Below are 55,599 nucleotides of genomic sequence, written 5' to 3' on the forward strand. Positions count from 1 at the left end.
GCTCGCCATTGCCGAGCACGGTACGGACGAACAGCGGGAGCGACTGCTTCCGCCGCTGCGGGACGGCACTGCTGTCGCCACCGGCGCGTTCCCGGCACGTGATGGTCTACGGGCCGACGGGGAAGGGCGGTTGAGCGGCAGCGTGCCCTATGTGCCGTGGCTGAGGGACGCCACTCTGGTGCTCGTGGCGGACGCGGACCGGGTGCTGTGGATCGTACGGACCGCCGACCCGGGTGTGGCGGTGTCGCCCGTGGAGACGACGGCTCCATGGTCGGCGGCCCGGCTCGCACTGGACCGGGCGCCCGGCGAGCGGCTCGGTGGACCAGCAGGTCGGACGGGGACGGGCACGAGCACGGGGACTGACAGCGCAACCGGGACGGCGGCGTATGGAGCTGTGCTGGCCGCGAGCCGTACGGCGTTTGCGGGGTTGCAGGAGGGGGTGTGCGCCGGGTCGCTGGCCCGGGCGGTCGCCCACACCACCACCAGGGAGCAGTTCGGGCGCCCGCTCTCCACCAACCAGGGGGTGCTGCTGCGGGCCGCTGATGCCCATATGGACACCGAGGCGATACGGGTCACCGCGTACGAGGCGGCGTGGCGCCACGACAAGGGGCTGCCGTTCGCGGCCCAGGCACTGACCGCGGCCTGGTGGGCGTCGGAGGCGGGCAAGAGGGTCGTGCATGCCGGACAGCATCTGCACGGTGGGACGGGAGCCGACCTCGACCACCCCGTGCACCGGCACTTCCTCTGGGGCCGCCAGCTCGACGCCTATCTGGGATGCGGCAGCGAAGTGCTGGAGGAGTTGGGTCAGTTGCTGGTGGAGGAGGATTCGCAATGAAGGTCGGCGAGGAGCTGGCACCGCTGGAGGTCGCGGTGACCCGCACCCTGATCGTCGCGGGCGCCATCGCCTCCCGCGACTACCAGGACGTGCACCATGACGCCGAGCTCGCACAGCAGAAGGGCTCCCCGGACATTTTCATGAACATCCTGACGACCAACGGCCTGGTCGGGCGGTACGTCACCGACCACTTCGGGCCCTCGGCGGTGCTCCGCAAGGTCGCCATCAGGCTGGGCGCACCCAACTATCCGGGGGACACCATGGTGTTGAGCGGCACCGTCACGGCCCTCGGCGACGACGGGACGGCCGAGGTGACGGTTGTCGGAGCGAATGGTCTCGGCAGGCACGTCACCGGCAAGGTGACCGTCAGCGTCCCGGAGGGATCCGCATGAGCGTGCGCAGGGCAGATTCGCTCGGCGGACGGGCCGCGATCGTAGGGATCGGGGCGACCGAGTTCTCCAAGGACTCCGGGCGCAGCGAACTGAAGCTGGCCGTCGAGGCGGTGCGGGCTGCCCTCGACGACGCCGGGCTGACCCCCGCCGATGTCGACGGCCTGGTCACCTTCACGATGGACACCAGCCCCGAGATCACTGTCGCCCAGGCGGCCGGCATCGGGGAGCTGTCGTTCTTCTCCCGCATCCACTACGGGGGCGGGGCGGCCTGCGCCACCGTGCAGCAGGCGGCGCTCGCCGTGGCGAGCGGGGTGGCCGATGTCGTGGTCTGCTACCGCGCATTCAACGAGCGGTCGGGGCGCCGTTTCGGTTCCGGCGTGCAGCACCGGGAACCGACGGCCGAGGGGACTGCGCTCGGCTGGAATCTCCCCTTCGGACTCCTCACCCCGGCCTCCTGGGTCGCCATGGCCGCCCAGCGCTACCTGCACACGTACAACCTGACCCCGGAAGCCTTCGGCCATGTCGCGGTCACCGACCGACGCCACGCCGCGCGCAACCCGGCGGCGTACTTCTACGAGAAGCCGATCACGCTTGCCGATCACGCCGCATCGCGCTGGATCGTCGAACCGCTACGGCTGCTCGACTGCTGTCAGGAGACCGACGGCGGACAGGCGATCGTCGTCACCAGTGCCGAGCGGGCCCGCGACCTTCCCCGTCCGCCCGCAGTGATCGTCGCTGCCGCTCAGGGTGCCGGGCGGGCGCAGGAACAGATGACCAGCTTCTACCGTGACGGGCTGACCGGACTGCCGGAGACGGACGTCGTCGCCAGACAGCTCTGGCGTACTTCCGGACTCGCTCCCGCCGACATCGACGTGGGCATCCTCTACGACCACTTCACCCCGTTCGTTCTGATGCAGCTGGAGGAGTTCGGATTCTGCGGACCGGGTGAGGCCGCTGACTTCGTGGCGGACGACGCGCTGCCACTGAACACACACGGAGGCCAGTTGGGAGAGGCCTATCTGCACGGGATGAATGGCATTGCGGAGGCGGTCCGGCAGATCCGGGGCACGTCGGTGAATCAGATACCCGGAGCGGCGAGAACGCTGGTGACGGCAGGCACGGGGGTCCCCACCTCGGGACTGATACTGGGCACGGACGGCGCGTGACGGGGGAGCGACGGCGCCGGTGGGGCGGTGGGGCCGTCCGGGGGTGACCCTGAGTCCTGATGACGGCCCCTACTCCTTCAGGAGGTGGGGCCGACCCCACCCCTACAACCTGAGGCGGACGTGGCTTCGGGACCTGGGGCCGATCCCCCGGGGTAGTACCCACTCCTAGCGTGGACCTATGACCACGCCAGTCTGCACGGGCGCCTCCAGGGGAGCCGCTGCCGCCACCGGATACGCGCCGCACACCTCGTCGGCGTCGCACGCGCAGCACGCGCCACGCGCCTCATCGGCGTCATACCCGCAGCACGCATCGGCCACCACACAGGCCTCGCACACCGCGCTCACTCCGCACACCGCGCTCACTCCGCACGGGGCGTGTGCTCCGCACGTTCCGTACCCGTCGTTCTCGTCGTTCGTGCGGGCGCGGGGGCCCGTGCTGCTGCGTACCGCGCGCTCGCTCACCGCGAATCCGAGTGATGCCGAGGACCTGCTGCAGACCGCGCTCACCAAGACGTACGTGGCGTGGGAGCGGATCGAGGATCACCGGGCGCTCGACGGTTACGTTCGCCGGGCGCTGCTGAACACCCGGACCTCGCAGTGGCGCAAGCGCAAGGTCGACGAGTTCGCCTGCGACGAGCTGCCCGAGCAGGAGGCCTCTCCGGCGCCCGATCCCGCCGAGCAGCAGTCCTTGCACGATGCGATGTGGCGGGCCGTGCTGAAGCTTCCGGACCGGCAGCGGGCGATGGTCGTCCTGCGTTACTACGAGGACCTCAGTGAGGCGCAGACGGCCGAGGTGCTCGGGGTGTCCATCGGCACCGTCAAGAGCGCGGTCTCACGAGCCCTCGGCAAGCTCCGCGAGGACCCGGAGCTGACCCCTGTGCGCTGAGCCCGAAGCTCACCGGCGGGCCGACAGCACGGCGGGCCACGGGCCGGCAGACGGGCAGGCGCGGGCTCGCGAGGCGTTCCGGGTGGTGCGACGGTTGGGGGTATCAGCCTTCCTCCCAGGACACCGGGAAACCAGAAGCCGGGAAAGGTGGCGACGGTCATGGCTGAACATCCGCATGCCGCGCTGGTCCGCAAGGGCTACGAAGCTTTCAACCGCGGTGACATGGAGACGCTGGCCGAGATGCTGGCGGGCGACGCGACCCACCATGTCCCGGGCAACAGTGCACTCTCCGGTGACTACAAGGGCCGGGACGAGATGCTCGCGTACTACCGGCGGCTGGCCGAGGAATCGGACGGCACGATGACGGCCACGCTGCTGAATGTGCTGGTCGACGGCCGGGGGCACGCAGTGTCTGTGCATCGGGTCATGGCGAAGCGCAAGGGGCGGACGCTCGATGCCATGGGCGGGATCGTCTTCCGGATCATCGGCGACAAGGCCACCGACCTTGACGAGTGCATGGAAGACATTGAGGTCAGCGACGAGTTCTGGTCCTGATTCCCGGTTGCTCGCCCCGCAGGCCCCGTCGGCATGCCGGCCAGGGGAATCCGACGGAAACCGATTCGTACTCCCGGGAGTAGTGACATACCGCGCGGTATGTGCGCAGAATCAGCGGAACCTTACTGCCGCGTAGCGCCCACCGGGAGGACGCCGTGCTGAGCACCATGCAGGACGTACCGCTGACTGTCACCCGCATCCTGACGCATGGGATGACGATCCATGGGAAGTCTCAGGTCACGACCTGGACCGGCGAGCCCGAGCCGCAGCGGCGAAGCTTCGCCGAAGTGGGCCGCCGTGCCACACAGCTCGCCCACGCGCTGCGCGACGAGCTCGGCGTCGTCGGCGACCAGCGGGTGGCGACCCTCATGTGGAACAACGCGGAGCACATCGAGGCGTATCTCGCGATCCCCTCCATGGGCGCGGTGCTCCACACGCTCAACCTGCGGCTTCCCGCCGAGCAGTTGATCTGGGTCGTCAAGCACGCGGACGACAAGGTCGTCCTCGTCAACGGCTCGCTGCTGCCGCTTCTTGCACCGCTCCTCCCCCACCTGACGTCGATCGAGCATGTGGTGGTCGTGGGGCCAGGCGACCGTTCGGTGCTCGACGGCGCCGTGCCGCAGGTGCACGACTACGAGGAGCTGATCGCCGGCCGCCCGACCAGCTACGACTGGCCCGAGCTGGACGAACGCCAGGCCGCCGCCATGTGTTACACCTCCGGCACCACCGGCGACCCCAAGGGCGTCGTCTACTCCCACCGCTCCATCTACCTGCACTCCATGCAGGTCAACATGGCCGAGTCGATGGGGCTGTCGGACAAGGACACCACCCTGGTGGTCGTCCCCCAGTTCCACGTCAACGCCTGGGGTCTGCCGCACGCGACATTCATGACCGGCGTCAACATGCTCATGCCGGACCGCTTTCTGCAGCCCGCCCCGCTCGCCGACATGATCGAGCGTGAGAAGCCGACCCACGCCGCCGCCGTCCCCACCATCTGGCAGGGACTGCTCGCCGAGGTCACCGCCAACCCGCGCGATCTGACCTCGATGGCCCGCGTCACCATTGGCGGCGCCGCTTGTCCGCCCGCCCTGATGGAGGCGTACGACAAGCTGGGTGTCCGCCTCTGCCACGCCTGGGGCATGACGGAGACGTCACCGCTCGGCACCATGGCCAACCCGCCCGCCGGTCTGACGGAGGAGCAGGAGTGGCCGTACCGGATCACCCAGGGCCGTTTCCCGGCCGGTGTCGAGGCGCGGCTGGTCGGTCCCGGCGGCGACCACCTGCCCTGGGACGGCGAGTCGGCCGGTGAGCTGGAGGTGCGTGGTCCCTGGATCGCAGGTGCGTACTACGGGGGTGCGGACGGCGAGGCGCTGCGCCCCGAGGACAAGTTCAGCGACGACGGCTGGCTGAAGACCGGTGACGTCGGCGTCATCAGCGAGGACGGCTTCCTCACCCTCACCGACCGCGCCAAGGACGTCATCAAGTCCGGTGGGGAGTGGATTTCGAGCGTCGAGCTGGAAAATGCCCTGATGGCGCACCCGGATGTGGCCGAGGCCGCCGTCGTCGCCGTCCCGGACGAGAAGTGGGGCGAGCGTCCGCTCGCGACCGTGGTCCTCAAGGACGGCGCCACCGCCGACTACGTGACCTTGAAGGGGTTCCTCGCGGAGTACGGCATAGCGAAGTGGCAGCTGCCGGAGCGCTGGACGCTCATTCCGTCGGTGCCGAAGACCAGCGTCGGCAAGTTCGACAAGAAGGTGATCCGCAAGCAGTACGCGGACGGCGAGCTGGAGATCACCCAGTTCTGATCGACGGGTCCGACAGGTCCGCCACGGCCTGAGAGGGTCCGCGGGGCGCATGCGACGAGGGCGGTACGGGGTTTCCCGTACCGCCCTCGTCGCATGCGCCCGTCCGTCAGTTCGTGCCGATCTTCGCCAGCAGGTCGACGATGCGGGACTGCACCTCTTCGCTCGTCGAGCGTTCCGCCAGGAACAGCACGGTCTCGCCCGAGCTGAGCTTCGGCAGTTCCGCCCGGTTCATGTCGGCCGAGGTGTAGACGACCAGCGGGGTGCGGTTGAGCTGGCCGTTCGCGCGCAGCCAGTCGATGATCCCGGCCCGGCGGCGGCGTACCTGCATCAGGTCCATCACCACCAGGTTCGGCCGCATCCGGGTGGCCAGCGAGACCGCCTCGTCGTCGGTGGCGGCCCGCGCGACCTGCATGCCGCGGCGTTCCAGCGTCGTCGTCAGTGCCACCGCGATCTCCTCGTGCTCCTCGATCAGCAGCACGCGCGGCGGGTGCTGCTCGCTGTCGCGGGGAGCGAGCGCCTTGAGGAGTATGGCGGGGTCGGCACCGTACGCCGCTTCCCGCGACGCCTGCCCCAGACCGGCCGTCACCAGCACCGGAACCTCCGCGGCCACCGCCGCCTGGCGCAGCGACTGCAGGGCCGTACGGGTGATGGGGCCGGTCAGCGGGTCCACGAAGAGCGCGGCGGGGAATGCCGCGATCTGAGCGTCCACCTCTTCGCGGGAGTGCACGATCACCGGCCGGTAGCCGCGGTCGCTCAGTGCCTGCTGGGTGGAGACGTCGGGCGCGGGCCAGACGAGGAGCCGACGCGGGTTGTCCAGCGGCTCCGGGGGCAGCTCGTCGTCGACCGGCTGCGGCGACGGACGGTTGGCGACCTCTACCGCGCCTCCCGGGCCGTCCAGCGGCTCCGGACCTTCGGCGCCCTCGTCGGGTGCCCCGATGGCGTATGCGCGCCCCTCGGCCGCAGGGGCGGACAGCAGCTGCCCGGAGGTGCTGGTGGTGGGAGCTGCGGCGGGCTGCGCAGCAGCCGTCGGTGCGGCGCCGGGCTGTGTGGCGGCCGGCTGCGGCACGGCGGGCTGTGCCGTGCGCTCGGCCTCGGGCGGGGCGGCGAGCTTCCGGCGTCGCCCGGCGCCGCCGAGCGTCTGGTTCTGCTGATGGGCGAGGTGCTGGACGAACGGCACGCCCTGCCCGAGCGTCCGCACGCTGAACGCGCGCCCCTGCGTCGAGTCGGCCGACGGGGAGGCGGGCATGGGGGCCTCGGCCGGCAGCGGCTGGCGCCGCGCATCCGGCACGGGCTCGGGTGCGGGTGCGGGCACGGGTGCGGTGTCTCGCGGGCGGCTCTCCGTCACACCGGCGGGGTTGGTGTTGCCGGTGGTGTGGGTGGTGTGACCCCCTCCGGTCCGGTCCAGGTCGTCGCCGGGGGGTGTCAGGGAAGCCGGCCCCTGTCCCGAGGTGCCGTTCTCCGCCCAGCCCCCGGGCTGCGCGGGCAGTCCGGGCTGCATCGGCTGCTGCAGGGGCTCCGGCTGCTGCGGTGCGTCGGCCTGACGGGCCCGGCGGCGGCCGGTCGGCCCGGGGTGTGCCTGCGGCGGCGTGTGGACGTCGTCCTGCGGGGCCCGTACGGCGTCATGGCGTCCGGGCAGCGAGGCGTCCGCCTCACCGGCCGTGGGCGGGATCCGGTCGGCCTCGGCGGGCGGGAGCGCGAACGCGGTCCGCGGCCCTGTCGACTCGGCCGGAACGGACCGGTCCTGTGCGGTCCCGAGCGCCCGCCGGGCCCGCCGCCCGGTCGGCTGCGGCTGGGCCTGGCCCTGCTGCGGGTTGCCCTCGCTCTGCCCCTGGCCGGTGGCAGGAGCGACTGCCGGGAGGGCCAGCTGATTCTCGTTGCCCTGACGAGTGCGGTGTCCGCCCGCAGGCACCGGCATCTCGGCCGGAACACCCTGCGGCGGCACGGTCTGCCCGCGCTGCGGACGGCCGCCACCGCCCTGTGCGCCCTCGGCCGCCGTCACCACGGAGCCCTCGGACGGCGCCGCGGCTCCGGGCAGAGCCAACGCCTGCCCGGGCCCCTGCCCCGGCTGCGGAGACTGGGTGGACTGTGCGGGCAGCGGGGACTGCGCGGGCGCAGCGGTCGCCTCGGCTGGGCTGGGCCTCCCCCGCCTGCGGCCGGATCCCTCGCCGTGCTGCTGGGCGGGGACGAGCCCCTGAGGCGACTGCGGACCCTGCTGGACCTGCTGAGCCGACTCCTCCTGTGGCACCGTTTCGCGCCGCGCCCGCCGCCGTCCGGTCGGCTCCACCGCTGCTGTGTCCGCCCCCGGTCCGGCTTCCGCCGCACCCACCGGGCTCTCCAGGAAGGCATCCGTCGACGCCCTGCGGGCCCTGCGCCGCCCGCCTGGCGGTGTGCCCGGCTGCTCCTGCACGGCACCGGCCCCGGCGACACCACCGGCCGTCGCCTCCGCCGGTGCCTGCACGACGGGCGGCTCCGGCGGCATCACGGTGCCCGAACCCGCGCCCAGCGGCACCTCGAGTACATACGCGCTGCCGCTCATCCCCGGCATCTCGTGCGTCTGGAGCACACCGCCGTGCGCCCGCACGATTCCGCGCACGATCGGCTCGTGCACCGGGTCTCCCCCGGCGAACGGTCCGCGCACCTCGATCCGTACGACCTCACCGCGCTGCGCCGCCGCCACGACCACCGTCGAGTCGACGTAGCCGCCGCCCGGCACCACACGTGCCTTGCCGGTCGAGTCGACCCCGGCGACATCCGCGACCAGATGCGCGAGCGCGGTCACCAGCCGACCCGCGTCGACCTCGGCCTCGATCGGCGGCGCGTGCACCGCGAACTGGGCCCGGCCGGGGCCGATCAGCTCGACGGCGGCGTCGATCCCGGCCGTCACGACACCGTCGAGCAGCACAGTCGCCTTGACCAGCTGCTCCGCACCGCTGTCCAGCCGCTGGAAGCCCAGCACGTTGTCGACGAGCGTCGTCATGCGGGCATAGCCGGCAGCCAGGTGATGCAGGATCTGGTTGGCCTCGGGCCACAGCTGGCCCGCCGGGTCGGCGGCGAGCTTGAAGAGCTCGCCGCGCAGCTCCTCCAGCGGGCCGCGCAGCGACTCGCCGAGTACGGCGGTCAGCTGGTGGTGCCGGGCGGTCAGGTCCGTGATCCGCTCGGCCTGCTCCTCCAGCTCTGCCGTGTACCGCTCGGTCCGGTCGGCCAGCTCGGTGGCGTGCCGTTCGGTGAGCTCGGCGACTTCGGCGGTGTGCTGTTCGGTGAGCTCGGTGACCTCGGTGGTGTGGCTCGCGGTCAGCTCGGTGAGCTGCGTCGTGTGCTGCTTGGTGAGTTCCTCGTACGGCCTGCGGTCGGTGAACGTCATCACCGCGCCGACCAGCTGGTCCCCGTCGCGGACGGGCGCGGTCGTCAGGTCGACCGGCACCTGGGCGCCGCTCTTGGACCACAGCACCTGCCCACGCACCCGGTGCTTGCGCCCGGACTTGAGCGTGTCGGCGAGCGGCGACTCCTCGTACGGGAACGGCTCGCCCTCCGCACGCGAGTGCAGGATGAGCGGGTGCAGCTCCTGGCCGCCCAGGTCGCTGGCGCGGAATCCGAGGATCTGCGCGGCGGCGGGGTTGACCAGAACGACCCGGCCGTCCGTGTCCGTGCCGACGACACCCTCGGACGCGGCCCGCAGGATCATCTCGGTCTGCCGCTGCGAGCGGGCCAGCTCGGCCTCGGTGTCGACGGTGCCCGACAGATCCCGTACGACGAGCATCAGCAGCTCGTCACCCGTGTAGCTGCCGGCGTAGCCCGCCTGGAAGTCGTTGTACGCGGCCTGCCCGTCCTCCAGGCTGGCGCTGGTGACCTCGACCGGGTACTCGGTGCCGTCGGTCCGCCGCGCGGTCATCCGCGTCGGCTTCGTACGGCCCCGCTCGTCCGCGGCCTCGGGCCTGCGCATCGACCCCGGAATCAGCTTGGAGTCGAACTCCGGCAGCAGATCGAGCAGTCCACGACCGACGAGCGCGGTGCCCGGAGTCTCGAACATTTCGAGGGCGATGGTGTTGGCGTTGACGACCGTACCGTTGCAATTGACGAGCAACAGCCCGTCCGGAAGGGCATCGAGTATGGCTGCGAGGCGAGCAGCGCCTCGGGATGGCCTGCTGCTCACGACGACGCTTCCTCCCTGATTACCGCACCTTGCCGACAGCGGGCCCCATCTTGCCCCTCGGGCCGCAGGCTGTCACTGGAGGAGTCTAAAGGCAGGGAAGGGGCATCCGACGGCGGATGAGGGGGAGCTCTCACCAAGGTTCTGTGCATACGGTGTACGACTCCTGTCCTGTGCGAGTCCTGTGAAGCCCCCGGTACGGGTCCTGCGACGGGCCCGGCCGCCGTGGTCAGCGGACGTTGGGGAGCACCGGCCGCAGTGTGTTCCAGCGGGCGATCTCGCAGCCGTTGGTCCGGTCGAAGGACGCGTCGACGTGCTGCCCCCGCCAGCTCCCGGTGACCCGGGCGGTGGCCGAGCCGCCGAACTGCTGGGTGCACATGGCGTCCGCGGGCACCGGACGGAAGGGGTCCGCGCCGGCATTCCCGTCCGTGGGCTGTGCGAGCTCCGCCAGCCGGTCGCAGGCCTGCTGCGCCACCGGATGGGTGCCGCCCGCCGGGAGGCACCGCAGTTCGTACACGCCGTCGGCCTCCCGGTCGCCGGAGTCCGAGACCGTCACCCTCAGCTGGGTCCTCTCGGTGCCGTCGTCGCCCTGGAGCGCCGACGGCAGCGGCAGCGGAACGGGCAGCAGCGGCAGGGGGCCGGTTCCGGCGGTCGCGGCCGGTGCGGCAGCCGACAGTACGGCGAGCGATGCGACAGCGGTGAGGACGAGGCGGCGCAGCATGCGGAGCTCCTGTTGGACGCGGAAGAACGGCGGAGGCGGTACCCCCGTCTTCACTAACGCTCCGCACGCCGCGGCGTTGCGCAACGCAGGCGCTTTGCCCTCGTGGCCGACTGCCTAGTACCGTAGGCGGCGATTGGAGAGACAGCGCTCAGCTGTGTCATCATCTGCACGCACCACTTGCGCTCGCGCGAGGTGTGCTGGAGGCGTCGCCTAGTCCGGTCTATGGCGCCGCACTGCTAATGCGGTTTGGGTCTTAAAGCCCATCGAGGGTTCAAATCCCTCCGCCTCCGCTTGATCGCTGAAGCCCCGAGCCACTGGCCGGGGCTTCAGTCGTATCCGGACGCGGAACGTGCTCGCGGCAGCGCGGGGCGAGGTGACCGAATGAGGCGCCACAGGGCGTTTTCGCAGGTCAGAGGTGGTGTGGCTAATGGATTTCGCGTGACGGCGCAGGTCATGTAATGTTGTTCCCGCAACGCCGACCAGGCAGAAAAGCCCGGAACGCCAAGCACTCGTAGCTTAACGGATAGAGCATCTGACTACGGATCAGAAGGTTGCAGGTTCGAATCCTGCCGAGTGCACAGTAGGCAAGAGGCCCCCAGGAGAAATCCTGGGGGCCTCTTGCGTTGTCTGTGTCCGCGCTGCCGGGCCCGTGTCCGCGCGTCGGCTGATCTTCCTTCCGTTCGCGGCCTGTTCATCGGGATCTCCGCCCCGGCGCGGAGCCTCGTTACGATCGCACGCATGAGCTGGCACTGCACCGGGTTGCGATGGCCCCAGGAGGGGCCGGCCCTGGGATGGCAGAAGGACGGGGTGAAGGATCGGGCGAAGGGTGAGGCCGGTTCGACGCGGGTGAGTGTCCTTGCGTACGGGAAGGAGCTCGGCTTCCGCGCCGGCGGTGAGCGGCACTGTGTGGGCGCTCGGGGGAACGTATGTCCGCTGGGGGCCGTGGTGTCCGGGCGGAGTACGGGGGCGCGGTGCCCGGAGTGCGCGCGGCTGGACCGGGCGCACTCGGTGGCCGCCGACACCATTGCCGACGACCCGCGGACGTACCGCGTCTATCTCGCCTGGTTCGGGCCCTCGATGGTGAAGGTCGGGATCACCGCCGAGGCACGGGGTGCGGCGCGGCTGCGGGAGCAGGGGGCCGTGGTCTACAGCTGGCTGGGGCGCGGGCCGCTGATGGCGGCGCGGCGTACCGAGGAGCTGCTGCGGTCGGCGCTGGGGGTGCCGGACCGGATCCCGTACGCGCGCAAGCGTACGGTGCGGGCCGGGTTGCCCGGGGCGGCGGAGCGGGTCGCGGAGGTCGAGGGGCTGTACGGGCGGGCGGCCGCGCTTGAGCGGGAGGGGGCCGGGTGGCCGCAGTCGCTGGAGCGGCTGCCGTTCGAGCCCGTCGATCACACGGGGTTGTTCGGGCTCGACAGGCCGGTCGAAGTGGCTCGGGCGGTGACCGAGTTGAGGGACGGCGGGGTGGTCGCGGGGCGGCTGGTCGCGGCCGCCGGGCCCGATCTGCATCTGGCGGCCACGGACGGGGTGGTCGTGCTGGACACCCGGCTGATGACCGGATGGGAGCTGGTGGGAGCCGATGCGCGGTCGGGGGTGACGGTGCCGGTGATCGATATCGGGGGCGGCGGCGTGCAGGACGGGCTCTTCTGAGATCGTCGTTGATCGGGTCGGAGCGGGTCGGACGAGGAGTGTGCGGTGAGTGACGGCAGCGATGACGTGGTGCGGTTCTGGGAACGGCTCGGGCTGCCGGGGCTGATCGATGTCCATACGCATTTCATGCCGGAGCAGGTGCTCCGCAAGGTGTGGGCGTACTTCGACTCCGTCGGTCCGCTGACCGGGATGGAGTGGCCGATCGCCTACCGGCACGACGAGGACGAACGGCTCGCGCTGCTCCGGTCCTTCGGCGTGCGGCGGTTCACCTCGATGCTCTATCCGCACAAGGCGGGGATGGCGGCCTGGCTGAACGGCTGGGCGGCCGACTTCGCGCGGCGGGTGCCCGACTGTCTGCACACCGCGACCCTCTTCCCCGAGGAGGGCGTGGAGCGTTACGTCCGTGAGGCGGTCGAGTCGGGGGCACGCATCTTCAAGTCGCACCTTCAGGTCGGGGCGTACGACGCGAACGATCCACTGCTCGAACCGGTCTGGGGGCTGCTGGCGGAGGCCGCGGTGCCGGTCGTGATGCACTGCGGGTCCGGTCCCGCGCCCGGCAAGTACACCGGTCCCGAACCGATCGGCCGGCTGCTCGAGCGGCATCCGCGGCTGCGGCTGATCGTGGCACACATGGGGATGCCCGAGTACGCGGAGTTCCTGGCGCTGGCGGAGGCGTACCCCGAGGTGCGGCTCGATACGACGATGGCGTTCACGGACTTCTCGGAGGACCTCACGCCGTTCCCGGTGGCGGAGCGGGGACGGCTCGCCGATCTCGGGGACCGGATCCTGCTGGGGACGGACTTCCCGAACATCCCGTACCCGTATGTGCACCAGCTGCATGCCCTGGAGCGGCTGGAGTTGGGGGACGACTGGTTGCGGGCGGTCTGCTACGGGAACGCGCACGCGATGTTCGACCGGCGCTGAGCCCGCGCTTCCCGGTTTCTCAGGGAATTCACAGGATCGGGAAAGGACCCTCTCAGAGGCGTCTCACAGGGTTGCGGCATGACGACGACCACGCCCCAGGGGCGTACCGAACTGCTCAGGCCGGACCGCAATCCCGTCCGCGTGCTGGTCGTGGACGACGAGGCGCCGCTCGCCGAGCTGCTCTCCATGGCCCTGCGTTACGAGGGCTGGGAGGTGCGCAGCGCCGGGGACGGTGCGAGTGCCGTCCGGATGGCGCGCGACTTCCGGCCCGACGCGGTGATCCTCGATGTGATGCTGCCCGACACCGACGGGCTCTCGGTGCTCGGCAAGCTTCGCCGGGACCTCTCCGAAGTCCCCGTGCTGTTCCTGACCGCGCGCGACTCGGTGGAGGACCGGATCGCCGGACTCACGGCGGGCGGCGACGACTATGTGACGAAGCCGTTCAGCCTGGAGGAGGTCGTGGCGCGGCTGCGCGGGCTGATCCGGCGGTCCGGGACGGCGACGGTACGGAGCGAGTCGACGCTCGTCGTCGGTGACCTGGTGCTCGACGAGGACAGCCACGAGGTGAGCCGGGGGACGACCTCCATCCATCTCACCGCGACCGAGTTCGAGCTGCTGCGCTTCCTGATGCGCAATCCGCGACGGGTGCTGAGCAAGGCGCAGATCCTGGACCGTGTGTGGAACTACGACTTCGGCGGGCAGGCGAACGTCGTCGAGCTGTACATCTCGTATCTGCGCAAGAAGATCGACGCCGGACGGACGCCGATGATCCACACCCGGCGCGGGGCCGGATATCTCATCAAGCCCGGTGAGTAGCCCGGTGAGCCGCCGGGCGCGGCGGCGGGGAAAGGGGCCGTGGACGCTGCGGACCCGGCTGGTGGTGTCCGCGGTGACGCTGATCGCCGTGGTGGCCGCGGTGATCGGTTCGGTCACCACCATCGCCTTCCACAAATATATGTACGACAAGCTCGACAAACAGTTGTACTCCATCGCCATGCGGGCCTCGAAGCCGCCGCCGGGCGGCGGCGCGGCCGGCGCGGGTGGTCAGCCGATGCCCGCCGACGGCCCGGACGACGATCCGCTGGCCTTCATAGACGCCCGCGGGCAGCCTTTCGGCACGCTCGGTGCGGTGTCGGTGGACGGTTCCATCACTGTGTCGAGCGTGGTCGAGGAGAGCTCTGCCGCCCTCGAACAGACCGCCGCGGCCTCCGAGAGGCCGCTGAAGGGTGCGGAGGAGAAAGCCCTGGAGGCGGCGGACATCGAGGTCGGGGACGGGGCACGGAGCGTCGACCTGCCCGGGCTCGGCGTGTACCGCGTGACGGCAGTCGAGGGAGCGGACGGGACGACGACCGTCCTCGTCGGCATCCCCGCCGCCGAGGTGCGCGGTGCCCTCACCACCCTGATCCTCGTCGAGGTCTGTGTCACCGGGGCCGGGCTGATCGCCGCCGGGATCGCCGGGGCCGCCATGGTCGGGGTCGCGCTGCGGCCGCTGCGCCGGGTCGCCGCGACCGCCACCCGGGTCTCCGAACTCCAGCTGCACAGCGGTGAGGTGGCACCTCTGGAGCGGGTGCCAGCCGCCGAGGCGGATCCGCGGACCGAGGTCGGACAGGTGGGCGCGGCGCTCAACCGGATGCTGGGGCATGTCGGTTCGGCACTGGCGGTGCGCCAGGAGAGCGAGATGCGGGTACGCCAGTTCGTCGCGGACGCCAGCCATGAGCTGCGGACGCCGCTGGCCTCCATCCGCGGCTACGCCGAACTGACCCGGCGCGGACGCGAGGAGACCGGTCCCGACACCCGGCATGCGCTGGGGCGGATCGAGTCCGAGGCGGAGCGGATGACGGGCATGGTGGAGGATCTGCTGCTCCTCGCCCGCCTCGATGCCGGGCGCCCGCTCTCGTACGAGAGCACTGATCTGTCACCGATCGTCGTCGACGCGGTGAGCGATGCCCGCGCAGCCGGGCAGCGGGGTCATCACTGGCGGCTGGAGCTGCCCGACGAACCCGCGACCGTGCACGCCGATCCGACCAGGATCCACCAGGTGCTGGTCAATCTGCTGGCCAATGCCCGTACGCACACCCCGCCCGGCACCACCGTGACCGCACGCGTACGGGCCGGGGCCGCTCATCCGTGGGTGACGCTGGAGGTACAGGACGACGGGCCGGGAATCCCGGCGCAGCTGCTGCCGCATGTCTTCGAGCGGTTCGCGCGCGGCGATGCGTCGCGCTCGCGCAGCGCGGGTTCCACCGGGCTCGGCCTGGCCATCGTGCAGGCTGTCGTCGCCGCGCACGGCGGCCGGGTGGAGGTGCGGTCGGTGCCGGGGTGCACGGTCTTCGCCGTCCATCTGCCTGCGGTTCTGCCCGCTGTTCCGCCGGTCCGTACCGACTCACAGCACAACCACAGGACCATCACACCGGTGTGACAGCGGGGTCGGCGACTGTCGATGACATGCGAACCGACTCTTCTTGGAGCACCTTGCCGGCCCGGGAGCATCTCCTGGCCGGAGCGGTCGACGCGGCAGATGCCCCCGTCCTCGATGTGGTGGTACCCGTCTACAACGAGGAGAAGGACCTCGAAACCTGTGTGCTGCGCCTGCACGACCATCTGGTGCGCACTTTCCCGTACGCCTTCCGGATCACCGTCGCCGACAACGCGAGCACCGACCGCACGCCCCAGGTGGCGGCCCGGCTGGCGGCGATCCTCCCGCGGTGCCGCTCGTACCGACTGGAGGAGAAGGGGCGCGGGCGGGCACTGCGTACCGTCTGGTCGCAGTCTGACGCCCCGGTCCTCGCCTATATGGACGTCGATCTCTCCACCGACCTCAACGCTCTGCTCCCGCTCGTCGCACCGTTGATCTCCGGGCATTCGGACCTGGCCATCGGATCGCGGCTGGCCCGCAGTTCTCGTGTCGTGCGGGGATCGAAGCGGGAGTTCATCTCGCGGGCCTACAACCTCATCCTCCGGTCGTCGCTGGCCGCGCGGTTCAGCGACGCGCAGTGCGGGTTCAAGGCCATTCGGCGGGACGTCGCGCAGCGCCTGCTGCCGATGGTCGAGGACACCGGCTGGTTCTTCGACACCGAGATGCTGGTCCTCGCAGAGCGCGCCGGGCTGCGCATCCATGAGGTTCCGGTGGACTGGGTCGACGACCCCGACTCCACGGTCCACATTGTGCGTACGGCGACCGAGGACCTGAAAGGTGTGTGGCGGGTGGGGCGGGCGCTGGCCGTCGGGGCACTGCCGCTGGACCGTCTCGCCCGGCCCTTCGGGGACGATCCGCGCGACCGCGGACTGAGCGGTGTGCCGGGCGGCCTGGCCCGGCAGCTGGTCGGTTTCTGCGTCGTGGGCGCGCTCTCCACGCTCTTCTATCTCGCCCTGTACTCGCTCTTCCGAATGGGCGCCGGGCCGCAGATCGCCAACGGCGGTGCGCTGCTGGTGTCGGCCGTCGCCAATACGGCAGCCAACCGGAGGCTCACCTTCGGCGTACGCGGCCGGAGCGGCGCGGTACGCCACCAGGCGCAGGGCCTCGTCGTCTTCGCCGTCGGCCTCGCGCTGACCAGTGGCTCGCTCGCGGCGCTGGGTGCGGCGTCCGGATCGCCCTCGCACGGCACGGAACTCGCCGTGCTGATCGCGGCCAACCTCGCGGCGACGGTGCTGCGGTTCCTGCTGTTGCGCGCCTGGGTCTTCCCGGACCGGGCCCCCGCGGCCGGTCGCGCCGACGACACTCACCACGAACTGGGGAACGTCCGATGACCACCCTGCACCCCACCGACCGATTTCCGGCACCGCCGACCACAGCTGCACCGGCTGCGGACGAGCCGTTCCTGCGACGCGTACGGAAGGGCAGGCCCGAGGACCCGCGCTGGGCACGGCCCGCCTTCCTCGCCCTGCTGCTGGCCATTGCGCTGGCGTACCTGTGGAATCTCAGCGCCTCCGGTTACGCCAACTCCTTCTACTCCGCCGCCGTGCAGGCCGGCAGTCAGAGCTGGAAGGCGTTCTTCTTCGGCTCGCTGGACGCGGCGAACGCCATCACCGTCGACAAGCCGCCGGCCACGCTCTGGCCGATGGCCCTGTCGGTGCGGATCCTCGGCCTCAGCTCGTGGGCGATCCTCGCTCCGCAGGTGCTGATGGGGGTGGCGACGGCCGGGGTGCTGTACGCGGCGGTTCGCCGCCGGTTCGGCGTGGCTGCCGGGCTGATCGCGATGGCGGTGTTCGCGCTCACGCCCGTCGCCGCGCTGATGTTCCGCTTCAACAACCCGGACGCGCTGCTCGCGCTGCTGATGACCGTGACCGTCTACTGCGTGCTGCGCACGCTGGAGAACGGCCGGACGAAGTGGCTGGTGTGGGCCGGGGTCGCGGTCGGTCTCGCGTTCCTGTCGAAGACCCTGCAGGCGTTCCTGATCCTGCCGCCGCTGGCCGTGCTGTACGCGGTGTGCGCGCCGACGACGGTACGGAAGCGGTTCGGCCAACTCGGTCTGGCGGCGCTCGCGATGGTGGTCGCGGGTGGCTGGTGGGTGGCGATCGTCGAACTCTGGCCCGCATCCTCCCGCCCGTACATCGGTGGTTCGCAGAACAACTCCTTCCTGGAACTGACCTTCGGCTACAACGGGCTCGGCCGGATCAGCGGCGACGAGACCGGAAGCGTCGGAGGTGGTGGTGGTGGTGGTCAGTCCGGTGGACAGTGGGGCGAGACCGGCATCGGCCGGATGTTCAACTCCGAGATCGGCAGCCAGATCTCCTGGCTGCTGCCCGCCGCGCTGATCCTGCTCCTCGCGGGCATCTGGATCACCTGGAAGGCGAAGCGGACGGACACCGCCCGTGCGGCCTTCCTCGCCTGGGGCGGCTCGCTGCTGATGACCGCGGTCGTCTTCAGCTTCATGGCCGGCATCTTCCACCAGTACTACACGGTCGCCCTGGCCCCCTACATCGCGGCGCTCGTCGGCATGGGCGTCACGGTCCTGTGGGAGGAGCGGGCCAAGTGGGCGGCGAGCGGAGTGCTCGGCACCACCGTCGCTGTCACGGCGCTGTGGTCGTACGTGCTGCTGGGGCGGACCCCGGACTACCTGCCGTGGCTGCGCTGGGCCGTCCTCATCGGCGGTCTTGCGGGCGCGGCGGGTCTGCTGCTTGCGGGCCGGGCCGGACGCCGGCTGGCGTTCGCTGCGGTGGGGATCGGATTCGTCGCATCACTGGCCGGCCCGACTGCGTACACCCTGAGCACGCTGAACACCGGGCACCAGGGCTCGATCGTCACGGCCGGCCCGGCGGGCGCCAGCGCGATGGGCGGTGGTGGCCGGGGTGGTCCCGGGGGTGGTGGCGGAATGCAGCCTCCGGGCCAGAACAGCCGGCAGAGACAGAACGGTCAGAACAACCAGGCCGATCAGCAGGGCGGCGCCATGGGCCGGCCGCCGACCGGTGGCCAGGGCGGCTTCCCGGGCGGCGGCCGGCAGGCTCAGGGCCAGGGCAATCAGCAGAACGGCATGCCGGGCGGCGGCCCTGGTGGCATGGCCGAGGGCGGCATGCCAGGAGGCGGCGGTATGGGCGGTCTGCTGAACGGCTCGTCGGTCGGCTCGCAGGCCAAGAAGCTCCTGGAGAAGAACGCCGACGCCTACACCTGGGCAGCCGCGGCCATCGGCTCGCAGAACGCCGCCAGTTACCAGCTCGCCACCGGCGACCCGGTGATGGCGATCGGCGGCTTCAACGGCAGTGACCCGTCCCCGACGCTCGCCCAGTTCAAGCAGTACGTCGAGGACGGAAGGATCCACTACTTCATTTCGAGCGGCACGGGCGGGATGGGCGGCGACAGCGGCACCTCGTCCAAGATCAACTCGTGGGTCGAGGACACCTTTGAGAAGGTCACCGCCGGCAGTTCGACCTTCTACGACCTGACCCGGTCCAAGAGCTGATCCGAACCGGCGTCAGCGCCGGAGCAGCAGCAGATCGGCGACAACCGGGCGGTGGTCCGAGGCAAGTGTCTCGGCCACCGCCGCGTCGCGTACCTGTACGCCGTCCTTGGACACGGCCACGAAGTCGATCCGCTTCACGGGGTTCAGCGCGGGGTAGGTCGGCGCGCCCGGTTCGGCATCGGCCAGCTCCTCCCAGAGCGGGGCCAGTTCCGGGGCGCCCGGCTCCGCGTTGAAGTCGCCGAGCAGTACCTTCCGCCCCTCGTCCTCCGCCATGACACGCCTGGTGTCGGCGACCTGCGCGATCCGTACGGACGGGTCGCCGCGGTAGTCGAGGTGCGTCACATACACATGCACGGGCATCCTCTTCACCCGTACGACCACCTCGCCGAAGCCGGGCGCGGGCGCCGGCACCGGGTTGGGGACCTGGGTGGAGAGCCGGGTGATCTCGTGGTTCCCGGCGCTCACGATCCGGTACCTGGACAGCACCGCGACGCCGAATTCACGCCGTGGCGCCCCCGGTGTCGTGGGATCGAGGCTGTATATCGGGGCGAACGACACCCGCATGTGCAGCCGCTCGGCCAGCTCGCCCGCGACATCCCGCCACTGGCTGCGGGTGTCCCAGTGGACGTCCACCTCCTGAAGCCCGATCACATCGGCGTCCAGTGCGCGCAGTTCGGCCGCCTGCCGGTCCAGATCGAAGACGTTGTCCATGCCGGCGCCCGCATGGATGTTGTACGTGGCGACGCGCAGCGGCACCGAACGGCCGTGCCCGGCAGCTCCGGCGGGCGGGACGGCGGCCACCCCCAACAGGCCCGCAGCGATCAGGACTTCCGCCGTGCGACGACGCAGTGACATGCCACTCCCGGTGCTAGGCGGCTCCCTCTCGGATCAGCGCCGAGCACCGTACCGCGCGAAAGTTGCTTGTACACCGTAGGCGGGCTGCTTTACGGTGTACAACGATTCTCCCGTACACCGTATAAGACCTCCAGGAGCCCGCATGACGGCGACCGCAGCCGCCCAGGACCGGCTCACGCCCCCAGGCCACCCGCAGCGCTGGATGATCCTCGGTGTCATCTGTCTCGCCCAGCTCACCGTGCTGCTCGACAACACGGTCCTCAACGTCGCGATCCCCTCCCTCACGCGGGAGCTGGACGCGTCCACCGCCGACGTGCAGTGGATGATCAACGCCTACTCGCTCGTCCAGTCGGGTCTGCTGCTCACCGCCGGCAGCTCCGCCGACCGGTACGGCCGCAAGAAGATGCTGCTCGCGGGCCTCGCCCTGTTCGGTATCGGTTCTCTGGTGGCGGGGCTCGCCCAGTCGTCCGCGCAACTGATCGCCGCCCGTGCGGGCATGGGCATCGGCGGTGCGCTGCTGATCACCACGACCCTGGCCGTCGTTGTCCAGATCTTCGACGACGCCGAGCGCGTGAAGGCGATCGGCATCTGGTCCACCGTCAACTCGCTCGGTTTCGCCGTCGGGCCGCTGATCGGCGGAATCATGCTCGACCACTTCTGGTGGGGCGCGATCTTCCTGGTCAACATCCCGGTCGCGGTCATCGGCCTGGTCGCCGTGGTCCGGCTCGTACCCGAGTCCAAGAACCCGCGCGGCGACCGTCCCGACCTGCTCGGGGCGCTGCTCTCCACCATCGGCATGGCCGCTGTCGTGTACGCGATCATCTCCGGCCCCGGACACGGCTGGACCTCGGGCCACGTCCTGCTCACGGCCTTCACCGGGGTCGCCGTCCTCACCGGCTTCGTGCTGTGGGAGCTGCACATCCCGTACCCGATGCTGGACATGCACTTCTTCCGGAACCAGAAGTTCATCGGGGCGGTCGCGGGCGCGATCCTGGTGGCGTTCGGGATGGGCGGCTCGCTGTTCCTGCTCACCCAGCAGCTCCAGTTCGTCCTCGGCTACGAGCCGCTGGAGGCGGGCCTGCGTACGGCTCCGCTGGCGCTGAGCGTCGTCGCGCTGAACCTCACGGGCCTGGGCGCCAGGCTGGTGCCCAGGCTGGGCACGCCCGCCACCATCGCCGCCGGGATGAGTCTGCTGGCCGCGGGTCTCGCCGCGGTCGCCCTGCTCGGCGGCAACGGCTACGGCGGCATGCTGCTGGGCCTGGTCGTGATGGGCGCGGGTATCGCCCTCGCCATGCCCGCCATGGCCAACGCGATCATGAGCGCCATTCCGCCGGAGAAGGCGGGCGTGGGCGCCGGGGTCAACGGCACGCTGGCCGAATGCGGCAATGGGCTCGGGGTCGCGGTGCTCGGCGCCGTCCTGAACTCCCGGTTCGCCGCCCTGGTGCCGGCGGCGGTCGGCGCCGCCTCGCTGCCCGCCGCCGTCGCCGCGGCGACCGGCGACGGGGGGCGGCAGCGGATCACCGACGCCTTCGCCTCGGGACTGGAGACGAGTCAGCTGGTCGGAGCGGTGGCGGTGCTGGCCGGCGGTCTGCTCGCCGCCGTACTCCTGCGGCGGGCGGAGCGGGCAGAATCGGCTCAGGCAGACTCGGCCGCGGTGGCGGCCTAGCATCAGGCGGGGCGTACCGGACCGTATGAATCCGGTTGTTGCGCACAGGGTACGGATCCGGTCCGTCCCGCCGGCAAGACGAGGAGAGTGCGCCATGGCGTCCGCGGCCGACCGTGTGAAAAACCGTGCCCGGACCAGCGTCTGGCTGGACCGGCGGGGACCCTCGCGCACCCGCAGGGCCGATCAGCCGGCCGGCCTCGACCGCGAGAAGATCACCGCGGCAACGGTCCGGCTGCTGGACGCCGAGGGACTCGCCAAATTCTCCATGCGCCGGCTCGCCGCCGAGCTGGACGTCACCGCGATGTCCCTCTACTGGTACGTCGAGACCAAGGACGACCTGCTGGAGCTGGCCCTGGACTCGGTCTACAGCGAGATCGCGCCTCCCCGGGAGGAGGCGCACTGGCACGACCGGCTGCGCGAACTGGCCACCACCTATCGGGAACTGCTGGTCCGGCACATCTGGGTGTCGCCGCTCGCGGGGCACTTCCTCAATATCGGCCCGAACTCGATGCTGTTCTCGTACGCCGTCCAGGATGTGATCCGGGCGACGGGGCTGCCGCTGCGCAGGCAGACGGGAGCACTCTCCGCGGTCTTCCAGTTCGTCTACGGATTCGGCACCATCGAGGGCCATTTCGTACAGCGTTCCGCGCAGGCGGGACTCAGCCAGGACGAGTTCTTCCAGCAGGCAATGGGCACGATCCGCTCCCAGCCGCAGTTCAGCCGGATGGTGGAGTCCTCGCAGGACCTGATGGACGCCCGCGGCGGCGACACGGTCGAGGAGATGCGCGAGCGGGACTTCACCTTCGCCCTGGACCTGCTGATCGCGGGCATCGAGGCGATGCGGGACCGCTGAGATCCTGCCCGTCCCGTAGGACTCTCAGTACCCCCGTCCCACATCCACGGCCGTGTCCGGCACCCGCCCCTCCGCCATCGCCTCCCAGCACGCGGCGAAGTCGACGACGATGTCCTCGTCCGCCGTGATGCCCGCGGAGTGCGAGGTGATCACCGTACGCGGCAGCTGCCAGCACGGGTCGCCGGGCGCGGCGGGCTCCTCGGGCAGTACGTCGAGCACCGCGCGTCCCACCGCACCGGTGTGCAGGGCGGTCTCCAGCGCTTGCATGTCCACTGTCGCGCCCCGGCCGACGTTGATGAATGTGGCTCCGCCCATGCCCGCGAAGCGGTCCGTCCCGAAGAAGCCGTCCGTCGCGGGGGTCAGCGGCAGCGTGGAGACCACCCACCGCGCCGAGGCGAGCGACTGCGCGTCGTCGTCCGCCCCGACGACCCGGTCGAAGCCGGCCGATGCCGTACGAGCCCCGCGCCCGACGCCCACGGTCCGGATGCCGCACGCCCGCAGCTGACCGGCGACGGCCGAGCCGATGCGACCGGTCCCGTAGATCACGGCGGTCTGCCCGGAGGCGAGTTCGGAGGGGATACGGCGCCACTCGGCCCGTGCGTGCTGGGCGGCGAACTCGGGGACGGACTGGCAGTCGGCGAGCACCCAGGCCAGTACGTACTGGGCGATCCGCTCACCCATACGGCCCACTGTCCGGGTGAGCAGCGCCCCGGACGGCCACGGTCCGGCGCTGAGCAGTGCGTCCGTACCGGCGTTCACGCTGTGGAACCACACCAACGGCCCGCCCCGCAGCGCATCCGGCAGCGTGGCCCCGACGCAGATGAAAGGTTCCTCCGGTGGGGTGCCGGAGAAACCCTGTTCCACCGGGCGGCCGGTGATCCGCTCCAGGCCGCGGACGACGGAGGCGCCGACGGTCGGTGCGGCCAGCAGCCGGGCCCGGGCGAGCAGGCCCGGCGCCGGAAGGTTCTCACTCATCCCGGAGCAGCGGTCAGTTGCCGGGCGCCAGGTGGGCGGGGAAACCGCCCGTAGCGATGGGCCCCCACCGCTCCGGAGTGATCCGGATGATCGACTTGCCCTGCTTCACCATCGCCGCCCGGTACTCGTCCCAGTCCGGATGCTCCCCCGAGATGTTCCGGAAGTACTCGACGAGCGGCTCGACCGAGTCGGGCGCATCGACCACCTCGGCCGAGCCGTCGATCTGCACCCACGCCCCGTCCCAGTCGTCCGACAGGACGATCACGCTGACGCGCTCGTCCCGCTTCGCGTTACGGGTCTTGGCCCGTTCGGGGTACGTCGAGACGACGATCCGGCCCGAGTCGTCGACGCCGCAGGTCAGCGGCGAGCCCTGGGGGCGGCCGTCGGACCGGGTGGTCAGCAGGATCGCCCGGTGCCGGGGCCGTACGAACGCCAGCAACTCGTCGAGCTCCACGGCGGTGTTGGTCGCGATGTTGGGTGCCATGTCCGCAGACTACGACGGCAGGGAGTCACCCTGCACGGCCTGGATGTCGAGCTCGATCCGGAGCGTCGTGCCGATCGCCGAGATGCCGGCCTGGACCACCTGGTTGTAGTTCATGGCGAAGTCGTCGCGGCGCAGCTCGGCCGTGGCGCTGAACGCCGCGCGCGTCCCGCCCCACGGGTCGGGCCCGGTACCGAGGTAGCTCAGGTTCAGGTCGACGCTCCGCGCGACACCGTGCATCGTCAGCTCGCCGTGCACGGTCCAGCGGTCGGGACCGGCCGGTTCCAGCCCGTGGGAGCGGTACGTGATCTCCGGGAACCGGTCCGAGTCGAGGAAGTCCGCCGACCGCAGGTGCTTGTCCCGCATGTCGTTGCCGGTGTCGATGCTGGCCGCGCTGATGACGGCGTCGACCCGGGACCGGTGGAGCTCCTCGGCGATCTCGATCCGGCCGCTGAACTCGGTGAACCGGCCGTGCACGCTGGAGATCCCCAGGTGCTGCGCGACCGCGCCCACCGAGGAGTGCGCCGGGTCCAGCGACCAGGCGCCCGGCGGCGGCAACTCCACGCCGCCCTGGCGGGCCAGCACCACCGTGCCGGCCTCGACCCGGCCGCTCGCCGTGACGAGGGCGGTCGACGCGGCCGGCGCGTACCCGACCGCGGTCACGATCACCGTGTACGCGCCGGCGGGCAGCAGCGCGTCGGTCCGAACCGCCCCGTCCTCGTCGGCCGCGGCTCGCAGCACCTGGGTGCCGGTCATGTCGGTCACCGTCACGACCGCGTGCTGGACGGCCCAGCCGTCCCGCGTCCGTACCTGTGCGCGAAGTGCCATCCCGTTTCTCTCCTTGCTCCATGACTCAATGAGTCGGGCCCCGGGGCGGGGACGGCAGGCCGTCCCCTGCCTGCCGTCCCCACCACCGGGGCCCATTTCCACCGGGGGCAGCCTCTCCGCTCGAAGAGCTGTCCACCAGGGGTCTGTGTTACTCGGTCACTCGCCGGGGTGGGCGAGCTCGATGTCGTGGCCGTCGACCCCGCGACCGGCCACGGTCAGCGCGCCGGCCACCGGCGGGTATCCGGTTGCGATGACCGAGTACTCGCCCGCGTCCAGGTCGGCGAAGGCGTACGCCCCGTCCTCCCCGGTCGTCGAGGTGGCGACCACGTTGCCCGCCGCGTCGACCAGCGTGACGCGCGCGTCCGGCAGCGGCCGCAGCGCGGCACCGGCCCGCACGACACCCTGGACCAGCGCACCGGACTGCAGTGCGGCGTCGATCCGGGTGACTCCCTGGCCGCCGATCTCCACCGGCAGCGCCAGCGGACGGTATCCGGCGGCGTTCACCGCGACGGTCACCGCACCGGGCACCAGCTCGGCGAAGGTGAACTCGCCGTTCTCGGTGGACTTGCCGGTGGCCAGCACATCGCCGCGCACATCGGTCACGATGACCATGGCGCCGTCGACCGGAGCGCCGCTCTCGGCGGCCCGCACGGTCCCGGCCAGGCCACTCGTACCGACGAGCAGGATGTCGTACGACAGCTGCTCGTCGCCGACGACCACGGTGGACGCCTGCGGCTGGAATCCGTCGGCGGACGCGATCAGGACGTAGCTGCCGGAGCCCGGCGCCTGCACGCCGTAGCTGCCGTCGGCCTGGGCGACGGAGCGCCCCAGCTGCCGGCCGCCCAGCGAGATCAGCGTGACGGCGGCACCGGCCACGGGTACGCCCTCGGCGCCCCGCACCACACCGCGCACCGCCGTGCCCGGCACGGTTGCTGCCGGAGCTTCGAGCGTGTCGACCGAGGTGACCCCGGCCGCGCCTTCGGCGACGAGCGCGGCGGCACCGGACGGGACCTCGGCGAGGACCGCGGCAGGAACCTCGGCCTCCGCCGGGGCGTCGTTCGCGGCGTTCGTCTTCAGCGCGACCTCCTTGATGAAGATCGTGATCAGGAAGGCGATCAGCGCGGCCGGAGCGGCGTACAGGAAGACATCGCCGACACCGTGCCCGTAGGCGCTCTCCACGACCGTGCGGAACGGTGCGGGCAGCTTGTCCAGGTCGGGGATGCCCCCGCCGCCGGTACCGCCGTGGCCCAGGGCCGCGCCCTTCGGACCGAGGTCCGCGAGGCCGTCCTTGACGTACTGGGTGACGCGGTTCCCCAGGACGGCGCCCAGCGCCGAGACGCCGATCGCACCGCCGAGGGAACGGAAGAAGGTGACGACGGAGCTGGCCGAGCCGAGGTCGGACGGGGCGACCTGGTTCTGCGTGGCGAGCACCAGGTTCTGCATCATCATGCCGATGCCGAGACCCATCACGAACATGAAGATCGCGATGTGCCAGTACGTCGTGTCGTACCTGATGGTGCCGAGCATCCCGAGCCCGGCGGTGACCAGGAAGCCACCGCTGACCAGCCAGGCCTTCCAGCGGCCGGTCTTGGTGATGATCTGGCCGGAGATGGTCGACGAGAGGAACAGACCCGTGATCATCGGGATCGTCATGACGCCGGACATCGTCGGCGACTTGCCGCGCGCCAGCTGGAAGTACTGGCTGAAGAAGACGGTGCCCGCGAACATCGCGATACCGACGAACAGCGAGGCGACCGAGGCCAGCGTGATGGTGCGGTTACGGAAGAGGCGCAGCGGGATGATCGGCTCGCTGGCCCGGGACTCCGTGAAGACGAAGAGAGCGGCGAGCACCGCGGAGCCGGCCAGCATCGCGGCGGTCTGCCAGGACATCCAGTCGTACTTGTCGCCCGCGAAGGTCACCCAGAGCAGCAGCAGCGAGACGGCGGCGCTGATGAAGAACGCACCCGTCCAGTCGACCTTGACCTCGCGCTTGACGACCGGGAGCTTCAGGGTCTTCTGGAGCACGATCAGTGCGATGACCGCGAACGGCACACCGACGTAGAAGCACCAGCGCCAGCCCATCCAGCTGGTGTCGGTGATGACACCGCCGAGCAGCGGGCCACCGACGGTGGCGACGGCGAAGACCGCGCCGAGGTAGCCGCTGTAGCGACCGCGCTCACGCGGGGCGATCATCGCGGCCATCACGATCTGGGCGAGGGCGGAGAGACCGCCGACGCCGATGCCCTGCACGACACGGCAGGCGATGAGCATGCCGCTGCTGGTCGACAGACCGGCCACGACCGAGCCCGCGACGTAGATGATCAGCGCTATCTGGACCAGCAGCTTCTTGCTGAACAGGTCGGAGAGCTTGCCCCACAGAGGCGTGGTGGCCGTCATCGCGAGCAGCGAGGCCGTGACGACCCAGGTGTACGCGGACTGGCCGCCACCGAGGTCCGAGATGATCTCGGGAAGAGCGTTGGAGACGACGGTCGACGACAGGATCGCGACAAACATGCCGAGCAGCAGCCCGGTCAGTGCTTCCATGATCTGCCGGTGTGTCATCGGCGCGCCGTCGGAGGAACTGATTCCCCCGTGCTTGGCGTGGCCGCCCCGCACACCGGTGGGTGTGGTCGTAGCCATTGAGTTCCTTGTCTTTGCTTCTGTTACACGGGTGTACGGGTGTACAAGTCGTCGTCGCTGTCGGCGGGCCGCAGACGGCACTCGTCGCTGTGCTTTCCGGGGGCGCACCCGCCGGAGCCGCGACGGGCGAAACTGTCGCGCAGCCGGGCCAGCAGCGTGGTGAGCTGTCCGACGTCGTCGTCGGACCATTCCTGAAGGTGATGGGCGAACATGTCGGTGACCCGCAGGTTCAGATCGACGAGTACGTCGTCTCCCGCGGGGGTCAGCCGCAGGATGCGGGACCGCTTGTCCGCCGGGTCAGGAGACCGTTCTATCCAGCCGCGCTCGGCCACATGGGCGACATGTCGGCTGGTCACCGACATATCGACGGCCAGCAGCTCGGCCAGTCTGCTGATCCGCATCTCGCCGTGCTGATCGAGGAGGGCCAGCACGGCGGCGGATCCGCCAGGACATTCAGCAGGCAGGGCGCGGGCGAGTCCGCGTTTGACGGCTCCGACGGCGCTGAGTTGCCGGGCCAGTTCTTCGTACTGACTCCGTGCGGCCACGGGACCCCCAGACTGTTCCACTGCATGTTGTTGCTTAGGGCAACCATAAAACCCGTTGGTTGCTGCAGGCAAACGAAAACGGCCTTGCATAAGTAAAGGAACGCAAAAGGCTGCGTAGGGACCGGGTCAAACGCCCAGCGTGCGCCCGGCGCACTTCGCGGCCGTGTGCATCGCGCCACAGCCCGCAGCGGTTCACGGGTTCTCCGTCTCCGGCGCGGGGCCTTCACCGACCCGGGGGTTGGGCCGCACCCCCGAGTTCGCTAGGGTCCTGGCCCATGGCACACAACCCCCATGCCCCCCAGGGCCCCGAGGGCAACTACGACCCGGCGGGCAGCACTCAGATGTTCCGCGCCTTCGTCGACGAGGGCGAGCCGCAGCGCCGGCAGCAGCCGGCCGCGTCGTCCGGACCGAAGACCGGGGTGATCGTCGCCGTCGTCGCGGTGGTTGTCATCCTCGGTGCGATCGCCTGGCTCGCGCTCGGCTGACCTGGCTCCGCTCTCTCCATCCGTCACTTCCAGACGGCGGTGACGTCCCGGGTCTCGATATGCATGCCCAGGGGCACCCGCCAGGCGTCCACACAGACGGTGTACGTCTTCTTCCGCGCCGCTCCCGCGTCGATCGGCGCGGGCAGCGGCGCTGTCGATTCGATGGTCGCCCAGTCGATTCCCAGCGCGCCGATGATGTGCGTGGCGAAGGTGACCGTTCCCGAACGGACCGGTGAGCCACCGGTATTGCGGAACTCGACGGTCACCTTCTCGCACCAGCGGTCATCGGCCGCCGCCCGCTCGGGTGCGCTCAGCGTGAGTACGGCAGGCCCGGCGGGTGCGGTGGACCCTGGTGCGGACGGGGTGGAGGGGCCCTGCGGGACACCTCCCGTGCCGACGGAGCCGGTGCCACCGGCGCCGTCGGCGCTCCCCGTGCCGCCGGTGTGGTCGCTGCTCGAGCTGCTTGCGGAGCCCGTGGTGCCACCGGTGACGGCGCCGGACGAGCCGGGCGACTGCGTGCCGCGGCCCGCGCCGTCCCCCGTAGCGCCCGCCCCGCCCGGGGCGCCGCTCTGCGCGGAGGAGCCCGGCTTCGGCTCCGCGCCTTCTCCGGCGTCACCGCCTCCGCCGTCGCCCCCGGCGCCGTCCAGCGGGATCAGCGTCACCTTCCCCGAGGGGGCCACCGCCCCCGTCGGTGCCTTCTCCGGCCCCGTACCCGCCGCGCCGACCGCCACATAGCCGTCGTCCCCGCCCGTCCCCGCGCCACAGGCGGCGAGCACGCCGCCCAGGCACAGCACGGCCGCCGAGGCAGCGAACACTGTGCCCCGGCGGCCGGTCGAGCCCCACGTCTGACGTCGCATCGCGCCAGTGTGGCTGACGGTCCGTCAATTCGGAACCCTCGTGCCCCAGTACGGCGTTCGGCGGCGCCCGGCCCCGGTCAGTCGGCGATGAGTCCTTCCCGAAGCTGTGCGAGCGTCCGGGTGAGCAGCCGCGAGACATGCATCTGCGAGATGCCGACCTCCTCGCCGATCTGTGACTGGGTCATGTTGGCGAAGAACCGCAGCATGATGATCTGCCGCTCCCGGGGCGGGAGTTTGGCCAGCAGCGGCTTCAGCGACTCGCGGTACTCGACGCCCTCCAGCGCCGAGTCCTCGTAACCGAGCCGGTCCGCGAGGGAACCCTCGCCGCCGTCGTCCTCGGGAGAGGGCGAGTCCAGCGAGGACGCGGTGTACGCGTTGCCGACGGCCAGGCCGTCGACCACGTCCTCCTCGGAGACCCCGAGCGCCACCGCGAGCTCCGGCACGGTCGGCGAGCGGTCGAGCTTCTGGGCCAGCTCGTCGCTGGTCCTGGTCAGCGCGAGCCGCAGCTCCTGGAGCCGGCGCGGTACCCGCACCGACCAGGAGGTGTCGCGGAAGAAGCGCTTGATCTCGCCGACGACGGTGGGCATCGCGAACGTCGGGAACTCCACGCCCCGCTCGCAGTCGAACCGGTCGATCGCCTTGATCAGGCCGATCGTCCCGACCTGGACGATGTCCTCCATCGGTTCGTTACGGCTCCGGAACCGCGCCGCCGCGTAACGCACGAGCGGGAGGTTGAGCTCGATGAGTGTGTCCCGTACGTAGGCACGCTCCGGGCTGTCGTCCGGTCCGTCGGGACCCGGTGCGGGCCCCAGGGCGGCGAGCCGCTGGAACAGGGAGCGGGACAGAGTGCGGGTGTCGATGGCTTCCGACGAGCTGGTGAGCACAACGGGTGCGGGTGCGCTCTTCGTGAGCGTGAGCACCTTCGAGCTGCCCTGTTCTGCGGACATGCCACCCCCTTGAGGTCGCGGACGGTCGCGTTGAGCCGCGACCATCGGAGGAACGCAGCCTCCACCTGAATACCGGAGGCGGGGCTGCGGCAAACGCGGTTCACGCAGAATGTCACATGTCGGCAACACGCTGTAGTGACATGTCGACAAGTCAAGGTGGAGTATGCGCAGTTAACGGGGGGTCTGGGGCATTCGGGCGTTCCGGGGCGAGCTTCGGATGATCTACCCGATCCGGTTACGCCTCGATCCTATTTGCGGATCTGAGACGCGCGAAGCTTCTCGCCAGGAGTCTTGACACATGCATCTGGGAGACGCCCAGTTCGGCGCTGATCTGCGACTGTGTCAGATTGCTGTAGTAGCGCAGCAGCAGGATCCGCTGCTCGCGTTCGGGCAGCTGGACGAGCAGATGCCGGACCAGGTCGCGGTGTTCGACCCCGGCGAGTGCGGGGTCCTCGTAGCCGAGCCGGTCGAGCAGTCCGGGCAGCCCGTCGCCCTCCTGGGCCGCTTCCAGAGAGGTCGCGTGATAGGAGCGGCCGGCCTCGATGCAGGCCAGCACCTCCTCCTCGGAGATCTTCAGTCGTTCGGCGATCTCGGCGGTGGTGGGCGAGCGACCGTGCGCCGTCGTCAGGTCCTCGGTGGCGCCGGTGACCTGGACCCAGAGCTCGTGCAGCCGCCGCGGTACGTGGACGGTCCGCACGTTGTCCCGGAAGTACCGCTTGATCTCGCCGACGACGGTGGGCATGGCGAAGGTGGGGAACTGCACGCCGCGCTCGGGGTCGAACCGGTCGATGGCGTTGATCAGACCGATCGTGCCGACCTGGACGACGTCCTCCATCGGTTCGTTGCGGCTCCGGAAGCGCGCAGCGGCGTACCGGACGAGGGGGAGGTTCGCCTCGATGAGAGCCGCCCGCACCCTGCCGTGCTCCGGAGTTCCCGGTTCCAGCTGCTTGAGCTCCCCGAAGAGGACCTGGGTGAGTGCCCTGGTGTCCGCACCCCGGGTCCTGGCGGGCGTCGTGCTGTCGGGCGTCTCCGTCTGGACGGTCTGGGGAGGCACTTGAGGCGCTGTACTGGCCGGCACGATACGCCACCCCTTTGCGGTCAACTTCGGTCAACTCATCCGTCAAAAGCGGTCATAGCATCACAAGACATGTCCACTGTGTGCAAGCACCGCGTAGTGCCGTGTTGGGGTCAAGTTGGTTTAAACAAGAGGAAAAGCCCCTCACCGGATCGGTGGGGGGCTTACGCGCTCCTGGACCGAGAGGTCCGGAACGTCGGAACCGAGGGGGTCAGAACGGATAGTCGGCGATCACCCAGGTGGCGAAGGCCCGCCACTGTCCGGCGGCGGCCTGATGGGCCGGGTGCTCGATGTAGCGCTTCAGCGCGTCCTCGTCGGCGACCGTGGAGTTGATGGCGAAGTCGTAGGCGATCGGCCGGTCGGTGATGTTCCAGGCGCACTCCCAGAACTCCAGCTCGGGGATCTTTCCCGCCAGCTCCTGGAACGCCTTCGCCCCGGCGACGACCTGCGGATCGTCGCGCCTCACGCCGTCGTTCAGCTTGAACAGGACCAGGTGGCGGATCATGGGGGTACTCCTACTTCACGAGCTCGGACATGAAATCGCCGACGCCCTGTGCGGCACTCGAAACGCCCTCGAACCCTACCTGGACAAGATCCGCGGCCCGTTCCGGGGACGTGATGATCGTGTAAAGCACGAAGACGACAACCATGTAGAGCGCGATCTTCTTCGTTTGCACCATCAGCCCCTGCCACCCCATTCGATCCCCTGTGCAGTCGGACGATTCTATCCGCACAGATGGCCGTATCCGGTGGGGGTTTCCGGCGGGGTTTGCGATGGGCTTTCCGATCCGGCGCCTCGCGCACTTCTGTCAGGGGGGATGCCTCTTCGGCCCGCTCCGCCGTGCACACTCGCGGCGTGGATCTCCGGGCCCGGCCGACTTCAGTACGCGTGCCGGTCCGGCTTGCTCATCCATGAGTCGTAGGCCTGGGCGCCGATTTCGGGGTAAACCTGTTCGATCCTGATCCTGCGTTGGTCGAGCGGCTTCTTGAAGTCCTCGTACTGGTAGGCGTCGTCGAAGCCGATCCGGGCGGTGTCGTCCAGGTCGCAGCTGAAGTACACCGCATCGATCCGCGACCAGTAGATGGCGCTCATGCACATCGGACAGGGGGCACCGCTGATGTAGATCGAGCAGCCTTGGAGCATCCGGGCGCGCTCGGGCACGGGATCGGGTGACCCGTCAGGACGGGGCACGTACTCCAGAGTGCTCTCGTTCTGGTGTTCTTCGGAGATCGACGGAGCCTCGGGGTTGAGTTGCTGCACGGCCTTGCGGATCGTTTCGATCTCGGCGTGGGCCGTGGGGTCGCCGGTGAGGAGCACCCGGTTCTGCCCACGGGCGATGATGTCGCCGTTGCGGGTGATCACCGCGCCGAAGGGTCCGCCCCAGCCGTTCTCCACCGACTCGGTGGCCAGTCGGACCGCTTCGGTGATGAGCTCTTTGTGTTCCATCTGGGTCTCCGATCGACATCGATGCCCTTGGCGAAACCAACGCATGGAGAGGGGCAATCAAATGTCTGATTTGCCCCTAAAATAACGCATACATTAAGCTACTGCAGGTGAGCCCCCGTGCAAGCCGTGAGCCGCCGGCAGAGAACGCCACCGTGGTGACCACGCAGAAGGTGTGCGCGGGTCGCGCCGACGACTATCAGCGCTGGCAGCACAGGATGAACGAAGCGGCCCGCGAATTCGACGGGTTCGAGGCTGTCGAGGTGTACCCGCCCGCGGCAGGCGACGAGAACGAATGGGTGGCGGTCTTCCGTTTCGCCGGTGTCGACCACCTGACGGCCTGGCTGGATTCCGGCAGACGGCAGGAGTTGCTCGACGAAGGGCAGGAATTCTTCGAGGGATCTCCGACGCAGGAGGTGCTTCGTGGCGGCGCCCCTGCCGAGCAGGCGCCGGAGACGATCACGGCCGTCGTCTCGCACGAGGTGAAGCCCGGGCGGGAGGAGGAATTCCTGCGCTGGCAGGAGAAGGCCTTCAAGGCACAGGCGAAGTCACCCGGATTCATGGGCTCCGAGCTGTTCAGGCCCGTGAAGGGCGTGCAGGAGCACTGGGTCGCCGTCTTCCGGTTCGACTCCCGCGAGCACCTCGACGACTGGCTCGCCTCCGATGTCCGCCAGACACTGTTGGAGGAGGGCCGCGCCTATTTCGCCTCCTACGACGTACGCAAGGTCCGCTCGGCGTTCAGCGGTTGGTTCCGGTTCGGCGAAGGCAAGCAGGACAGTGCACCGCCCAACTGGAAGCAGGCCATGACCGTGCTCCTGGCCCTCTATCCCACGGTGATGATCCTGAACCTGACCGAGGGGCGCTGGCTGGGCAAGCTCGGCGTCCCCGGATACATCGGCCTCTTCATCGGGAACATGCTGAGCGTCAGTGCGCTGACCTGGCTGCTGATGCCTCTGGTGAACAAGGCACTCGCCTTCTGGCTGGTGCCCAGCCGCGCAACCACCTACCGCGTGCACCTGACCGGTGCCGCGGCAGTGGTGCTCTGCTACGTACTGGTCCTCGTCATCTTCGGCCTGACCACCCACTGACCGATCACCAGTCGGCGGCAGCCGTGACGCGAGGAGGTCGTGATGCCCGAACGGACGCACGCAGGACCCTTCGAGGGGACCCTGATCCGACGGGGCGACCCCGGCTACGACCGTGCCCGTGCCGACGCGGTGTGGAACGGGCTGACGCCGGAACGGTTTCCTGAGGTCATCCTGCAGGGCGCCGCAGAGCGGGACATCCCCTTGGCCCTGGCCTGGGCACGCGCCCAGGGGCTGCGCGTCTCCACGCGCTCCGGCGGGCACAACTGGTCAGGTTCCCAACTCCGCGACGGGGGCCTGCTGATCGACCTGTCACGGCTGCGGCACTGCGGCGTCGACCCGGTGTCGGAGACGGCCGAGGTGGGGCCCGCAGTCACCGGGATGGATCTGGTCGAGGCCCTCGCCCCGCATGACCTGGCCTTTCCCGTGGGGCACTGCCCCTCCGTCGCGGTGGGCGGCTATCTGCTGAGCGGCGGACTCGGCTGGAACTCCCGTGCGTGGGGACCGGCATGTGCCGACGTCCTGGAGATCCGGGCTGTCACCGCCGACGGCCGGACGGTCGTCTGCAGCGAGACCGAGAACGCCGACCTCTTCTGGGCCGCGCGCGGCGCGGGGCCGGGTTTCTTCGCCGTCGTCACCCACTTCCGGCTCGGTCTGCACCCTCACCCCGCGGCAATCACGACCACCGGCCTCACCTTCCCGCTGGCCGACGTCGAGCGCGTGACGGGCTGGGCCGTCCGGACCGCACGTGACCTGCCGTCGAACGTCGAGACGGCTCTCGTCCTGGCAGCCTCCGGCGAGGCGACGGCCACGGCCCCGCCGGGGCCGCGGATCACCGTCGGTGCCACTGCTTTCGCTGCGACGCGGGACGAGGCGCTCGCTGCTCTCGAACCGCTGGGCGCCTGTCCGTTCGCCGAGCAAGCCCTGTCCCGGCAGCAACCCGAGCCGACATCTTTCGCGGCACTGCACGACGGCGCCGGTCGGGCGTGGCCGCCGGCGCATCGCTACGCGGCGGACACGCTGTGGTCGGCGGAGAGCTACGAGACTCTGATGACCCGCATCGCCGGCGTCCTCGCGCGGGCCCCCTCCGGCAAGTCCCTGGTGCTCGCGCCCGTGCAGCCGGTCTCCCCGGACCCGGCGCTGCTGCGGAACATGGCCTTCTCGGCGCCCGGCGACTCCTACCTCGCCTGTTACGCGGTCTGGGACGATCCGGCTGCGGACGAGGCGAACACCGGGTGGCTGCGGGAGACGATGGCCGCGGCTGACCCGTCGGGTCGCGGTGGTCACTACATCGCCGAAGCAGATCTGGAAGCCGATGCCGACCGACCCCGGCGCTCGTACGCCGCCGCCGACTGGGTCCGCCTGCAGGAACTCAAGCTCGAGTGGGACCCGGACGACGTCTTCCACTCCTACCTCGCGCCCGTGTCACGGGGCGCCCGGCTCGAGCGTCCTTGATACGGATCCGGCGCCGATCACGGGGTGGGAAACAAAAAACCGCCCCCGACCTGCTTTCGCAGGATCGGAGGCGGTCTTCCGAAGCGGTAGCGGAGGGATTTGAACCCTCGGTGAGTTTCCCCACACTCGCTTTCGAGGTCTGTTCGTGCTGGTCAGGGCGTGATTCGGAGCCGTTCAGCCTCGTTCATTGCCATACTCCGGGCCCATTGCGTGAACCGCTCTGGATGGCGCCGGACGAGAGTGAATGAGACGGAAACTGAGACGGCTCGGTCGCTGTCTCCTGCCGCTCGCCGCACCTGGGGGCGTGGCGGGACCTGGATACGGGGCGTTGGCGTGCCGCCTGCCGCCTGCCGCCTGCCGCCTGCTGCCTGCCGACGCAGGGGCCGGGCCACCGCGGTCCCGTCCGCGGCGGCCCGGCCGAAGGTGAGCGCCGCCTGGTGGCACGCTGCGCTGGGCGTATGCCTGCCTAGTTGGCGACGTGGGGGCTCGTCAGGGCGGCTCCGAAGTATCCGACGGTGTTGCGGACGGTAATACCGGCGCTCTTGCCGCACAGGTTGACCGAACCGCTCAGGACGGGACCGGAGGCCGAGCCGCGGGCGGTCCACAGGCAGCCATCGCTGTTCTCCGTGGATATGCCGACGATCGTCTCGGCCTTGCCGTCCTTGTTGAGGTCGGCAAGGTGGACGGCCGCGCCGAACTGGTCGCCGGCCTCTGCGGTGCCGGGCACGCCCGCCGTGTTCTGGGTGTATCCGGCCGCCTTGGTCGTCGTCAGGCCGGCGGCGGAGCCGCGCAGCAACACGGCCGTGCCTGCGTACTGGAGCGTGCCGATTGCCTCCCCGGGCGAGCCTACGAGGACATCGGCATACCCGTCCGCGTTGACGTCGCCGACACTGAGCGACTGGCCGAACTCGTCGCCATCCTCCGCGGTGCCCGGGACACCCGCTGTGTCCTGGTAGAAGACCTTCGGGTGCTGGTCTGCGGTGATGCCCTGCGCGCTGCCATAGAGGACCTGGATCTCGCCGCCACGGTGCGCCGCGCCGGTCGCGTTCGCAAGCGAGTCGTCTTCCGCGATGCCGGTCACCAGGTCGCCGTACCCGTCGCCGTTGATGTCGCCGATCTGGCCGGCGTGACCGTCGGCGTAGGGGAGTTCGGTGGGCCAGTTGGCGGAATAGTCCGGGCTCGGAGGGCCGTTGTCGACATACACAGATCCGCGGAGGTCGTCGTCCGAAGGCCCGGGCAACCAGAACCGCTCCGCCCTGCCGTCGCCGTTAACGTCACCCATCACCACGCCGCGCGTCTCACCGAAGCGATCGTCCCGGTAGTTGGAGGCTGCCTTGCCGGTGCGGGTGAAGGGGCTGGTGTAGGAGGCGCCCTCGCAGCGCGAGCCGATGCTCACCTCCGGGGCGCCGTCCCCGTTCATGTCGCCTGTGGCCAGAGAATTCCCGAAGCCGCAGTACGTTCTGCCGTCCCCATATCCGGCGGGAGGGGAGATGGTCGCGCCGTCCGACAGCCCACTGGGCCCGCCCCACACGACGGTCACGGAGCCCCGGAGCTCGTTGTCGCCGACCTTCTCGCTCGGGGTGCCGACGAGCAGGTCCGCGTATCCGTCCCGGTCCAGGTCGGCGCTGGCGACCGTAGTACCGAAAGCGTCCCATTCCTCGGGGTCGCCGGGGATCCCGGAGGTCGCCTGCGTGATGACCGTCCGGCGCGTGGCGCTCACCGATGACGCCGACCCGTACATCACGACGACGGCGCCGGCTTCCTCCACACTGCCATTGGCTGCATAGGGCGCGCCCACGGCCAGGTCCCGATAGCCGTCACCGTTGAAGTCGTCCTGGACGGCCGCGGTGTTGGCCCCCTTGTACGGGCTGCTGGCGGAGGCTGTCGTCGGGGTCAGGGTGACGGCGAGGAGAGGGGCGAGCACGGCGGCGGCCGTGGCTGCTCTGTTCAACGGAGCTCCTTGGCGGAAGGACGGGCACTACGGAGGGGGGAATGCCGAACGACGGGAGCGGCGGCGCCCCAGTCACCCCACTGGACACACGAGAGCACCTCAAGGTTGTACGGGTTCCGCTTCCGTCTCAGGAATGCATCCGCTCCGCGTCTCGAAGTGAACCTCTATGGATGGGGCCGGACGGGAATGTGCGAGACGGAAACTGAGACGGAGCCGTGGCCAGTTGGCAATCCGTAGGGTGGCTCGCATGGACGAGCCTGACTGGTACTGCAGCGAGGTCATTCCCCGCACGATCGATATCGACGTGGTGATTGAGACCGAAGAGGTGTTGGCGTTCCGTCCGCCAATTCCCGGTTTCGGGACAGACCATGTGATCGTCGTGCCGAAGCAGCATGTTCGATCCCTGCTGGAGCTGGACGTCGCCGTGGGGGCTCAGCTGCTGGAGGTCGTCCAGTCCGCCGCACGACAGGTAGTCGAACAGCACGGGGGGTGCCAGGTCTTGACCACGCTCGGCAACGAACAGCACAACCGGCATCTCCACCTTCACATCGCTGCCGGAGATGGCGTAGCCCGCTTCGTCCCGCGTGCCTAACTCCGCTGAGTTCCGATAGTCACAACGGGCTGGCCAAACGCTCGATAAAGCCAGGCGTGGGAAACGACGTCTAAAGACCTGGGGGAACTCCGCCCCAGGTCAGTCCGTCGGGGTGTGCTGAGACGGGATCGGCGTCGACCTACCCTCGCGAGGCGGGCCCACGGTCAGTGGGAAGTCGGGGAGGCTAAGCGCGGTAGTCGGCCGTTGAGCGAGCCACCCTGAGCGCCGATGTGACGGACTTTCAGTCCTCACGTGCTTGAACCCCAGCCGCTCGTAGTAGGAGTGAAGTCCCTTGTTGGTCCGCCATGTGTCTATGCGCACCCAGTCGCGGCCTTCCATGGCGGCCAGGCTTGATGCCCAGTCCACGAGCCGCGCCCCGAGGTGCCGCCCGGCGGCCTGGCGGGCGACGATGAGCTTGTACAGGTGAAAGGCAGATTCGGGATGGTCCTCGTCTGTCCAGAAGTCCCGATCCACGGGCCCTCTACTCACGGTGCCGAGGACCTTGCCGGAGTCGACGACGACCCAGGCGCGCCCTTCGTCGATCGATGCTCGCCACTTGGTGATGGCTTTGGCGCCGGTCTCGGGATCGCTCCATTGGTCAGTGCCTTTTGAGCTGAGCCATTCCTCGGCTTCTGTCCGGAGAGACATGAGGGCGGGCACGTCCTCCGCCCGCGCCGGGCGGAGGTATTCAGTCAGTGTCGACTTCATAGAGGATCTTGTGCCTGTCTCCGGGGAGGATGGTGACCATGCAGCGCAGGGGCTTTCCGTCTGCGTCGTAGCCCGTTCGTGTGTGCTCTGCTACCGGAGTTGCTGCAGGTAGCGCGAGCAGTTCGGCCTCATGCCGTGTCGGCATGCGCACCGCGATCTCATCCCTGTACTTGGTCTGGATGAGTCCAACGGATGCGAGCACGCCACCTGGTGCTGCCACGTCGCGCGGCTCCATGAGAAGCGTCCCAGCGACGAGTTCCTGAGGGAAGTAGGAGTCGGCGAGCGCGTAGGGGCGGTTGTCTATGTAGCGAATGCGCTTGCGGGCCACAGCTAGACCATCGTCGGGAAGCGCGAGTGCGTCGCGTACGTGCGCGGGTGGCGCTCGCCCTGATCGCCACCCTGGTACTCGTCGGCAAGGACAAGACGTTCGCGCTGCGGGTACTGGCCGCGTACACGCTCGCCTCACTCGTCCTGAACTACGTTCACGGCCTCGTCCCCGAACTGCATGCCGGATCGGTCGACTGGGGTCGACTGGCCGACTGGGACCCCGCGAACTGGACCCTGGTGCTGCTCGCCACGTCGCTGCCGGTCGGGTCGATCTACTTCGGCTCCGATCTGGTCGCGAAGGTGCTGCACCATCGACCGATCGAGAGCGTCCCGATCCGTGAATGGGTCGATACATCAACAAATCGGTCTACTGCTGACCTGGGAGAGTCGACCCCCGCCCCCGTCGCGGCGGCCGAGACTCCCGCCACGCTTCCCGCGCCCGTCTCCGCCGATCTCGTCGAGCTCGCCCAGGTGCGGTCGGTTGCGGCCGAGTCGACCCGGCCGCGCGGGGCGACCGGTCGCGTGCCGGACGCCGCTCGATCGGCCCGGCCGGTCCGGACCGCTGATGAACTGCTCGATGAGGCCCGATCGGCTACTGCTGACTGGTCGGTGGGCGACCTGACCGCCGAGGGCATCCGCAAGGCGGTCCGTACCTCTCCCGCGAAGGCTCGCGTGCTGCGCGAGACCCTGCGGGCGGAGCGTGCGGATGGACCGGTTGAGGCGTCGGCGTGATGGCCGTGCTCCCCGAATACGCGTGGCGCCTGGCACCGGACGGATATGCGACCCGCAGGCAGCTGCGTGCGATGGGGCTGCGGCCCGGCGGACAGGACGTCGCCGCAGAGCTCCGGCGGCCCCGCAAGCGACGTGGGCCGCTGATCGCCTACCTCTACCGCGTCGACCGGGCCAAGCCCGTCCGCCCCATGACACCGGGCCGCTCTGCAGCGCTCGCCAAGGCCATGACCGCACGCCGCACCTGCCCGAACTGCCGCCTCGATGCCGGGTACTGCATCCCGCGCTCACTCGGCATGTGCGTGCCCTGCGCCGACTTCACCGACCAACGCTCCGGCTCGACCGACGAGAGGACTGCATCGTGACTGCCGCCGAATACCGCGAGACCGCCGTGGCGCCCCTCCCCGGGTGGCCGACCGTCCCGGACGTGCCCCTCACCGGTGCCGTGCGACTGCACGGTGAACAGGGGCCTGTCGTCTACGTCCCCGGCCCTGAGGGGCACATGGTCGCCGTACTCCGCGAGCACCTGCCGACCGCCCCCGTCGCCTACCAGCCCCGGGACTTGACCCCGCAACCGCTGCTCGACCCGCGTGCGCAGCGCCTCGCGGCCGGCGGGCTGCTCGCCGGGGGTGCTGGATTCGGGGCCGGTCAGCTCCTCATTGGCGCTGGCCAGGTCGTGAGCGCGTTTGCCGGTCTCGGGTCGGTGGTGATGTGGGCCGCGATCGCGGTCGTTGCCTCGCGGCTCGCTCCGGCGCTGCTCGGCACCGGCCGCCCGGCCACGGTTCACCACACCACGGTCAACAACCGGTGGTTCGGCCGGTCCACACACTGAATCGCCCTACGCCCCGTAGAGGCCCTGACCCCCCTCGCGTGTGGGTCGAGACCCCCCGGGCCGTGAACGGCCTCCCACGGCGTCGCCGAGACGCTGCGTGACGGCATTTTCTGCCCCTCTACGCGCGCGTGCGCGTAGGGGCCCCCTCCCCGGAACGGCGCAACTCCGCAACTCCGCAGGTCAGACGCGGTTGCGGGGGTTCAACCGGCGTTGTCGACGCAACCGGCAACGCCAACTATCCCAATTCGGGCGGGCCGGTGACGCCACGCAACGGCGCACCGGCCCTCATCCACGTGTCTTTGGAGGACTCTTCGTGGACTGGAAGCAAGCATGGTCGACCACCACCACCACAACCAACGGCGCATTGGACGCACTCGCGCCGACGTGCGCGCCGTTCGCCGCCCGCTGGGACAGGGAGGCGGAGCGCCGGACACAACTGCGGACCCCTGAGAACCTGAAGGCGCTCATGGCGGCGCAGCGGGAGCACAACTCCTCCCGGTCCACTGCTGCGATGGCGCGCAATCAGCGCAGCGCGGCCCGCAAGGCGTCCACCAACCCGCTGTCCGCGAACCGTCGGGCCGCGCGCACGGCGGACAGGGCTGCGCGGCAGCATCACAGTCAGGCGCGGTCCGTGCTGAAGGCGGCGCGGAAGAACTACCCGGCCACTCTCGCGGCCCGCGCGGTGCATGCGCACGCCGCGCACGCGGTGCCGGGCGCACTGGCCTCGTGGCTGATGTCGGAGGCTGGGCACGCGCTCACGTTGTGGCCGGCGTCCGTGTCGGCCGGGCTGATCGGTCTGAACGTCGCGGGTCTGTGGCTGGGCCGTCGTCAGCCGTCGGTGCGGCTCGATGACGGGATGAGCGCTGAGGAGCGGCGCCTGGCCTCGCGGCTCGATCCGTCGTTCTGGGTTCAGAACGCAGACGCCCGAGGCCTGTCCGGCACCGTGCCCACACCGGCCAAGCTCACCCCGGCCGGGCTGGTCTCACACGTGCGCCTCGACGGCCGGTGGACGCCGAAGACGTTCCGCGCGAAGGCGGACGAGATTAGGGCCCTGCTCGGGGCGCGGACCGATCTGCGCGTGGAGATCACTTCCGGAAGTCACGGCGACCGCGCGACGATCACCCTGCGGACCCGCAGCGCGGCCGACGGCATCGACCTGAACGGCTGGGAGCCCGGGGCGCCGTGGGGCATCGACACCATCACCGGCGAGCCGGTGTTCGTGCCGCTCGGTCGGCGGATGCTGGTCGCTGGCACGTCCGGATCGGGCAAGAGCTGGTCGACGCGCGCCCTCCTCGCGGAGGCGTCGGAGTCCGTGGATCACCGGCTGATCGTCATCGATCCGAAGCGGGTGGAGGCTCTGAACTGGGAGCACCGTGCCCGCACGGCGGTGCGCCGGGACGATGTCCTGGACGTGACCGACGAGCTGGTGGAGGAGATGCACGAGCGGCTGGACGAGGTCCCGCGCGGGAGCGATGTGATCGCGATCAGCGCGAACCGTCCCCGGATCACGGTCTTCGTGGACGAGGGTGCCGAGGTTATCTCCATGGCCAGGTTCAAGGCGCCCCGCACCGAGGACGGCCCGGGCCCGGACTACGGCCGAATCATGGAGAACATGCGCACGCTCGCCCGCATGGCGCGGGCAGCCGAGATCATCCTGATCTGGGCCACGCAGAAGCCGACCATGGACGGCAAGAGCCCCGGGCTTGACCCGCAGATCAGCGCGCAGATCACCTACCGGGCCTCACTCGCCCTGTCTACGTCGTCAGAGTCGCGGGTGGTGTTCGGTGAGGACGCCACCGAGGACGGCTGGCACGCGCACAAGCTGCCCATGCCGGGCGTCGCGATGCTGCGATCCGGGCCCAAGGCCAAGCCCAACCCGGTCAAGACCCGGGCGTTCTCTCCCGCCGACGTCATCGCCCTCCCGAACCGGCCCGTATGGAAGCGCGGAACAGCCAAGCCAGCCGCAAGCCCTCTGCACCTGGTCAAGGGGGCGACCAGCGCCACGGAGACACCCGTGCCGGCGAGCAATCGGGACCGGGTACGCCAGGCCGTCCAGGACGGGGCTCGCACCCTTCGGGACATCACCGACCGCACAGGGATCAACAAGGGCACCGTCTCCCGCGAGATCAAAGCCCTCACGGCCACGGGAGCCCTGCGCAAGAACGACGACGGCATGGTCCTGCCCGGCCAGGAAGCGGCCTGAGCACCCCCGCCTGACCGCTCCGACCAACACCAAGGGCGGCCCCCTCTCGCCAAAGACCGGGCCGCCCTTGTCCACCTGCCACCAACAGACCTGTGGGGGTTTTCCAGCATGACGCAGCCCACCGACATCCGGCCAGAGCGGCACCGGCCGTTACCCGCACACACCGCACTGGAGGTGGCGGCATGAGCGAGCCCCTGCACATGGCCCTCAGCCTCGCGGCCGACGGCCTGCCCGTCCTGCCGCTACGCAAGGGGAAGGTGCCCTTCGGGAACTGCCCGACATGCGCCAAGAACGCGTGCGGTGGCCGACCGAACATGAAGACCCCGGGCCCCTGCTCCTGCCCGCACCCGTGCCACGGCTGGGCCGCCGCCACCACCGACCCCGGCGTCATCATCTCGTCGACGTGGGTGCGCGCGTGGCGCGAAGCGGCGGCGGTGGCCTACCACCCCGGCGGCGCCGGCCTCACCGTCGTCGACCTCGACAATGCCGAAGCCATCGCGTGGGCCCGTGCGACCCTGCCCGCCACACGGACCGTGCCGACGACCCGAGGCGAGCACTGGCTGTACCAGGGCGCCATGCAGTCCGCCAACGCCGTACGGCCCGGCATCGACATCAAGTCCACCATGGCCTACGCCCGATGGCTCGGCCCCGGCACCGGAACCATGGCGGCCTTGCCGGACGTCGTGCGCGCGCTGACTGTGAAGGAACCCTCCACGGTCCGACCGGCGGCCGTCACCGTGCCCGCACTGGTCGGGGGCGGGGCGTGCCCCCACCGCACGCCCACCTATCTGGACCGTGGCATCGCCATGGCGGAACAGCGCATCTCCGAGGCCCGCGAGGCGGTGCACGCCACCGTATACCGGACGTTCCTCGCCGTGCTCTACACGCACGGCCGATGCGGCTGCCTCACCGACGCTCACACCGCGCGACTGTTCACCGCCGCGCAGGCCAAGGGCGAATCGCCCCGGCACTGCACCGACGCGTGGACCAACGCCCTGACGAAGTTGGGACTGAGCCATGTCTGAGGACGACAAGACTCCCGCCCGCGAGGTCATCGCGGACTACGCACAGTCCCACTTCCGGTACTTCCGAACCGCTGACGGGACCGTGTACGCACAGAAGAACGGCCACCCCGTGGCCCGTCCGATCCGTTCCCAGGGCACGACGGGCAGCCACCGCCAGGAACTCATGGTCGGCCTGTTCCACGACGGGGTCGGCGTCTTCAACGGGTCCGCGCTCAAGGAGGCGTTGGACCTGATCGAAGCACTCGCCCTCGCGGAGGACGTCCAGCCTGTGCACATCCGCGTGGCCCCCGGGTTGGACGGGGCGACGTGGCTGGACTTGGGACGCGATGACGGGCGGTCCGTCCGCATCCACCCCTCCGGTTGGGACATCCTCACCCCCGATCCGCGTGAGGTGTGCTGGAGGCGGACCCAGCTCACGGGGGAACTGCCCTTGCCGGTCAAGGACACCGACGGCAAGGGCATCGATCTTCTGATGCGTCTGTGCAACTTCGCCAATGCGGAGACGGAGTGCCTGGCCCTCGCGTGGCTGATCGGCTGCCTCGGTCCGTCCGTGCCGGTCCCCGCGCCGTTCCTCACCGGCCCGCAGGGCGCGGGCAAGTCCACCGGTGGGCGGATGCTCGTGCGGATCATCGAGGGTATGAGCGGTGACCTGCGGCGGGCGCCGAAGGATGAGGAGAGCCTGATCGCGGCGGTGGCGGCGGGGTGGGTCACCGCGCTGGACAACCTTTCCCACGTGACGCCGGACCTGTCGGACGCGATGTGCTGCATCGTGACCGGCGCCGAGAGCGTCAAGCGTGCTCTGTTCACGGACGGGGACGTGTTCCGCGTCGGCTACCGCCGGCCCCTGCTTCTGACCGGGATCGACGTGGGCGTCATCCGGCCAGACCTCGCGGAACGGCTCCTGCCGCTGCGTTTGGAGCGGCCCCGCGTCCGGCGCACCGAGGCGGAGCTGTGGGCGGAGTATGCGGAGGTTCTGCCCGTCGTTCTGGGCTCGCTCCTGGACCTCACGGTCAAGGTCCGCGCAGCCGAGGCGGAGACTCCTACCGATCTGCGGATGGCGGACTTCGCGCACCTGTGCGCGCAGTTCGACGCGGCGACCGGACTTGGGGCACTCCCCGCTTACCGGGCCAGTCTGGACGACCTGAACGACGACGTGATCGAGGGTGATCTCCTCGCGCAGACTGTCCTCAGGCACGCTGACACCATCGCGCCGGGCGCGGCGCAGCGGATGACGTCCACCGAGTGGTTGCACTGCCTCAGTCGCCTCTACAGCGACGAGGATTGCCGTCCCCTTCCCAAGGGCTGGCCGACCACCGGCAAAGTCCTCTCCGACCGGCTCAAGCGCCTCCAACCGACGCTTGCCGCCCGGCGCGTCCTTGTCGACTCGGGCCGCACCAGCGCGGGCCGCTACCTCGAAATGACCCGCACGCTCCCCCCGGCCCCGCACGCGCAATCACGGGCGTTTTGACCCGCGATCCGCACGCCCAAGCGAACAGCAAGAAGAGCACGTGCTCCTCTTGCTGTTCGGCGGAACGCCGCCCCAAGGTCGCGCCGCGCAGTGGCTCCTTCTTCACTCTGTGAGGCGCACCCAAGTACTACAGGCAGCCCCTTCTTTGTCCTAAGAAGGAAGACGCTGCGTCATGTGCGTCATGCGGGCCGGAAAACGGCACCTGACCTGTGGAAACAGGCATGACGCAGACGGCTTGCTCTGCGTCATCCTGCGTCATCTGCGTCATCCGATGACGCACCCCATGACGCTGCGATGACGCACGGCCTAGCTACTGCGTCAAGTAAAACCGCAGGTCAGGGCCCCCAAGTGACGCTAATGACGCCATGACGCAGAAATCCGCGCCTCGTACACACACGCGCATCCGCGACCTCTGCAAGGTCCCAAGCCCGCTCCTTCGGTCCCAGGGAGATCTCCGCATGGACACGGCCCCCGCCGACACGTTCGACAACACCCTCGTGCTGCTCACCGTGGAGGAGGCTGCCCGCCGCCTCCGGATCGGCCGCACCGTCTGCTACCGGCTCATTAGCTCGGGAGAGCTGGAATCCATCACCGTCGGCCACCTCCGCAGGGTGCCGGTCGACGCTGTGCCCGAGTTCGTCACCCGCCGCCGCAAGAGGCAGCAGCCCACCACCACTATCACCACCGCCACGGCGGCCTGAGGAGCACTCATGGCAGAAGAGAAGAACAAGCGCACTCGACAGCCCAACGGCCGTTCGTCTATCTACCTGGGTAAGGACGGCAGGTGGCACGGCCGCGTCACAGTTGGCGTCCGTGACGACGGTAAGCCTGACCGGCGCCACGTCGAGCGCAAGACCCGAGCCGAGGTGACCAAGGCCGTTAAAGAGCTGGAGCAGCAGCGCGAGACTAAGACGCTCCGCAAGCCCGGCCGTGGATGGACCGTGGCTGCATGGCTGACCCACTGGGTCGAAGAGATCGCCCCACTCGGTGTCAACGAGAACACCATGGTTGGCTACGGCGTCGCGGTCAGGAAGCATCTGATCCCCGGCCTCGGAGCGCACAAGCTGGACAAGCTCAGGCCCGAGCACATCGAGAGCCTCTACGGCCGCATGATTGCGGCCGGCAGTAGACCCGGCACGGCTCACCAGGTGCACCGAACCTTCCGCACCGCCCTGAACGAGGCGGTGCGGCGGGGGCATCTCGGGCAGAACCCCGTGCGCCTGACCAAGGCCCCTCGGGTCCGCGAAGAGGAGATCGAACCGTTCACCGTCGAAGAGGTGCAACGGCTACTTCGAGCGGCGGACGATCGGCGTAATTCGGCGCGCTGGGCTGTTGCTCTGGCCCTCGGCTTGCGGCAGGGAGAAGCTCTCGGGCTCAAGTGGACAGATGTGGACCTAGGGCGCGGTGTGCTGATGGTCCGTCGGAGCCGACGACGACCGCAGTATGCCCACGGCTGCGTCGACGAGACAGCCTGTGGCCGTAAGGCGGGGTACTGCCCGAAGAGGCAGCGCACCAACCCGGAGACGGCCGACACCAAGTCGCGCGCCGGCCGCCGGGCGGTCGGGCTTCCGCGGCAGCTCGTGGACCTCCTCCGTGTCCACCGGAAGCGGCAGGACGCGGAGAGGGTTGCCGTCGGGGACCGCTGGACGGAAGAGGGTTGGCTCTTTGCCACCGAGACCGGCCGGGGTACCTCACCGCGTACGGACTACGACGACTGGAAGGAGCTACTGCAAGCCGCAAAAGTTCGAGACGGCCGACTTCACGATGCCCGACACACCGCCGCGACGGTGCTGCTGATCCTCGGGGTATCGGAGCGGGCAGTCATGGGGCTGATGGGCTGGTCAACCACCGCAATGGCCGCCCGCTATCAGCACATGGTCGACACCGTTCGGACCAACGTCGCCGAACAGGTCGACGGGCTGATCTGGAAGACCGATGGGCCCGATGATGGCGGAGCCGCAACGGCTGGACCAGTCCGCTGAAGGCTGGGGGCAAGGCGGAAGTCTTGCCCCCGCCGGGCTACGTCACTACGTGACAGCTGTCGATCAGGCGTGCCACCACGCTGAAGGTGGCCAGTTGTTCCAAGGCCTCTTGTTCGGCCAGATCACCCGTCTCGTGGGCTGCCGGGTTACGAAGGGCGAAGTAGGCCCCTTGGCCGAGCTGGAGGGCGCCGCGTTGCCGTGTCTGGACTCCGGGGTCTGTTTGATCGCCTGGTATCCGGAGGCGAGGCTTGCCCGGTTCCGGCGCCTTGTCGCTGAAGGCCTCCTGGACGAGTTTGGCGTCAGACAGGTCGCGTCGGCCCAGCTTGTTTTGCAGATGAGCGTTGATCGACGTAGCGGCGGCGTGGACAGCAGCTCGATAGTGCGCAGACTCCCAGAAGGTGCGAGCGGCGTCCCATACCCATGCGTGTAGTTGATCTGCTGGGAGTGAGGGAACGTCTGGTGCCAATCGCGTGGCCCACTCATCCATATCTGTGAGGATGCCTATGCCGCGACTGACCTCGCTCAGGTCGATCGTCAGCGCCTGCCATTCGTTCTCCCCAAGCACCTCTAGGTCCGGCTTGTGGGGATTCAGAATGCGCAAGATCTTCACGATTGTGGGCTCATCCTGGAACAGCCACTTCTCCTCTTGCGTCGTGTCACCGTTGGCGTACCGGACATTCCAGTACTGGGCTGCTGTCTGATCGAACCTCTTGAGCCGCTCACGCATCCATACGCGATCCACAGATGGAGCGTAGAGCGCGACGTCCGGAGCGGTGAGGCTTTTTAGGGCGCCGGATCGGTCAACTGAGACGGGAACTGAGACGGGACGCAGTGAAGGGCCCGGTCCAGATGGACCGGGCCCTTCATCTACCTGCGGTAGCGGAGGGATTTGAACCCTCGGTGAGTTTCCCCACACTCGCTTTCGAGGCGAGCTCCTTCGGCCGCTCGGACACGCTACCGAGAGAGAGCTTAGACCATCTCGCCCGTGGGTCGAAATCCGATTCTCCGGCGTACGCGGAAGCCGGGCCGGGGGTGGTGGGTGCCGCAGCGTCAGCGGTCGCGGAAGAACGCCGTCAGCTGGGCGGAACAGGCGTCCTCCAGGACTCCATGGATCACTTCGGGACGGTGGTTGAGCCGCCGGTCCCGTACGACGTCCCAGAGTGAACCCGCCGCGCCCGCCTTCTCGTCCCGTGCCCCGTAGACCACACGGGCCACCCGGGACTGCACGAGCGCGCCCGCGCACATCGTGCACGGCTCCAGGGTGACCACCAGGGTGCACCCGGAAAGCCGCCATTCGCCGAGCGCCGCGGCGGCCCGGCGGACAGCGAGGATCTCGGCGTGCGCGGTCGGATCACCGGTCGCCTCGCGTTCGTTGTGTCCCGTGGCGAGCAGGGCGCCACCCGGGCCGAGGACGACGGCGCCGACCGGCACATCGCCGGCCCGCGCCGCGTGCGCGGCCTCGTCCAGGGCGCGGCGCATGGGAGCCCGCCACGGGTCCCGTACAGGATCGTGCGGTTCTGGCAGTCGGTGCGGGCCCGGTCGTTCGGTCACCCGCGGACCCTAACGGACGGTTTCCAGGACCTCGGCCGCTCCCAGCGCGTCCGCGATCTCCACCAGTGCGTCCGTCCGCAGCATCAGCAGCTCCTTCTCGGGGAGTCCGAGGTCGGCCAGGACCCCGGTGTCACCGAGCGGACCCGTCGGTACGGCGTCGGCGTCGAGCCCGTCGTCGTCGTTGTCGTCGAGGTCGGTGTCGTTGTTGTTGTCGGGGGTGTGGTCCGGCTCGCCGTCCTCCGTACCGTCGAGGCCGACGAGCTCTTCGAGGGCGGCAATCGAGTCCTCGGCCCCGGGTTCGCGGCCGAGCAGTTCATCGGTGAGCAGGATCTCCCCGTAGGAGGAGCGGGCGGCGGCGGACGCGTCCGAGATGTAGATACGGGGGTCCTCCTCACCGTCCACCCGGATGACGCCGAACCAGGCGTCCTCCTGCTCGATGAAGACGAGCACCGTGTCCTCGTCCACCGAGGCCTCACGGGCCAGATCCGTCAGATCGGACAGGGTCTCCACATCGTCGAGTTCCGTGTCGCTCGCTTCCCACCCGTCTTCGGTGCGCGCGAGCAGTGCGGCGAAGTACACCGTGACTCTCCCACTGGTCATAGGGGTGTCGGTCCGGCGGGAGGACAGTCGGTGATCCGGCTGTCCTGTGCCCCGCCCATCGGAATCGTGGCAGAAACCGAGCGTTCGTGAGAGGAGTTCGACCGTTGCGTCGTCCATGAGTTGTCGACAACACCGCTTCCAGGGGGCCGTCCGGCGGTCCCGGCGGCTACCAGCGGAAGGTCCGCATCCGCATGGCTTGGCGCATTCGGGCCGCCCTGGCCCGGCGTGGCTGGACCCGGTCGCGCAGCGCCTTGGCCTCATGAAGCTCACGCAGGAACTGGGCGCGGCGCCTGCGGCGCTCCTCGTCCGTCTCGGGCGCGTCCAGCGTGTCCCGGCGGCCCTGCGTGTCCTGCGGTTCCAGCTGGTCCCGCTTCTGCTGCTCCCCGTCGGGCATCGGCACATCACCCCAAGGCTGGGTCCGTATGCCCTCACCTTCCCTCCGAACGGGCGATTGATGCCAGTGCACGGGTGCGGGTGGCCCGGCTACTGTTGGGCCCATGCGGATCCACGTCGTCGACCACCCGCTGGTCGCGCACAAACTCACCACCCTGCGCGACAAGCGCACCGACTCCCCGACCTTCCGGCGGCTCGCCGACGAGCTGGTCACCCTGCTCGCCTACGAGGCCACCCGGGACGTGCGCACCGAGCAGGTCGACATCGAGACCCCGGTGACGCCGACCACCGGCGTGAAGCTGTCGCACCCGCGGCCCCTGGTCGTGCCGATCCTGCGGGCCGGTCTCGGCATGCTCGACGGCATGGTGCGGCTGCTGCCGACCGCCGAGGTCGGCTTCCTGGGCATGATCCGCAATGAGGAGACACTCAAGGCGGAGACGTACGCCACGCGGATGCCGGAGGACCTCTCGGGCCGCCAGGTGTACGTCCTGGACCCCATGCTCGCCACCGGCGGCACGCTGGTCGCGGCCATCCAGGAACTGATCAAGCGCGGTGCGGACGACGTCACCGCCGTCGTGCTGCTTGCGGCGCCCGAGGGCGTCGCGGTGATGGAGCGCGACCTGGCCGGTACGCCGGTCACCGTGGTGACCGCCTCGGTCGACGAGCGGCTCAACGAGAACGGCTACATCGTGCCGGGGCTCGGCGACGCAGGCGACCGGATGTACGGCACCGTCGACTAGGGGCTGTCCGGCCCGACGGTTCCGAAGAAGGCTCTCGGCCCTCGCATCCTGTACTGCGGTGTCACCCGCAGGAGGGTGCGGGGGCCGGCTTGTTCAGTGCGGCAAGGGCCGCGGCGGCGTCCTTCGGGGTGTTCAGCTTCTTGAACGCCGTACCGAGGATCAGATCGACATCCGCCGTCTTGCGGGTGTCGGTCTTCGGGGTGGCGCCCGTCAGCTGCGTACCGAGGACCGGGAACGTGCCGTTCGTGGCCGTCGGGGCGCCCAGCAGGATCCCGGCCCCGGGGACCTTCTTGTCGTACGCGGCAGAGGCGTTGCCCACCTTGCCGATGCGGAATCCGCGCTTCTTCAGCTCGTCGGCCGCGGCCTTCGCGAGCCCGCCGCGTGGTGTCGCGTTGTAGACGTTGACCGTGATCCTTGCCGGCTTCGGGAGCGCCTTCGCGGGCGCGGACGGCTTGACGGAGGGGCAGTCGGCCTTGCGGTCGGCGGCGCTGGCCGTCCGGTCGCCGGTGAAGACGTCGATGAGCTGCAGCGTCCCCCATCCGGCCAGCCCGAGGGTCACCACGGAGGCGAGGGACACGAGGACCAGTCTTCGGCGGTGCCGGGGACGCCGCATGCGCGGATATTTGTCGCCCGTGATGCGGTACTTTCCGCCCAGGCCGGGGGGAGTGAGCATGCTCATGGGCGCAGCGTAGTGCGACCCGGTGAAGATGCGTACTAAATGATCAACCGATGGCACCCGTCCGGGTGTGAATGCACCCGAAAGCACCCGATGGGTGCCGTTCGTCAGCCGAGTTCGAGGACCCGGGCGTGCAGCACCTGGCGTTGCTGGAGTGCCGCGCGGACCGCGCGGTGCAGCCCGTCCTCCAGATAGAGGTCGCCCTGCCACTTCACGACATGGGCGAACAAGTCGCCGTAGAACGTGGAGTCCTCGGCGAGGAGGGTTTCGAGGTCCAGCTGACCCTTGGTCGTCACCAGCTGGTCGAGGCGGACCGGGCGCGGCGCGACATCCGCCCACTGCCGGGTGCTTTCCCGGCCGTGGTCGGGATAAGGCCGCCCATTTCCGATGCGCTTGAAGATCACACGGAAAGCCTACCGGCCAAGAGCCTCCGGGCGCAGCTATGGAGCGGTACTGCGATGCTGGCTGGAGCGTCATAAATGCAGACATTCCGGAATAGAGGCCGTGATGAGTGGCAGCGACAGCACGGGCGGGAGCGCGGAATCGGGCATCGGAGACGGCGTCGGAGCGGGCGTGGGGGAGGGCGTCGGCGTGCTGCCGCAGCAGGCCCGGGAGATCGCGGACGGGTACGCCGTCGACGGCGCCGCCCTCGACCTGGGTGTGCTGCTCTGGGACGGTGCATGCCTGCCTGCTGCGCAGATCCGGATCCCACTGGCGATGCTCAACCGGCACGGACTCGTCGCGGGCGCCACCGGCACCGGCAAGACCAAGACCCTCCAGCTCATTGCCGAACAGCTGTCGGCCAACGGCGTGCCGGTCTTTCTCGCCGACATCAAGGGCGATGTGTCCGGCATCGCCGCTCCCGGCGCGCCGGGCGGCAAGGTTGCCGAGCGGGCCGGGCAGGTCGGGCAGCGATGGGAGGCCAAGGGCTTCCCGTGCGAGTTCTACGCGCTCGGCGGCATCGGTCCCGGTATTCCGCTGCGGGCGACGGTCACCGACTTCGGTCCCGTACTGCTCTCCAAGGTGCTCCAGCTGAACCGTACGCAGGAGCAGTCGCTCGGTCTGATCTTCCACTACGCCGACGCCAAGGGCCTGGAGCTGGTGGATCTGAAGGATCTGCGGGCCGTCGTCGCATTTCTCGTCTCGGACACCGGCAAGCCCGAACTGAAGGGGATCGGCGGGCTCTCCACGGCCACGGCCGGGGTGATTCTGCGGTCGCTCACCGCCTTCGAACAGCAGGGGGCGGGCGACTTCTTCGGTGAGCCGGAGTTCGAGACGGCGGAGTTCCTGCGGCAGGCGCCGGACGGCCGGGGGCTGGTCTCCGTGCTGGAACTGGCGGCTGTACAGGACAAGCCGCAGCTCTTCTCGACGTTCCTGATGTGGCTGCTCGCGGATCTCTTCCACGATCTGCCGGAGGTCGGCGACCTCGAGCGGCCCAAGCTGGTGTTCTTCTTCGACGAGGCGCATCTGCTCTTCAACGGGGCGTCGAAGGCGTTCCTGGACTCGATCACGCAGACCGTGCGGCTGATCCGTTCCAAGGGAGTAGGCATCTTCTTCGTCACGCAGACTCCGCGCGATGTGCCGGGGGATGTGCTGGGGCAGCTCGGCAACCGGGTGCAGCACGCGCTGCGGGCGTTCACCCCGGACGACGCGAAGGCGCTGCGGGCGACGGTGAAGACGTTCCCGAACTCGTCGTACGACCTGGAGGAGTTGCTGACCCGGCTGGGCATCGGCGAAGCGGTGATCACCGTGCTCAGCGAGAAGGGTGCGCCGACGCCGGTCGCCGCGACCCGGCTGCGGTCGCCGCAGTCGCTGATGGGTCCGCTCGGTGCGGCGGAACTGGACTCGGCGGTGAAGGGCTCGTCGCTGTACGGGAGTTATGCACAGGCGGTGGACCGGGAGTCGGCGTACGAGAAGCTCACGGCCGAGCACGAGGCGGAGCAGCGGGCCGCGGCGAAGGCTGCGGGCCAGCCGGCGAAAGAGCCGGCGAAGAGGTCCGGGCAGCCGGAGGACGACGCCTCGCTCGTGGAACAGGTGGTGGGGAGTGGAGTGTTCCGGTCGCTGGCGCGATCGGTCGGGACGCAGCTGGGGCGGGATATCTCACGCTCGCTCTTCGGTACGGCGCGCCGCGGGAGGTAGCGGAGGAGGTGGGTGGGAGCCGGACATCGATTCCCACCTGAGAGCAGCTGCCGTCCGCCGGTCGGCGGCATTGCGCCGCCACGGCCTCAGCTCTTCTTTGCTGCCGCCTTCGCCTCCTGTTTGTATGCGCGGACCTTGGCGAGTGAGTCGGGGCCGGTGATGTCGGCGACCGAGCGATGCGACCCCGCTTCCCCGTACGGCCCTGCCGCGGCCCGCCAGCCGGTCGGCCGCACGTCCAGCTGCTTGCCGAGCAGCGCCAGGAAGATCTGCGCTTTCTGGGCACCGAACCCGGGCAGCGCCTTCAGGCGCTTCAGCAGCTCGGCGCCGGTCCCGGCATCGCTCCAGACCGCGCTCGCGTCACCGTCGTACTCCGCGACCAGGAACTGGCACAGCTGCTGTACTCGTTTGGCCATGGAGCCGGGATAGCGGTGCAGAGCGGGTTTGGCGGTGAAGAGCTCGGTGAACGCCTCGGGGGCGTAGGCGGCGATCTCATGGGCGTCCAGGTCGTCGGATCCCATCCGCTGCGCCAGGGTGAACGGGCCGGAGAAGGCCCATTCCATCGGGACCTGCTGGTCCAGCAGCATGCCGATCATGGCCGCGAGCGGGCTGCGGCCGAGAAGCTCGTCCGCCTCCGGCTGTTGAGCGATCCGCAAAGTGATGGCCTTGCTCCTGTTGCTCTGTGTCATGTCTTCGATCATCGCGACAGGGGCGGGCGATGGCGAGTCCAGGAGCCGCCGATGGCCGATCGCCGCCGCTGGAGGGGGACGCATGACGTGACGTCGGAAATCTCTGCCGCGGCAGGCGGTGACGGCCGCCGAGGTCCTCCGAGCACTCGCAGCGACCCGGATCAGACGGACGGTTGCCAGCCGAGAGCCGGGCCGAGCTCGGTGGCGATGTCGGTGAGGATCTGGACGTAGTCGTCGTGGTCGAAGGTGAAGGGCAGTGCGAACGCGACCTCGTCGACCTCCCGGAAGGCGGCGTGCGCTTGGAGCCGTTCAGCGATCTCGGCGGAACTTCCGACGAGGTCGGGCGCGAACATCATGCGGGCCGGCCCCTGCGGCGCGGTGGTGCGCGGCATCCGCTTGTCGGCGTACGCCTCGTACTTGGCACGCTGCTGCGCCGAGGCGGTGTCGGTGGGGATCACGACCAGCCCGTGGGAGACGCGGGCACGCTCGCCATCGGGGTGATGGGCGCGGAAGACCCGAATGTGCGAGAGCTGGATCTCGGCGAAGTCCTCCGACTCCTCCGCCTTCACGACACTGCTGGTCAGGAAGTTCATGCCCTGCTCCCCCGCCCAGCGGGCCGACCGCAGGCTGCCGCCGCCGTACCACATACGGCCGGCCAGGCCGGGTGAGTGCGGCTGGACGCGGTCGGAGTACGCCTCGAACCCCTCCGTACCGCTGAAGTCGGTGGCCGGCTCCCCGCGCACGAATGCCAGGAGTCGTCGCACACGCTCGTAACCGAAGTCCTCGGCGTCGGCGGTGTCGGGGTAGAGCGCGTGCTTCACCCGCTCGTACTGCATCGGTGGGCCGACGCTGACCCCCGGATTGAGGCGGCCCCCCGACAGGATGTCGACGGTCGCCAGGTCCTCGGCCAGCCGCAGCGGATTCTCCCAGCCCAGCGGGGTGACCGCGGTGCCCAGCTGGATGCGGCTGGTGCGCTGGGAGGCCGCCGCCAGGACGACGACGGGGGAGGAGATGCCGTACTGCAGATGCCGGTGCCGCACCCACGCGCTGTCGAAGCCCAGTCGCTCGCCCAGCTCGATGATCGAGAGGGTCGACTCGTGGCCCCGGCGCGGATCGGTCTCGTCGAACAGCCCGATGGTCAGAAAGCCCAGCTTCCGCAGTGGCTTCGAGGTCGGCGGCACAGCATTCCTCCATCGCTCACGGCAGGTACTGCCGTACACCGGCGTTGCCCCGATTGTGGCCGATGGCGAAAGGGCCCCACCGCTCGCGGTGGGGCCCTTCGCAATGCGTTCGGTCCGTGAGGTGATCCGGACGAGTCGGCCCAGCCGGAGAAGTAGCAGGTGCTTCCAGGACCCGTACGTCGTCGTGTTCACATCGTCGCCGGACGAGGGCCGGAGGCGGAAAGTGCGACGGACAACGTCGAAGGGCCCCACCGCAAGCGGTGGGGCCCTTCGACGTATTGCCCGGTGAGAGCAATGGCGGAGGATACGAGATTCGAACTCGTGAGGGGTTGCCCCCAACACGCTTTCCAACTCTGCACGGCCCCGTTCGTCCTGGTTCACGGTCGTCCGCGGGACGGGCTACTGGGTTGCTCGCAGGAGGGCTGAACGGCTGCGAACGGCTGCGAATGAGACTGTCGATGAGACTGCTGGACTGCCCGGACGGCAGCCATGGACCCGCAGCACGTTCGAGTTGGGACTGAGGGCTGACACCCGCTTTAGGAGCGAGGTGGGGCGAGTCTGCCGCTGACCTGGGTAATGCCGGCTTCGGTGCCTGCGGCTCCTGAGCCCCGCTGACAGCCGCTGTTCCTCGTGAGTCCCCGCGCCATCTG

The 55,599-nt window shown here is 69.7% G+C and carries 53 protein-coding genes and 3 tRNA genes (1 of these 56 cut by a window edge); 30 read left to right on the forward strand and 26 right to left on the reverse strand.

Annotated features, from left to right (window positions below; translation table 11 throughout):
- The 6 genes from OHA03_RS14285 to OHA03_RS14310 form a co-directional block, all read left to right on the forward strand.
- Nucleotides 1-835, forward strand: partial view of an acyl-CoA dehydrogenase family protein gene (locus tag OHA03_RS14285; RefSeq protein WP_267004241.1) — the 3' portion only. The gene continues 254 nt to the left of window position 1, outside the view; 835 of the gene's 1,089 nt are visible here — the last part of the coding sequence; the start codon falls outside the window, past its left edge; the stop codon is at nucleotides 833-835.
- The gene (locus OHA03_RS14290) at nucleotides 832-1,227 is read left to right on the forward strand and encodes a MaoC family dehydratase (protein WP_267004242.1); all 396 of its coding nucleotides are present in this window, start codon (nucleotides 832-834) and stop codon (nucleotides 1,225-1,227) included. Before OHA03_RS14285 ends, OHA03_RS14290 begins: the two co-directional genes overlap by 4 nt.
- Nucleotides 1,224-2,393, forward strand: a complete 1,170-nt coding sequence (locus OHA03_RS14295; protein WP_267004243.1) for a lipid-transfer protein — start codon at nucleotides 1,224-1,226, stop codon at nucleotides 2,391-2,393. Before OHA03_RS14290 ends, OHA03_RS14295 begins: the two co-directional genes overlap by 4 nt.
- 178 nt (nucleotides 2,394-2,571) lie before the next feature.
- Entirely contained in the window at nucleotides 2,572-3,279 is a 708-nt protein-coding gene (locus OHA03_RS14300) for a SigE family RNA polymerase sigma factor (RefSeq protein WP_267004244.1), read from the forward strand.
- Between the two features lie 159 nt (nucleotides 3,280-3,438).
- Nucleotides 3,439-3,834, forward strand: a complete 396-nt coding sequence (locus OHA03_RS14305) for a nuclear transport factor 2 family protein (protein WP_267004245.1) — start codon at nucleotides 3,439-3,441, stop codon at nucleotides 3,832-3,834.
- A gap of 155 nt (nucleotides 3,835-3,989) precedes the next feature.
- Entirely contained in the window at nucleotides 3,990-5,639 is a 1,650-nt protein-coding gene (locus OHA03_RS14310) for a long-chain fatty acid--CoA ligase (RefSeq protein ID WP_267004246.1), read from the forward strand.
- Nucleotides 5,640-5,745: 106 nt separating this feature from the next.
- Here OHA03_RS14310 and OHA03_RS14315 read toward each other — a convergent pair whose 3' ends face one another.
- Complete coding sequence (locus tag OHA03_RS14315; RefSeq protein WP_267004247.1) at nucleotides 5,746-9,789, reverse strand: PAS domain-containing protein; 4,044 nt, start codon at nucleotides 9,787-9,789, stop codon at nucleotides 5,746-5,748.
- A 226-nt stretch (nucleotides 9,790-10,015) separates the two neighbouring features.
- Nucleotides 10,016-10,507, reverse strand: coding sequence for an SSI family serine proteinase inhibitor (locus tag OHA03_RS14320; RefSeq protein ID WP_267004248.1), 492 nt, complete (start codon nucleotides 10,505-10,507; stop codon nucleotides 10,016-10,018).
- Between the two features lie 199 nt (nucleotides 10,508-10,706).
- Here OHA03_RS14320 and OHA03_RS14325 point away from each other — a divergent pair.
- The 8 genes from OHA03_RS14325 to OHA03_RS14360 all read left to right on the forward strand — a co-directional run bounded on the left by OHA03_RS14325 (nucleotide 10,707) and on the right by OHA03_RS14360 (nucleotide 18,975).
- A tRNA-Ser gene (locus tag OHA03_RS14325) sits at nucleotides 10,707-10,797 on the forward strand.
- Between the two features lie 215 nt (nucleotides 10,798-11,012).
- Nucleotides 11,013-11,085, forward strand: a tRNA-Arg gene (locus OHA03_RS14330).
- 160 nt (nucleotides 11,086-11,245) lie between these two features.
- Nucleotides 11,246-12,154, forward strand: a complete 909-nt coding sequence (locus OHA03_RS14335) for a DUF2797 domain-containing protein (RefSeq protein ID WP_267004249.1) — start codon at nucleotides 11,246-11,248, stop codon at nucleotides 12,152-12,154.
- A 45-nt stretch (nucleotides 12,155-12,199) separates the two neighbouring features.
- A complete protein-coding gene (locus OHA03_RS14340) occupies nucleotides 12,200-13,078 on the forward strand; it encodes an amidohydrolase family protein (protein WP_267004250.1) in 879 nt (292 codons plus the stop codon).
- A gap of 78 nt (nucleotides 13,079-13,156) precedes the next feature.
- Nucleotides 13,157-13,894, forward strand: coding sequence for a response regulator transcription factor (locus OHA03_RS14345; protein ID WP_266983553.1), 738 nt, complete (start codon nucleotides 13,157-13,159; stop codon nucleotides 13,892-13,894).
- Complete coding sequence (locus OHA03_RS14350; RefSeq protein WP_267004251.1) at nucleotides 13,887-15,497, forward strand: HAMP domain-containing sensor histidine kinase; 1,611 nt, start codon at nucleotides 13,887-13,889, stop codon at nucleotides 15,495-15,497. Before OHA03_RS14345 ends, OHA03_RS14350 begins: the two co-directional genes overlap by 8 nt.
- Before the next feature lie 26 nt (nucleotides 15,498-15,523).
- Nucleotides 15,524-16,825 (forward strand): bifunctional glycosyltransferase family 2/GtrA family protein, encoded by a 1,302-nt coding sequence (locus OHA03_RS14355; protein ID WP_267004252.1) that lies wholly within the window; start codon nucleotides 15,524-15,526, stop codon nucleotides 16,823-16,825.
- On the forward strand, nucleotides 16,822-18,975 hold the full coding sequence (locus OHA03_RS14360; protein ID WP_267004253.1) for a glycosyltransferase family 39 protein: 2,154 nt from the start codon (nucleotides 16,822-16,824) through the stop codon (nucleotides 18,973-18,975). The genes OHA03_RS14355 and OHA03_RS14360 overlap by 4 nt, the downstream gene beginning before the upstream one ends.
- A 12-nt stretch (nucleotides 18,976-18,987) precedes the next feature.
- On the opposite strand, the gene OHA03_RS14365 is transcribed toward OHA03_RS14360, so the two are convergent.
- Entirely contained in the window at nucleotides 18,988-19,830 is an 843-nt protein-coding gene (locus tag OHA03_RS14365) for an endonuclease/exonuclease/phosphatase family protein (RefSeq protein ID WP_267004254.1), read from the reverse strand.
- A 142-nt stretch (nucleotides 19,831-19,972) separates the two neighbouring features.
- On the opposite strand from OHA03_RS14365, the gene OHA03_RS14370 reads away from it, so the two are divergent.
- Nucleotides 19,973-21,496, forward strand: coding sequence for an MFS transporter (locus tag OHA03_RS14370; protein ID WP_267004255.1), 1,524 nt, complete (start codon nucleotides 19,973-19,975; stop codon nucleotides 21,494-21,496).
- A 94-nt stretch (nucleotides 21,497-21,590) separates the two neighbouring features.
- Nucleotides 21,591-22,349: a TetR/AcrR family transcriptional regulator gene (locus OHA03_RS14375; RefSeq protein ID WP_267004256.1), complete on the forward strand. Its 759-nt coding sequence runs from the start codon at nucleotides 21,591-21,593 to the stop codon at nucleotides 22,347-22,349.
- Nucleotides 22,350-22,373: 24 nt separating this feature from the next.
- Here the strand turns inward: OHA03_RS14375 and OHA03_RS14380 are convergent, their stop codons facing one another.
- The 5 genes from OHA03_RS14380 to OHA03_RS14400 form a co-directional block, all read right to left on the reverse strand.
- Entirely contained in the window at nucleotides 22,374-23,324 is a 951-nt protein-coding gene (locus OHA03_RS14380) for an NAD(P)-dependent oxidoreductase (RefSeq protein ID WP_267004257.1), read from the reverse strand.
- A gap of 13 nt (nucleotides 23,325-23,337) precedes the next feature.
- Nucleotides 23,338-23,808 carry a PPOX class F420-dependent oxidoreductase gene (locus OHA03_RS14385; protein WP_267004258.1) on the reverse strand — a complete coding sequence of 157 codons (471 nt, stop codon included), beginning with the start codon at nucleotides 23,806-23,808 and terminating at the stop codon, nucleotides 23,338-23,340.
- A 9-nt stretch (nucleotides 23,809-23,817) separates the two neighbouring features.
- Nucleotides 23,818-24,633, reverse strand: coding sequence for a YceI family protein (locus OHA03_RS14390; RefSeq protein ID WP_267004259.1), 816 nt, complete (start codon nucleotides 24,631-24,633; stop codon nucleotides 23,818-23,820).
- A 156-nt stretch (nucleotides 24,634-24,789) separates the two neighbouring features.
- Nucleotides 24,790-27,273 carry an MFS transporter gene (locus OHA03_RS14395; protein ID WP_267004260.1) on the reverse strand — a complete coding sequence of 828 codons (2,484 nt, stop codon included), beginning with the start codon at nucleotides 27,271-27,273 and terminating at the stop codon, nucleotides 24,790-24,792.
- A gap of 23 nt (nucleotides 27,274-27,296) precedes the next feature.
- Nucleotides 27,297-27,818, reverse strand: coding sequence for a MarR family winged helix-turn-helix transcriptional regulator (locus tag OHA03_RS14400; protein ID WP_267004261.1), 522 nt, complete (start codon nucleotides 27,816-27,818; stop codon nucleotides 27,297-27,299).
- A 275-nt stretch (nucleotides 27,819-28,093) separates the two neighbouring features.
- On the opposite strand from OHA03_RS14400, the gene OHA03_RS14405 reads away from it, so the two are divergent.
- Nucleotides 28,094-28,303, forward strand: a complete 210-nt coding sequence (locus tag OHA03_RS14405) for a hypothetical protein (protein ID WP_267004262.1) — start codon at nucleotides 28,094-28,096, stop codon at nucleotides 28,301-28,303.
- 23 nt (nucleotides 28,304-28,326) lie between these two features.
- On the opposite strand, the gene OHA03_RS14410 is transcribed toward OHA03_RS14405, so the two are convergent.
- The 6 genes from OHA03_RS14410 to OHA03_RS14435 all read right to left on the reverse strand — a co-directional run bounded on the left by OHA03_RS14410 (nucleotide 28,327) and on the right by OHA03_RS14435 (nucleotide 32,629).
- Nucleotides 28,327-29,160 carry a hypothetical protein gene (locus OHA03_RS14410; protein WP_267004263.1) on the reverse strand — a complete coding sequence of 278 codons (834 nt, stop codon included), beginning with the start codon at nucleotides 29,158-29,160 and terminating at the stop codon, nucleotides 28,327-28,329.
- 77 nt (nucleotides 29,161-29,237) lie between these two features.
- Complete coding sequence (locus tag OHA03_RS14415) at nucleotides 29,238-30,107, reverse strand: RNA polymerase sigma factor SigF (RefSeq protein ID WP_267004264.1); 870 nt, start codon at nucleotides 30,105-30,107, stop codon at nucleotides 29,238-29,240.
- A 235-nt stretch (nucleotides 30,108-30,342) separates the two neighbouring features.
- Nucleotides 30,343-31,185, reverse strand: a complete 843-nt coding sequence (locus OHA03_RS14420; RefSeq protein ID WP_030973929.1) for an RNA polymerase sigma factor SigF — start codon at nucleotides 31,183-31,185, stop codon at nucleotides 30,343-30,345.
- 208 nt (nucleotides 31,186-31,393) lie between these two features.
- Nucleotides 31,394-31,687 carry a Dabb family protein gene (locus OHA03_RS14425; RefSeq protein ID WP_267004265.1) on the reverse strand — a complete coding sequence of 98 codons (294 nt, stop codon included), beginning with the start codon at nucleotides 31,685-31,687 and terminating at the stop codon, nucleotides 31,394-31,396.
- A 10-nt stretch (nucleotides 31,688-31,697) separates the two neighbouring features.
- A complete protein-coding gene (locus OHA03_RS14430) occupies nucleotides 31,698-31,862 on the reverse strand; it encodes a hypothetical protein (RefSeq protein ID WP_267004266.1) in 165 nt (54 codons plus the stop codon).
- Between the two features lie 200 nt (nucleotides 31,863-32,062).
- The gene (locus tag OHA03_RS14435; protein ID WP_267004267.1) at nucleotides 32,063-32,629 is read right to left on the reverse strand and encodes a nucleoside deaminase; all 567 of its coding nucleotides are present in this window, start codon (nucleotides 32,627-32,629) and stop codon (nucleotides 32,063-32,065) included.
- Between the two features lie 107 nt (nucleotides 32,630-32,736).
- Here OHA03_RS14435 and OHA03_RS14440 point away from each other — a divergent pair, with 107 nt between their 5' ends.
- Complete coding sequence (locus tag OHA03_RS14440; protein ID WP_267004268.1) at nucleotides 32,737-33,714, forward strand: antibiotic biosynthesis monooxygenase; 978 nt, start codon at nucleotides 32,737-32,739, stop codon at nucleotides 33,712-33,714.
- 42 nt (nucleotides 33,715-33,756) lie between these two features.
- Nucleotides 33,757-35,166 carry an FAD-binding oxidoreductase gene (locus tag OHA03_RS14445; protein ID WP_267004269.1) on the forward strand — a complete coding sequence of 470 codons (1,410 nt, stop codon included), beginning with the start codon at nucleotides 33,757-33,759 and terminating at the stop codon, nucleotides 35,164-35,166.
- A 466-nt stretch (nucleotides 35,167-35,632) separates the two neighbouring features.
- Here OHA03_RS14445 and OHA03_RS14450 read toward each other — a convergent pair whose 3' ends face one another.
- Nucleotides 35,633-37,117: an FG-GAP-like repeat-containing protein gene (locus tag OHA03_RS14450; protein WP_267004270.1), complete on the reverse strand. Its 1,485-nt coding sequence runs from the start codon at nucleotides 37,115-37,117 to the stop codon at nucleotides 35,633-35,635.
- Between the two features lie 247 nt (nucleotides 37,118-37,364).
- On the opposite strand from OHA03_RS14450, the gene OHA03_RS14455 reads away from it, so the two are divergent.
- Nucleotides 37,365-37,709, forward strand: coding sequence for an HIT family protein (locus tag OHA03_RS14455; protein ID WP_267004271.1), 345 nt, complete (start codon nucleotides 37,365-37,367; stop codon nucleotides 37,707-37,709).
- Nucleotides 37,710-37,808: 99 nt separating this feature from the next.
- Here the strand turns inward: OHA03_RS14455 and OHA03_RS14460 are convergent, their stop codons facing one another.
- Both OHA03_RS14460 and OHA03_RS14465 read right to left on the reverse strand, forming a co-directional pair.
- Complete coding sequence (locus tag OHA03_RS14460) at nucleotides 37,809-38,417, reverse strand: GNAT family N-acetyltransferase (RefSeq protein WP_267004272.1); 609 nt, start codon at nucleotides 38,415-38,417, stop codon at nucleotides 37,809-37,811.
- Nucleotides 38,398-38,745, reverse strand: a complete 348-nt coding sequence (locus OHA03_RS14465; RefSeq protein ID WP_267004273.1) for a UTRA domain-containing protein — start codon at nucleotides 38,743-38,745, stop codon at nucleotides 38,398-38,400. Before OHA03_RS14465 ends, OHA03_RS14460 begins: the two co-directional genes overlap by 20 nt.
- A 26-nt stretch (nucleotides 38,746-38,771) precedes the next feature.
- Between OHA03_RS14465 and OHA03_RS14470 the strand changes: the two genes are divergently transcribed.
- The 8 genes from OHA03_RS14470 (at nucleotide 38,772) to OHA03_RS14505 (ending at nucleotide 46,983) form a co-directional block, all read left to right on the forward strand.
- Nucleotides 38,772-39,476, forward strand: a complete 705-nt coding sequence (locus OHA03_RS14470) for a hypothetical protein (protein WP_267004274.1) — start codon at nucleotides 38,772-38,774, stop codon at nucleotides 39,474-39,476.
- Nucleotides 39,476-39,838, forward strand: a complete 363-nt coding sequence (locus OHA03_RS14475; RefSeq protein WP_267004275.1) for an RRQRL motif-containing zinc-binding protein — start codon at nucleotides 39,476-39,478, stop codon at nucleotides 39,836-39,838. The genes OHA03_RS14470 and OHA03_RS14475 overlap by 1 nt, the downstream gene beginning before the upstream one ends.
- Nucleotides 39,835-40,305 (forward strand): hypothetical protein, encoded by a 471-nt coding sequence (locus OHA03_RS14480; protein ID WP_267004276.1) that lies wholly within the window; start codon nucleotides 39,835-39,837, stop codon nucleotides 40,303-40,305. The genes OHA03_RS14475 and OHA03_RS14480 overlap by 4 nt, the downstream gene beginning before the upstream one ends.
- Before the next feature lie 313 nt (nucleotides 40,306-40,618).
- Complete coding sequence (locus OHA03_RS14485; protein ID WP_267004277.1) at nucleotides 40,619-42,508, forward strand: FtsK/SpoIIIE domain-containing protein; 1,890 nt, start codon at nucleotides 40,619-40,621, stop codon at nucleotides 42,506-42,508.
- A gap of 182 nt (nucleotides 42,509-42,690) precedes the next feature.
- Nucleotides 42,691-43,533, forward strand: a complete 843-nt coding sequence (locus tag OHA03_RS14490) for a bifunctional DNA primase/polymerase (protein WP_267004278.1) — start codon at nucleotides 42,691-42,693, stop codon at nucleotides 43,531-43,533.
- The gene (locus tag OHA03_RS14495; protein WP_267004279.1) at nucleotides 43,526-45,001 is read left to right on the forward strand and encodes an ATP-binding protein; all 1,476 of its coding nucleotides are present in this window, start codon (nucleotides 43,526-43,528) and stop codon (nucleotides 44,999-45,001) included. The genes OHA03_RS14490 and OHA03_RS14495 overlap by 8 nt, the downstream gene beginning before the upstream one ends.
- A 458-nt stretch (nucleotides 45,002-45,459) precedes the next feature.
- Complete coding sequence (locus tag OHA03_RS14500; protein ID WP_267004280.1) at nucleotides 45,460-45,702, forward strand: helix-turn-helix domain-containing protein; 243 nt, start codon at nucleotides 45,460-45,462, stop codon at nucleotides 45,700-45,702.
- Nucleotides 45,703-45,711: 9 nt separating this feature from the next.
- Entirely contained in the window at nucleotides 45,712-46,983 is a 1,272-nt protein-coding gene (locus OHA03_RS14505) for a site-specific integrase (protein ID WP_267004281.1), read from the forward strand.
- A gap of 37 nt (nucleotides 46,984-47,020) precedes the next feature.
- Here the strand turns inward: OHA03_RS14505 and OHA03_RS14510 are convergent, their stop codons facing one another.
- The 5 genes from OHA03_RS14510 to OHA03_RS14530 all read right to left on the reverse strand — a co-directional run bounded on the left by OHA03_RS14510 (nucleotide 47,021) and on the right by OHA03_RS14530 (nucleotide 49,528).
- Complete coding sequence (locus OHA03_RS14510) at nucleotides 47,021-47,725, reverse strand: TIGR02391 family protein (RefSeq protein ID WP_093774153.1); 705 nt, start codon at nucleotides 47,723-47,725, stop codon at nucleotides 47,021-47,023.
- 132 nt (nucleotides 47,726-47,857) lie between these two features.
- Nucleotides 47,858-47,942, reverse strand: a tRNA-Ser gene (locus OHA03_RS14515).
- Nucleotides 47,943-48,033: 91 nt separating this feature from the next.
- Complete coding sequence (gene tadA / locus OHA03_RS14520) at nucleotides 48,034-48,534, reverse strand: tRNA adenosine(34) deaminase TadA (protein ID WP_234432892.1); 501 nt, start codon at nucleotides 48,532-48,534, stop codon at nucleotides 48,034-48,036.
- A gap of 9 nt (nucleotides 48,535-48,543) precedes the next feature.
- Nucleotides 48,544-49,113 (reverse strand): hypothetical protein, encoded by a 570-nt coding sequence (locus tag OHA03_RS14525; RefSeq protein ID WP_267008050.1) that lies wholly within the window; start codon nucleotides 49,111-49,113, stop codon nucleotides 48,544-48,546.
- Between the two features lie 187 nt (nucleotides 49,114-49,300).
- The gene (locus tag OHA03_RS14530; RefSeq protein WP_267004282.1) at nucleotides 49,301-49,528 is read right to left on the reverse strand and encodes a hypothetical protein; all 228 of its coding nucleotides are present in this window, start codon (nucleotides 49,526-49,528) and stop codon (nucleotides 49,301-49,303) included.
- Between the two features lie 103 nt (nucleotides 49,529-49,631).
- On the opposite strand from OHA03_RS14530, the gene upp reads away from it, so the two are divergent.
- Complete coding sequence (gene upp / locus OHA03_RS14535) at nucleotides 49,632-50,267, forward strand: uracil phosphoribosyltransferase (RefSeq protein WP_267004283.1); 636 nt, start codon at nucleotides 49,632-49,634, stop codon at nucleotides 50,265-50,267.
- A gap of 61 nt (nucleotides 50,268-50,328) precedes the next feature.
- On the opposite strand, the gene OHA03_RS14540 is transcribed toward upp, so the two are convergent.
- Nucleotides 50,329-50,946 carry a LytR C-terminal domain-containing protein gene (locus OHA03_RS14540; RefSeq protein ID WP_267004284.1) on the reverse strand — a complete coding sequence of 206 codons (618 nt, stop codon included), beginning with the start codon at nucleotides 50,944-50,946 and terminating at the stop codon, nucleotides 50,329-50,331.
- 104 nt (nucleotides 50,947-51,050) lie between these two features.
- A complete protein-coding gene (locus OHA03_RS14545) occupies nucleotides 51,051-51,347 on the reverse strand; it encodes a type II toxin-antitoxin system VapB family antitoxin (protein ID WP_003955420.1) in 297 nt (98 codons plus the stop codon).
- Nucleotides 51,348-51,450: 103 nt separating this feature from the next.
- Here OHA03_RS14545 and OHA03_RS14550 point away from each other — a divergent pair, with 103 nt between their 5' ends.
- Nucleotides 51,451-53,082, forward strand: a complete 1,632-nt coding sequence (locus OHA03_RS14550) for a helicase HerA-like domain-containing protein (protein ID WP_267004285.1) — start codon at nucleotides 51,451-51,453, stop codon at nucleotides 53,080-53,082.
- A gap of 86 nt (nucleotides 53,083-53,168) precedes the next feature.
- Here OHA03_RS14550 and OHA03_RS14555 read toward each other — a convergent pair whose 3' ends face one another.
- A complete protein-coding gene (locus OHA03_RS14555) occupies nucleotides 53,169-53,768 on the reverse strand; it encodes an HhH-GPD-type base excision DNA repair protein (RefSeq protein WP_267004286.1) in 600 nt (199 codons plus the stop codon).
- 161 nt (nucleotides 53,769-53,929) lie between these two features.
- Nucleotides 53,930-54,949, reverse strand: a complete 1,020-nt coding sequence (locus OHA03_RS14560; protein WP_267004287.1) for an LLM class flavin-dependent oxidoreductase — start codon at nucleotides 54,947-54,949, stop codon at nucleotides 53,930-53,932.
- Nucleotides 54,950-55,599: the final 650 nt, after the last annotated feature.

Source organism: Streptomyces sp. NBC_00154 (genome assembly GCF_026342835.1).
GTDB lineage: Bacteria > Actinomycetota > Actinomycetes > Streptomycetales > Streptomycetaceae > Streptomyces.

Excerpts from the sequence above, each read along its gene's own strand:
- OHA03_RS14290 (WP_267004242.1), top strand. The coding sequence starts at position 832 with ATGAAGGTCGGCGAGGAGCTGGCACCGCTGGAGGTCGCGGTGACCCGC.
- OHA03_RS14295 (WP_267004243.1), top strand. The coding sequence starts at position 1,224 with ATGAGCGTGCGCAGGGCAGATTCGCTCGGCGGACGGGCCGCGATCGTA.
- OHA03_RS14300 (WP_267004244.1), top strand. The coding sequence starts at position 2,572 with ATGACCACGCCAGTCTGCACGGGCGCCTCCAGGGGAGCCGCTGCCGCC.
- OHA03_RS14305 (WP_267004245.1), top strand. The coding sequence starts at position 3,439 with ATGGCTGAACATCCGCATGCCGCGCTGGTCCGCAAGGGCTACGAAGCT.
- OHA03_RS14320 (WP_267004248.1), bottom strand. The coding sequence starts at position 10,507 with ATGCTGCGCCGCCTCGTCCTCACCGCTGTCGCATCGCTCGCCGTACTG.
- OHA03_RS14335 (WP_267004249.1), top strand. The coding sequence starts at position 11,246 with ATGAGCTGGCACTGCACCGGGTTGCGATGGCCCCAGGAGGGGCCGGCC.
- OHA03_RS14345 (WP_266983553.1), top strand. The coding sequence starts at position 13,157 with ATGACGACGACCACGCCCCAGGGGCGTACCGAACTGCTCAGGCCGGAC.
- OHA03_RS14355 (WP_267004252.1), top strand. The coding sequence starts at position 15,524 with ATGCGAACCGACTCTTCTTGGAGCACCTTGCCGGCCCGGGAGCATCTC.
- OHA03_RS14360 (WP_267004253.1), top strand. The coding sequence starts at position 16,822 with ATGACCACCCTGCACCCCACCGACCGATTTCCGGCACCGCCGACCACA.
- OHA03_RS14365 (WP_267004254.1), bottom strand. The coding sequence starts at position 19,830 with ATGTCACTGCGTCGTCGCACGGCGGAAGTCCTGATCGCTGCGGGCCTG.
- OHA03_RS14370 (WP_267004255.1), top strand. The coding sequence starts at position 19,973 with ATGACGGCGACCGCAGCCGCCCAGGACCGGCTCACGCCCCCAGGCCAC.
- OHA03_RS14375 (WP_267004256.1), top strand. The coding sequence starts at position 21,591 with ATGGCGTCCGCGGCCGACCGTGTGAAAAACCGTGCCCGGACCAGCGTC.
- OHA03_RS14380 (WP_267004257.1), bottom strand. The coding sequence starts at position 23,324 with ATGAGTGAGAACCTTCCGGCGCCGGGCCTGCTCGCCCGGGCCCGGCTG.
- OHA03_RS14385 (WP_267004258.1), bottom strand. The coding sequence starts at position 23,808 with ATGGCACCCAACATCGCGACCAACACCGCCGTGGAGCTCGACGAGTTG.
- OHA03_RS14390 (WP_267004259.1), bottom strand. The coding sequence starts at position 24,633 with ATGGCACTTCGCGCACAGGTACGGACGCGGGACGGCTGGGCCGTCCAG.
- OHA03_RS14395 (WP_267004260.1), bottom strand. The coding sequence starts at position 27,273 with ATGGCTACGACCACACCCACCGGTGTGCGGGGCGGCCACGCCAAGCAC.
- OHA03_RS14405 (WP_267004262.1), top strand. The coding sequence starts at position 28,094 with ATGGCACACAACCCCCATGCCCCCCAGGGCCCCGAGGGCAACTACGAC.
- OHA03_RS14410 (WP_267004263.1), bottom strand. The coding sequence starts at position 29,160 with ATGCGACGTCAGACGTGGGGCTCGACCGGCCGCCGGGGCACAGTGTTC.
- OHA03_RS14415 (WP_267004264.1), bottom strand. The coding sequence starts at position 30,107 with ATGTCCGCAGAACAGGGCAGCTCGAAGGTGCTCACGCTCACGAAGAGC.
- OHA03_RS14425 (WP_267004265.1), bottom strand. The coding sequence starts at position 31,687 with ATGATCCGCCACCTGGTCCTGTTCAAGCTGAACGACGGCGTGAGGCGC.
- OHA03_RS14430 (WP_267004266.1), bottom strand. The coding sequence starts at position 31,862 with ATGGTGCAAACGAAGAAGATCGCGCTCTACATGGTTGTCGTCTTCGTG.
- OHA03_RS14435 (WP_267004267.1), bottom strand. The coding sequence starts at position 32,629 with ATGGAACACAAAGAGCTCATCACCGAAGCGGTCCGACTGGCCACCGAG.
- OHA03_RS14445 (WP_267004269.1), top strand. The coding sequence starts at position 33,757 with ATGCCCGAACGGACGCACGCAGGACCCTTCGAGGGGACCCTGATCCGA.
- OHA03_RS14455 (WP_267004271.1), top strand. The coding sequence starts at position 37,365 with ATGGACGAGCCTGACTGGTACTGCAGCGAGGTCATTCCCCGCACGATC.
- OHA03_RS14460 (WP_267004272.1), bottom strand. The coding sequence starts at position 38,417 with ATGAAGTCGACACTGACTGAATACCTCCGCCCGGCGCGGGCGGAGGAC.
- OHA03_RS14475 (WP_267004275.1), top strand. The coding sequence starts at position 39,476 with ATGGCCGTGCTCCCCGAATACGCGTGGCGCCTGGCACCGGACGGATAT.
- OHA03_RS14490 (WP_267004278.1), top strand. The coding sequence starts at position 42,691 with ATGAGCGAGCCCCTGCACATGGCCCTCAGCCTCGCGGCCGACGGCCTG.
- OHA03_RS14495 (WP_267004279.1), top strand. The coding sequence starts at position 43,526 with ATGTCTGAGGACGACAAGACTCCCGCCCGCGAGGTCATCGCGGACTAC.
- OHA03_RS14500 (WP_267004280.1), top strand. The coding sequence starts at position 45,460 with ATGGACACGGCCCCCGCCGACACGTTCGACAACACCCTCGTGCTGCTC.
- OHA03_RS14505 (WP_267004281.1), top strand. The coding sequence starts at position 45,712 with ATGGCAGAAGAGAAGAACAAGCGCACTCGACAGCCCAACGGCCGTTCG.
- OHA03_RS14530 (WP_267004282.1), bottom strand. The coding sequence starts at position 49,528 with ATGCCCGACGGGGAGCAGCAGAAGCGGGACCAGCTGGAACCGCAGGAC.
- upp (WP_267004283.1), top strand. The coding sequence starts at position 49,632 with ATGCGGATCCACGTCGTCGACCACCCGCTGGTCGCGCACAAACTCACC.
- OHA03_RS14540 (WP_267004284.1), bottom strand. The coding sequence starts at position 50,946 with ATGAGCATGCTCACTCCCCCCGGCCTGGGCGGAAAGTACCGCATCACG.
- OHA03_RS14550 (WP_267004285.1), top strand. The coding sequence starts at position 51,451 with ATGAGTGGCAGCGACAGCACGGGCGGGAGCGCGGAATCGGGCATCGGA.
- OHA03_RS14555 (WP_267004286.1), bottom strand. The coding sequence starts at position 53,768 with ATGACACAGAGCAACAGGAGCAAGGCCATCACTTTGCGGATCGCTCAA.